This is a genomic window from Brevundimonas bullata (assembly GCF_003350205.1).
In the GTDB taxonomy this organism is placed as follows: Bacteria; Pseudomonadota; Alphaproteobacteria; order Caulobacterales; family Caulobacteraceae; genus Brevundimonas; species Brevundimonas bullata.
Map to the genome: position 1 here is coordinate 1 of NZ_QLLC01000028.1, position 40,955 is coordinate 40,955.

Genomic DNA, 40,955 nt, shown 5'->3' on the forward strand with positions numbered 1-40,955 from the left:
CTCAGAAGGCTAACCTAATTCGCTCGAGCTGGAGGCGTTTTCACACAGCCTCGACTCCATGACGCTGTCGCCGAGCGGCGAACTGATCGCACGGATCGAAGTCGTCAATGAAACCCGGGCGCTCGCCGTCACCCGGATCGCCACGGGCCAGCATATTTTCGCGGCTTCGATCGGCGACGCCAAGGTGCGCGACCTGAGCTGGATCGGCGAGGGGCGGGTCCTGATCGTCACCTCCCAGACGCAGAGCATTCATGATCTCGGCGTCCCCCGTACAGAGTTGTTCTACGGCATGATCCTCGACCTGGAGACGAAAAGCGTCGTCCAGGTTCTCAGGCAGACGCCCGACGTGCTGGCGACGCTCTATGGCCCCGCCTCGGTGCGCAGGACCGCGCAGGGGGAGGCCCTCTTCACGCGGGGCGTCAACGTCATTAACGGACAGATCAATCTGCACAGGATCAATCTGGAGACCGGCCGGGGCCGATCCATAGAGTCCATGGATCGGGACACGGACGACTATGTGCTGAACACCGATGGCGAGGTGATCGCCATCGCCGAGTACCTCGAGCGCAGCGGGCGGTGGTCCCTGCACCTGCCGAACGGGCGAGGCTTCCGTGAAACCTGGGCGGTGGACGCCTTGGTCGATACCCCCACGATCATCGGCATGGGGCGGAGCCCACGCACGATCGTCGTCAGCGCAGAGCGGCCAGACCTGGCGTCCGCAGAGGCTGAATCGGAGGACGGCTTCTTGCTGTTCGAGGTCAATGTGGACACCGGCGAATGGATACGCTTGCCGTTCGAGCATCACCCTGACTTCCTGGTCCATCACCCGGAAAGCCGCCTGCTGATTGGAGCCGGGCGCACGGAAGAGGATGGCGTTCGTTATGAGTTCAGCGAACCCACGGCGGTACGGCGTTGGAGCGCCATCGAGCGGGCGTTTCCGGGCAAGAGGCCGCGCCTTGTGTCGTGGAGCGACAGCCTGAAACAGGTTCTTGTCTTTATCGACACCGGAGAATCCGGCCTCTATCGCCTTGTCGACTTTAACACCGGCGTCGCCGATGTGGTCGGTGTCGCCTATCCGACCATCCCCACTGAACAGGTCGGCGTCGTCCGCCCGATCCGCTATGCGGCGGCGGACGGGCTGGAGATCGACGGTTACCTGACCTTGCCGCCAGGCATGGAGGCGCCTGCGAACCTGCCCCTGGTGGTTCTGGCCCACGGCGGACCGGCGTCGAGGGATGTCGCCGGTTTCGACTGGTGGGCTCAGGCCCTGGCGTCGCGCGGCTATGCGGTGCTGCAGGCCAACTTCCGGGGCTCCACCGGATACGGGCGGGCCTTCCTTGAGGCCGGCTATGGCGAATGGGGGCGCAAGATGCAGACGGACCTGTCCGACGGCGTCCGCTGGCTGGCCGGGGAGGGGATCGTCGACCCCGCCCGCGTCTGCATCGTCGGCGGCAGCTACGGCGGCTATGCCGCCATGGCGGGGCTGACGCTCGACAAGTCGGCCTATCGCTGCGGCGTGTCTGTCAACGGGGTCTCGGATCTGCGGCGCATGGTCAAGCAGGAGGTCTGGCGGCTGGGCGAGCAGAACAACCAGACCGTCCGCTATTGGAATCGCTTCATGGGCGCCGCGCGGTTCAATGATCGGGCGCTGGACGCCCTGTCGCCCGCTCTGCTGGCCGACCAGGTCGACAGTCCCTTGTTGCTGATCCACGGCAAGGACGACACTATCGTCGCCATCGAGCAAAGCCGCCTCATGGCTGCGGCCTTGCGGCGCGCCGGCAAGCCCGTGGAGATGGTCGAGCTGCCGGGCGAGGACCACTGGCTGTCGCGCGCCGACACGCGTCTGCAGATGTTGCGTGAAACGGTGCGCTTCCTGGAAGCCCATAATCCGGTCGGCCCGTCGTCGCCGGCGCCGACGCCGTGACTCCGCTTGCCTCGCGTCGGGGTTCGGCGTAGAAGCCGCCTCTTCGCGACCGAACAGCCGGGCTAACAGGCATGCCTGGGCCGTTCGTTTCAGCTTCGCACTCCGGGCTCAAGCAGCTCGAAGAGCGATAGCCCACTAAAAAGAGAGAGTGAAAATGCCGAAACTGAAGACGAAGTCTGGCGCCAAAAAGCGCTTCAAATTCACGGCCACTGGCAAGGTGAAGGCCGGCGTTGCGGGCAAGCGTCACCGCTTGATCAGCCACAACTCCAAATACATCCGCCAGAACCGCGGCACCTCGGTCATGGCCGACGCCGACGCCAAGAAGATCAAATCCTACATGCCGTACGCCTGATCGGCGCGCGCATTTCGATCTGATCTCTACGTAAGAATTTGAAAGGATAGCGACACATGGCTCGCGTCAAACGGGGCGTAACGTCCCACGCCAAACACAAGAAGGTTCTTAAGCAGGCCAAGGGCTTCTACGGCCGCCGCAAGAACACCATCCGTACGGCCAAGGCTGCCGTCGATCGCGCCGGCCAGTACGCCTACCGCGACCGTCGCAACAAGAAGCGTTCGTTCCGCGCCCTGTGGATCCAGCGCATCAACGCCGCCGCCCGTCTGGAAGGCTTCACCTACTCGCAGTTCATCCACGGCCTGGACAAGGCCGGCATTGTGCTGGACCGCAAGGTCCTGTCGACGATCGCCGCCGACGAAGCCAGCTTCAAGGCCATCGCTGACAAGGTCCGCGCCGCTCTGGCCGCCTAAGTCTTACGACTGCGCTCAAGCCGCTCAGCTCCGCGAGCCGAGCGCTAGCGTCAAAACAAAAACGCCCGTCCCGGTCGCCGGGGCGGGCGTTTTTCATGGCCAAGCTGACCTTTTGGCCGGGTCGGGCGTTGGAGTGCGACAGCCGGGTCGACTGGCGACCCTGGCGGTTCAGGAGGCTTTGCTGATGTCCGTCGCTCGCGTCACCGAAATTACTTCATCCTCGACAGTCAGCTTCGACGACGCTGTCGCCCAAGGCATCGCCCGCGCCGACAAGACCCTGCGCCATGTCGAGGGGGCCTGGATCCAGGACCAGAAGGTCGTGGTCCGCGACGGCCAGATCGCCGAATACCGGGTCAACATGAAGGTCACTTTCGTCCTCGCGGACTAGACCTGATCGACGCTGAAGGCTTTGCGTGACGGCCGTGTCGGGCTAGACGCTGCGGATCATGACCGATCTCGCCCAGCTAGAACTCGACCTGATCAACGCCATCGGAGCGGCCGCAAGCGTCGCTGCGATCGAAGAGGTGCGCGTCGCCGCCGTCGGCAAGACCGGCGCCGTCTCCGCCCTGCTGAAAGGCATGGGCGCGCTCAGCCCCGATGAACGCCGAGAGCAAGGGCCGATCATCAACGGTCTGCGCGACCGTGTAACCTCCGCCATCGCCGCCAAGAAGGCCGAGTTGGAGGCCGCCGAGCTTGACGCGCGGCTGCTGGCCGAGCGCGTCGACCTGACCCTGCCCAGCCGTCCGCGCCGCAAGGGCGGGGTGCACCCGACCATGCAGGTCATGGACGAGATGATCGCCCTGTTCGCCGAGATGGGCTTCGCAGTGGCCGAAGGCCCGGACATCGAGGACGATTTCCACAACTTCACCGCCCTGAACTTCCCGCCCAAGCACCCGGCGCGGGAGATGCACGACACCTTCTTCCTGAAGCCCGACCCGGAAACGGGCGAGCGCAAGGTGCTGCGCACCCACACCAGCCCGGTGCAGGTGCGGACCATGATGTCGCAGAAGCCGCCGATCCGCATCATCGCGCCCGGCCGCACCTTCCGTAAGGATTCCGACGCCACCCACACGCCGATGTTCCATCAGATCGAGGGTCTGGTGATCGACCGGGACATCCACATGGGTCATCTGAAGACGACGCTGGAAACCTTCATCGCCCGCTTCTTCGAGCTGGACGACGTCAACGCCCGCTTCCGTCCGCACCACTTCCCCTTCACCGAGCCCTCGGCCGAGATGGACATTCGCTGCGACCGCTCGGGCGGCAAGCTGACGCTGAACGAGGGCGACGACTGGCTGGAGATCCTCGGCTGCGGCATGGTTCACCCCAACGTGCTGCGCAATTGCGGCATCGACCCGGATGAGTATCAGGGCTTCGCCTTCGGCATGGGCGTGGATCGCCTGGCCATGCTGAAATACGGCGTCTCCGATCTGCGCCCCATGTTTGAGGCCGATACGCGCTGGCTGGCGCACTATGGCTTCTCCGCCTTCGCCGCGCCCAATCCGGCCAGCGGCCTCAGCTGATTTCTCGAGCTCAAGACATGACTGACACCCAAACCGCCCCCATTACGCTCGAACTGCTCGGCCCCGGCCCGGAGTACAAAAAGGTCAGCGTCTGGTTGCCGCAGCTGTTCATGGAGACCAGCCGCGCTGGATCGCTGGTGATCGAAAACCGGACCTTCACAGACTGTCTGATCGAAGGCCCGGCTGTGCTCTTGCCGCTGGAAGGCTGCCACTTCGACGGCTGCAACATGGGCGACGCCCATGGCGATCCCCGCAACCTGCTGCTGCTCCCTATGGGCGCGCAGCGCGTGACGGGCGCCATTCCGCTGAAGAACTGCAAGTTCATCAACTGCCGCTTCCTCGGCGTCGGCTTCACGGGCGCGAAAGCCTATCTTGACGACATGGTCTCGGCCCTGGGCGGAGCGCCCGCATGAAGTTCACGCTTTCCTGGTTGAAGGATCACCTCGAGACCGAGGCCGACGTCCATCAGATCGCCGAGGCGATGACCATGGCCGGTCTGGAGGTCGAGGAGGTCCACGACCCCGTCGCCGTCCTGGCGCCCTTCACTGTGGCCAGGATCATCTCGACCGCGCGGCACCCCGACGCCGACCGCCTGCAGGTCTGTCAGGTCGAGACCGTGGACGGCCTCAAGGAGATCGTCTGCGGCGCGCCAAACGCGCGTCCGGGCCTGACCACCATCTACGCCCCCATCGGCGCCTATGTGCCCGGTCTGGGCGTGACCCTGGTCGAGAAGCCGGTGCGCGGCGTCGTCTCGCACGGCATGCTGTGCTCGGCTTCGGAGCTGGAGCTGGCTGACGAGAGCGACGGCATTCAGGAGCTGCCGCCGGAAATCCCGGTCGGGACCCCGGTCGCCGGCCTGTTCGGCGCCGAGCCGGTCATCGACTTCGAGGTGACGCCGAACCGCCCCGACTGGCTGGGCGTCGCCGGCATCGCCCGCGACCTGGCCGCCGCCGGCGCCGGCAAGCTGAAGCATTTCGACATCGCCGTGGTGCGCGGCGCCTTCGCCTCGCCGATCTCGGTGCGGCTGGAAGCGCCCGAGATGTGCCCGGTCTTCGCCGGTCGCGTCATTCGCGGCGTCAAGAACGGCCCGTCGCCGGCCTGGCTGCAAAAGCGCCTGACGGCCATCGGCCTGCGCTCGATCAACCGCCTGGTCGATGTCACCAACCTGATCGCCTATGACCGCGCACGGCCCCTGCACGTCTATGACATGGCCAAGCTGTCGGGGACCGAGATCGTCGTGCGCGCCGGGCTGACCTCGGCGGAAACCGGCGAGCCCGAGCACCTGATCGCTCTGGACGGCAAGACCTACAGCGTCGCGCAGACCGACTGCGTCATCGCTGATGCTGCGGGCGAGCGCCCCATCGGCCTGGGCGGCGTCATGGGCGGCGAAAGCACCGGCTGCGACGAAGCCACGACCGACGTCTTCCTCGAAAGCGCCTGGTTCGAGCCCATCGTCATCGCCCAGACGGGCCGCACCCTGGGCATCCATTCCGACGCCCAGTACCGCTTTGCCCGCGGCGTCGATCCGGTCTCGGTGACGCCGGGTCTGGAGCTGGCCACGCGCCTGATCCTCGACCTGTGCGGCGGCGAGCCGTCCGAGATCGTCTTCGTCGGTGCCCCCCCGGCCAGCCCGGCGCCCTTCGCCTTCGACCCGGCCTATGTGAAGCGCCTGACCGGCATGGCGCTGTCCGACGACCGGATCGGCACCATCCTGGGTCAGCTCGGCTTCCTGATCACCGCCGGCGGCGCCGATCAGGTCGAGCCCTGGACCGTCACGCCGCCGTCCTGGCGTCGCGACGTCGAAGGGCCGGCCGATCTGGTGGAAGAAGTCGCCCGTATCGAGGGCTTCGACGCCCTGCCCAACACGCCCCTGCCTGAGGTCGCCCGCAACGCACGCGGCGTCCTCAGCCCGCGTCAGGCTCGCGTCCGCGTCGCCCGTCGCGCCCTGGCGGCCCTGGGCTACGCCGAGGCCGTGACCTGGTCCTTCACCAAGCAGTCGACCGCTGTCCTGTTCGGCGGCGGCGATGAGCGTCTGGTGCTGGAAAACCCCATCGCAGCCGACCTCGACTGCATGCGGCCGTCGATCCTGCCCAACCTGATCCAGGCGGCGGCTCGCAACGCCGCGCGCGGCCACGCCGACGCGGCCCTGTTCGAGGTCGGCCCCATCTATCTGAACGACCAGCCGAACGGTCAGCGCACAGCCATCAGCGGTCTGGTCGCCCCCCATCCCGACCGTCATTGGGGCGGGGCGGGCGAAGACGCCCTGTTCGGGCTCAAGGGCGACCTGTTCGCCCTGCTGGAGGAGATCGGCGCGCCGGTCGCCTCGCTGCAGCTGGCGCAAGGGTCAAACCAGAGCTGGTGGCATCCCGGCCGCTCGGCCCGGCTGCAACTGGGGCCGAAGAACGTCATCGTCGAGTTCGGCGAGCTGCACCCGCGCGTGCTCAAGGCCCTGGACGCCGACGGCCCCATGCTGGCCTTCGAGGTCATCCTCGACGCCGTGCCGGAACCGCGCGGAAAAGGCGGCAAGGCTAGGGGCGCGGCGGACCTGCCGAACTTGATGCCGCTGAGCCGCGACTTCGCCTTCCTGATGGATGAGGCCAAGGCTGTGGGCGAGCTGACCCGCGCCGTCGCCGGCGCTGACAAGGCCCTGATCGCCGAGGTGCGCGTCTTCGACGTCTATCGCGGCCAGGGCGTGCCGGAGGGCCAGAAGTCGGTCGCCATCGAGGTCGAGATCCAGCCGCGCGCCGCCACCCTGACCGAGGCCGAGATCGAGGCCCTGACGGCCAAGGTCGTCGCCTCTGCCGCCAAGGTCGGCGCGGTCCTGCGGAGCTGACAAGAAGCCGGAGCGAAAGCTCCGGCTTCTTTCTTTTTGGGGCCTGCCTGTCCCGTTAGGCTATTGAGCCCTTCTGACGAAGCCTTGATCGGCTTGGACGGCGCGGAATACAGCCAAGCAAGGTTCGGTTAACCTTAAAGCCCCAAGGCTGCCGCAAAAGACACGGACGGTAGGTCAAGCCCGCGACGATGGGCGACCCGTCCTCTGTCAGGAGCCTCGACATGCATCGCCGCCAACTGATCCGTTCCAGCCTTGGTCTCGCCGCCGCCGGCGCCCTGCCCGTGGGCCTCGGCGCTTGCGCCTCGACGCGCCAGCCGACCGACCCCAACTATCCGATCGCTTCGGACCAGACAGCCCAGGCCTATACCTTCGAGGAACTGGTCGCCGCCGGGTCGCGCGAGATGGGCATCGCCGCCGAGGCCATGGGCTCGGCCATCGAGCGCATCTTCGCCGAACAGGGCGACCGCCCGACCGCCTATATCGCCGGCGAGGAAGCCGCCGGAGCGGCCGCCGTGGGCCTGCGCTACGGTCGCGGCGCCTTGCACATGAAGGACCTGTCGGCCTCGCAGGAAGTCTTCTGGCAGGGCATTTCGATCGGTTGGGATGTCGGCGGCAACGCCAGCCGGGTCTTCACCCTGGTCTACGGTCTTTATCATCCCGATATGCTCTATCGCCGCTACCCCGGCGTCGAGGGCTCGGCCTATCTGGTCGCCGGTCTGGGCGTGAACTATCAGCGCGCCGACGGCATCGTCCTGGCCCCCATCCGCACCGGCGTCGGCCTGCGCCTGGGCGCCAACGTCGGCACCATGAGCTACAGCCGCCAGCGGAATCTGCTGCCTTTCTAAAGGCGAAGAGGCGCTAGCGCTCGGCCCGCGGGGCCTCGCTGCTTGAGCGCCCCCGCCTTTCATCCTCATCCCGGAAGCCCGTCAGGGCTATCCGGGACCGCAGGAAGCGCGGGCGTCTTTGGCGGTCCCGGCTCTTCGCTCCGCTACGGCCGGGATGACGAGGAAATGAGCGCGTCTAAGCCCTCGCGCCAGGTCGGGTATCTGGGCCGCCAGCCCAGCTCGGCCTTGGCGCGGGCGTTCGAGAGGCGTTTGTTGTCGTTGTAGAAGCGGCGCATGGCGTCCGATACGGACGCGTCGTCCAGCGACACCTCGGGCGGTAGGGGCAGGTTCAGCCGTGTCGCTGCCCCCGCCATCACCACGTCCGCCGGGGCCGGTTCATCGTCGGTCAGGGTGTAGGCGCGGCCCGGATGCGGGCGAGCCATCGAGGCGAAGAAGCCGGCGACGGCGTCTGCGACATGGATGCGGTTGAACACCTGTCCGGGCTTCTTCACCAGCCGCGCGGTCCCGTCGCGCAGGCGATCCAGCGGCGACCGGCCGGGGCCGTAGATGGCGGGCAGGCGGAAGATCTGCACCGTCAGCCCCATGCCGCGCCCGGCGTCCAGCCAGTCCTGCTCGGCCCGGACACGTCGCGCGCCCTCGACGCTGGCGGCGTTCAGGTCGTCGTCCTCAAAGGCCCAGCCGCCCGCGCGGTCGCCGTAGACGGCGGTGGAGGAGACGTAGCCGATCCAGTCGGGATAGGCGCCCGATGCGGTGAGGGCCGGGACCAGGGCCTTCAGTCCGGGGCAGCCGGCGCTGTCGGGCGCGGCGGTGACGAGGATGGCGGAGGCGACGGCCACGGCCGCCTTCAGGGCTTCGGCGTCGGCGGGATCGACGGCGATGACGCCCGCCGCCGTCAGTTCCGCGCGGCGCGCGGGATCGCGTGAGGTGGCGAAGGCGCGGCCCTGCCGCCGGAGCGCTTCGCGCGCCGCCTCGAGGCCCAGGTAGCCGCCGCCGAAGACCAGCAGGGACGGGGCGGCGAGGGCGGGCTGGGTCATGAGGGTCCGGTCAGGCGATGCGGGCGGCGGGCGCGGGCGTGACAGCGACGCCTTGTGACTGCAGCGCTTCGGCGCGCTTGTCGTTCCAGGCCGAGACGCAGGCGATCTTGGATCGGTCGGCGCGGTCGGCGTAGCGACGGGCGATGTCGGTCACGTCGGCCATCAGACCCTCGGCCAGGGTGATGGGCTTCAAGCCCAGATCGCGGAACTGGTCATTGGCGACGACCAGTTCGTTTTCGTCGGCCTCCTGACGCGGGTTCGGCACATTGTGGACCTCGGCCCCGGTCATGTCGGCCACCATCTGGGCCAGGTCGCGGACGCGGCGGCTCTCGGTCATCTGGTTCAGGATCTTGACCCGCTCGCCGGATTTCGGCGGGTTGTTCAGCGCCAGTTCGACGCAACGCACCGTGTCCTGGATATGGATGAAGGCCCGCGTCTGACCGCCCGAACCATGCACCGTCAGCGGGTATCCCACCGCCGCCTGCATCAGGAAGCGGTTCAGCACCGTGCCGTAGTCGCCGTCATAGTCGAAGCGGTTGATCAGACGCTCGTCCTGCTTCGTCTCCTCGGTCTGGGCGCCCCAGACGATGCCCTGGTGCAGGTCGGTGATCCGCAGGGCGTCGTTGCGAGCGTAGAACTGGAACAGCAGGGCGTCCTGGGTCTTGGTCATGTGATAGATGCTGCCCGGATTGGGCGGGAACAGGATTTCCTGCTCGGTGGGGCCGTGGTCGGTGTCGACCGTGACCTTCAGATAGCCCTCGGGGATGCGCAGCCCCGCCGTGGTGTAGCCATAGACCCCCATGGTCCCCAGGTGGGCCAGGTGGATGTCCAGCCCGCTCTCGACCATGGCCGCCAGCAGGTGATGGGTGGCGTTGATGTTGTTATCGACGGTGTAGAGCTTGTGCCGCGCCGACTTCATCGAATAGGGGGCAGCGCGCTGCTCGGCGAAGTGGACGACGCTGTCGGGCTTCCAATCGCGGAGCAGGGCGACCAGGCGGTCGAACTCCTGGCCCACGGTCATGTTGACGAAGTCGATGCTGCGGCCCGAGACCTCGCGCCATGCGGCGATGCGCTCGCCCATGGTGCGGATGGGGGTCAGGGACTGGACCTCAAGCTCGTTGTCGATGTTGCGGCGGCTGAGGTTGTCGACGATCAGCACGTCCCAGCCGCGCGCCGACAGGTGCAGGGCCGTAGGCCAGCCGCAGAAGCCGTCGCCGCCGAGAATGATCACGCGCATTGGTCGAACCCTGTGTCTCTTGCTCCCTCCTGCCTAGCCGATGGCGGAGGCGGGCGAAAGCGGCGACGCAAAGGGCGCCTTGCCGCAGGCTCCGCTGCGCTGTCGAGGCCAGGTTGGCGCCGCCTGACGCCGGGTGAAGCTTTCGGCGGCGTGACGCGTTCACTGGCCATGACGGCGCGCGGTGAACTGGACAGCTATCAAGCCAAGCGGAACTTCGGCGCCACGCCGGAGCCAAAGGGACGCAAGGCCAGGGCCCGTCAGAGCGGTCTGCGCTATCTGATCCAGCGCCATGCGGCGAGCCGTCTGCACTACGACTTTCGCATCGAGCACGACGGCGTGTTGAAGTCCTGGGCCGTGACCAAGGCGCCGTCGCGCGATCCCCACATCAAACGCTTGGCGGTCGAGGTGGAGGACCACCCCCTTGATTACGGCGACTTCGAGGGGACCATTCCGGCGGGAAACTACGGCGCGGGCACGGTGCAGCTGTGGGACGTCGGCGAATGGCGCCCTCAGGACCCTGATGTGGACGCGGCCTTCCAGAAGGGCGTCGTCAAGCTGACCCTGCACGGCGAACGGCTGAAGGGCGGCTGGGCCCTGATCCGGCTCAAGACAGATCGCGGCAAGCCCTCCAAGCGGCCCCAATGGTTGCTTCTCAAGGAAAAGGACGAATACGCCGTCGACGGCGAAGGCGAGGCCCTGGCCGCCATCGACGCCTCGGTCGTCAGCGGGCGCAGCATGACCGAGATCGCGGGCGGGGATGCGCAGTGGAGCGCGTCCAAACCGGCTGTGCGCAAGGCCGCGCCCAGGCCGTCAAAGGCGCCGCCCAAGCCTTTGACCAAGCCCCACGCCTTCGTGCCGATCCAACTGTGCCAGATCGCCGAACGCCCGCCCTCGACGCCGGGCTGGGTGCATGAAATCAAGTTTGACGGCTATCGTCTGCAACTGGCCACGGGCGGCGGGCGCGCCATCCTGCGCACCCGCAAGGGTCTGGACTGGAGCGAGCGCTTTCCCGAACTGGCTGCCGAGGCGGCCCATTGGCCCGACGCGGTGGTCGACGGTGAGCTGTGCGCCCTGGACGGCGACGCCCTGCCGGACTTTTCGGCCCTGCAGACCGCGATCGGCGAGGGCAAGACGAGCGACCTGGTCTATTTCGCTTTCGACCTGCTGTTCGAGGGCGCCGAGGACCTGCGCCCCCTGCCGCTGTCGCACCGCAAGGCGCGGCTGCAGGCCTGGTGCGACCGGGCGGCGAAGGGTCACGCCGCGCGCCTGCGCTACGCCGACCATTTCGCCGCGCGAGGATCGGCGGTTCTGGAAGGCGCCTGTCGCATGCATCTGGAGGGGGTCGTCTCCAAGAAGCTGGACGCCCCCTATCGCGCGGGCCGCTCGGCCACCTGGGTCAAGTCCAAGTGCCGAGGCCGCGACGAGGTCGTGATCGGCGGCTGGTCGTCCGACAGCGGAGCCCGTTTCCGCTCTCTGCTGGTCGGGGTGATGACCAAGGGCGGACTGCGCTATCTGGGCCGGGTCGGGACGGGCTATTCGGCGGCCCTGATGAAAACCCTGGCGCCGGCGTTGAAGGCGGTCGCCGCCGAACGCTCGCCCTTCGTCGTCACGCCTGAGGCGGACGACCAGTTGAACTGGGTCGAGCCCGTCCTGGTCGCCGAGATCGAACACGCGGGCTACTCCAAGGACGGCATCCTGCGTCAGGCCGCGTTCAAGGGTCTGCGCGAGGACAAGACCCCTGACGATGTGGTCGCCGCTCCGCAGTCGCCCACGCCTGTCGCCAGACCGGGCAAGATGATCGTGGAGGGGGTGACTATCTCCCATCCCGACAAGATCCTGTGGCCCGCGACCGACGACCATGCCGCCGTCAGCAAGGCCGATTTGATCCTCTATTATGGGGCTGTGGCCGAACGGCTGCTGCCCCACATTATCGACCGCCCGGTCTCCATCATCCGCGCGCCGGACGGTATCGAGGGGCAGCGCTTCTTTCAGCGCCACGCCCTGACGGGGCGCCATCCCGGTCTGCGGGCGATCAAGGCAGGCGAGGGGCGGCCCTATGTCGCGGTCACTGACCTCAGCGGCTTGATCGCCATCGGCCAGTCAGGCGGGTTGGAGTTGCATCCCTGGGGTTGCAAGCGGGGCGACCCCGAGACCCCGGACCAGATCACCTTCGACCTGGACCCCGATGAGGGGTTGGATTTCGACGCGGTGGTCGCCGCCGCCCTCGTGTTGAAGTCGCGCCTTGAGGCCCTGGGTCTGACGCCCTTCGTCAAGACCACCGGCGGCAAGGGGCTGCACGTGGTCGTCCCGATCAAGACCGAGACCCGCAGCCGCATCGACTGGGATCAGGCCAAGGCCTTCGCCAAGGGCGTGTCGGAGGCGCTGAAGGCTGATCATCCCGACCGCTTCACCACCACCCTGGCCAAGAAGGCGCGGGGCGGAAAGATCTTCCTCGACTATCTGCGCAATGGCCGCGCCGCCACCGCCGTCGCGCCCTGGTCGCCGCGCGCCCGGCCCGGCGCCGGGATCGCTTGGCCTCTGTCGTGGGATCAGGTGAAGCCGGGGCTGGACCCCCAGGCCTTGAACCTGCTGTCCGCCGTAGATCTGTTGCAATCGCCTGATCCATGGAAGGCGTTTCGCAAGGCGGCCGTGTCGCTGAAGCCGAGCCTGAAACGACTGGGGCTCTAACGTCCGGCCTCGGATCGGCCTATGGCAGTAGGGAAACGGAGACAGAGATCATGGCGGGCCTCAAGGACAAGCGCGGCTTCATCGACAAGGACCGGCTGGACCTGTCCGAGCGTCAGGCCGTCGAATACTGGATGAAGCGCTGGGGCGTGACCCGGGACCAGATCACCGCCGCCCACCGCAAGGTCGGTCGCATGACCAAGGACATCGCCGCCGAACTGGGCAAGAAGCGCTGACCGTCGCTCATCGCTGGACCGGACGGGCGAACGGCGCGCCCGATTGCGGCGGCGCCCCTTTAAGCACGTGATCAGTTCGACGGACCTTTAGCGGCCTGGCGGTTCGTCAGTGCATGGCCTCGCCGTGCTGGCTGTAGTCGAGGCCTTCGATCTCGGCCTCCTTCTCGACGCGCAGGCCGACGGTGTATTTGCAGATCATCAGCACGATGAAGGTGCCGACGGCGCTCCACAGCATGGCGCCGCCCAGGCCGACAGCCTGTTTCCAGACCGTCGCGCCTTCGGCGAGGGGGTTGATGGCGGCGTTGGCGAAGACCCCGGTCAGCAGGGCGCCGGCGATCCCGGCGATGCCGTGCACCCCGAAGGCGTCGAGGCTGTCGTCATACTTGAGTTTGTGTTTGAGCCAGACGGCGCCGACATAGGCGACCGGACCCGAGATCAGGCCGATCAGGAAGGCGCCCCTGGGGTCGACGAAGCCGGCGGCGGGGGTGATGGCCACCAGGCCGGCGACTACCCCGGTCAGCAGGCCCAGCAGGGTCGGCTTCTTCTTCAGCGTCCACTCCACCGCGATCCAGCCGACGGCGGCGGCGGCGGGGGCCAGCAGCGAGTTGAAGACGGCGACGGCGGCGATCTCATTAGCGCCCGCGGCCGAGCCGCCGTTGAAGCCCATCCAGCCGACGAAGAGCAGTCCGGTGCCGATGGCGGTGAAGGCCAGGTTGTGCGGGGCCATGTTGTCGCGACCCCAGCCGTGGCGCGGACCCAGCACGATGGCGCAGACCAGACCGGCCACACCCGCATTGACGTGGACCACGGCGCCGCCGGCGAAATCGAGCACGCCCAGCTCGCCCATCCAGCCGCCGCCCCAGACCTGATGGCAGATTGGCGCATAGACGATCAGGTGCCACAGGGTGAAGAAGAGGACGCTGGCCGAGAACTTGATCCGCTCGGCGAAGGCGCCGGCGATCAGGGCCGGGGTGATGATGGCGAAGGTCAGCTGATAGCCGATCCACAGGAACTCGGGCAGGCCGGGGGTCAGGGCGTGGGCCGTCTTCACCCCGACGCCGTTGAGGAACAGGGCCTGAACCCCGCCGATGAAGCCGTTGGTGGCCGCGCCGCTGGTCCCGAAGGACAGGGTGTAGCCGGCGACGAACCAGAGGACGGTGACGATGGCCATGGCCGCCGTGGAATGGGCGATGGTGGCGATCAGGTTCTTCTTGCGCACCATGCCGCCGTAGAAGAGCGCCAGACCGGGCAGGGTCATCATCAGCACCAGGGCCGTCGAGGTCAGAATCCAGGCCGTGCCCGCGCCGTCCAGCGCCAGCGGGACCTGATGGGCCAGCAGATCGGGCGGCGCCGCAGCCAGGGCGGGCGCCGAAAGCGCAAAGGCGAAAAGGCCGCAACAGAATGCTGCGGCCTTGGTGATCGTCGATGGGTTCATGAAGGTCTCGGGGAGAAGACGCGGGCGAAAAGGAAGGGCGACGTCAGGCCGGTTGGGCCAGCCTGACGTCGGTGTTGAGAGCCTCGGCGGCGAGGACGGTCTTGGGCACGATGCGGACGAAGCGGGGCCCGAAGCCCGACCAGTCGGCCAGAATGCGCCGGGCCAGGGGCGAGCCGGTGGCGGCGGCGTGGGCCTCGATCAGGGCCTTCAGACGGGCTTCGGCCTCGGCGTCGATGCGACCGACGCCAGCCAGGTCGCCGTTCAGGGCCTGGGCCGCGCGGCCCTCGGCGTCGAGCACGAACAGCTCGCCGCCGCTCATGCCCGCCGCCAGGTTCCAGCCGACGGCGCCGAGGACGACCACGCGGCCGCCGGTCATGTATTCGCAGCCGTGGGCGCCCAGTCCCTCGACCACGGCCTCGGCGCCCGAGTTGCGGACGGCGAAGCGTTCGCCCGCCGCGCCCGCCACGAACAGCCGGCCCGAGGTGGCGCCATAGAGGGTGGTGTTGCCGCAGATCTGCTGCTCGGCCCGCCACTCATAGGGACGGACATGGATGTCGGCGCCCGACAGACCCTTGCCGACGTAGTCGTTGACCTCGCCGGTGACGTCGAGGATCAGGCCCTTGGCCCCAAAGGCGCCGAAGCTCTGACCGGCGATGCCTTCCAGTTTCAGCTTCAGACGGCCCTGCGGACCCTCCGGGCCGAAGCGGCGGACGATGGCCGATGACACGCCGGCCCCGGCGGTGCGCTGGGTGTTGTTCAGCGGATAGGACAGTTCCAGCGTCTGGCCGCGCTCAAGGAAGGCGGCGGCGTCCTTCAGCACCAGGGCGTCGATGCTGTCGGGCACCGGGCGGCGGACCTTGTCGGCCCAGCGGCCCGGACGGTCGACGTCGACCTTCATCAGCAGGGGATTGAGGTCCAGGTCGTCCAGATGCGAGCCGCCGCGCCGCGTCTGACGCAGCAGGTCGGTGCGGCCGACGATCTCGTCGATGGTGCGCGCGCCGATGGAGGCCAGGATTTCGCGGACCTCCTCGGCGATGAAGGTGAAGAGGTTGACCACCTTCTCCGGCGTGCCGGTGAACTTGGCGCGCAGGCGCTCGTCCTGCGAACAGACGCCGACGGGGCAGGTGTTGGAATGGCACTGACGCACCATCAGACAGCCCATGGCGATCAGGCCCGAGGTGCCGATGCCGTATTCCTCGGCCCCCAGCAGGGCGGCCATGACCACGTCGCGTCCGGTGCGGATGCCGCCGTCGGCGCGCAAGCTGACCGACGAGCGCAGATGGTTCAGGCTGAGGACCTGATGCGCCTCGGCCAGGCCGATCTCCCACGGCATCCCCGCGTGCTTGACCGAGGTCTGGGGCGAGGCGCCCGTGCCGCCGTTGTGGCCGGCGATCAGGATGGCGTCGGCCTTGGCCTTGGCCACCCCTGAGGCGATGGCGCCGATCCCGGTAGCGGAGACCAGCTTGACCGTGACCTTGGCGTCGGGATTGATCGCCTTCAGGTCGTAGATCAGCTGGGCCAGATCCTCGATCGAATAGATGTCGTGGTGCGGCGGGGGGCTGATGAGCGTCGTGCCGGGAACGGCGTGGCGCATCCGGCCGATGAACTCCGTGACCTTGAAGCCGGGCAGCTGGCCGCCCTCGCCGGGCTTGGCGCCCTGGGCCACCTTGATCTCGATCTCGCGGCACTGGTTCAGGTATTCGGCGGTGACGCCGAAACGGCCTGAGGCCACCTGCTTGACCGCAGAGTTGGCGTTGTCGCCGTTCGGACGCGGCACGTAGCGCGCCGGGTCCTCGCCGCCCTCGCCGGACACGGCGCGCGCCCCCATCCGGTTCATGGCGATGTTCAGGGTCTCATGCGCCTCAGGGCTGAGGGCGCCGAGCGACATGGCCTGCGACAGGAAGCGGCGGCGGATGTCCGAGACGCTTTCGACCTCGTGCAGTTGGACCGGAGTCAGGCCGTCCTTGAAGTCCAGCAGGTCGCGCAGGGCCAGGTCCGCCTGCTCGCGGACGGCGGCGGAGTATTGCTTGAAGCGCTTGTAGTCGCCGCGATTCACCGCGTCCTGCAACAGGTGGATGGTCTTGGCGTCATGGGCGTGGGCCTCTCCGCCCGCACGGATGCGGAAGAAGCCGCCCATCGAGGGAGAGGGGACCGCCGCGCCGAACGCCAGCGTGTGGCGCTTGAGCGCCGCCTGCTCCAGACCGGCCAGGCCGATGCCGGAGATGCGCGACGGGGCGCCGGGGAAGAACTCGGCGGCCAGGGCGCGGGACAGGCCTAGAACCTCGAACTCGCAGCCGCCGCGATAGGCGGAGATGATGCTGATGCCCTTGCGCGCCAGCACCTTGAGCAGGCCGGCCTCGATGCCGTGCTTGTAGTTGAGGCAGGCGTCGTGGAGCGTCAGGCCCGGATAGGCTCCGCGATCCAGACGGTCCTGGAACAGTTCCTGCGCCAGCCACGGATTGACGGCGGTGGCGCCGACCCCGACCAGAACGGCGAAGGCGTGCGGGTCCAGGGTCTCGGCCGAACGGACCACCAGCGAGCAATAGGTGCGCAGGCCCGCCGCGATCAGGCGGCCATGGGTCCCCGCCGTGGCCAGGATCATCGGCGCGGCCAGGCGCTCGGCCGAGGCGTGCTCGTCGGTCAGGACGATCAGGGTGGCGCCTTCGCGCGCGGCGGCCTCGGCCTCGTCGCGAATGCGGTCCAGGGCCTGACGCAGGCCTGCGCCAGGGCGGTCATCTTCGGCGGGCAGCGGATAGGTGCAGTCGATCACCGTGGTCGAGCCGTCGGCGATGACGCCCAGCATCCGCTGATACATGCCGGTGGTCAGGACCGGGCTGTCCAGCACGAAGACCTCGGTCTGGGCCTCGTCCTGGGCCAGGATGTTGCCCAGGTTCTTGAAACGGGTCTTCAGGCTCATGGCTCCCGCTTCACGCAGGGGATCGATGGGCGGGTTCGTCACCTGGCTGAAGTTCTGGCGGAAGTAGTGGGCCAGGGGGCGCGGCAGGCTGGACAGGACGGCGGGCGGGGCGTCGTCGCCCATCGAGCCGACCGCCTCCTTGCCGTCGCGGACCAGGGCGTCGAGCAGCAGGTCCAGATCCTCGCGGCTGAAGCCGGCGGCGATCTGGCGGCGGATCAGGGCCTCGCCGACCGCGGCGCGGGGCTCGGGGCCGGGACCGATGATGGGTTCCAGATCGACCATGTTGTCGAGCCAGTCCGAATAGGGCTGGGCGGCGGCCAGGGCGTCGACGGCCTCGTGCTCGTCGTAGAGGCGGCCGTGCTTCAGATCGACGGCGATCAGCTTGCCGGGGCCGATGTGCAGGCGGCGCTTGACCCGGCCCTCGGGCAGGGGAACCAGACCGGCCTCCGAGCCCGCCAGCAGCAGGCCGTCCACGGTCTCGACGGCGCGCAGGGGCCGCAGACCGTTGCGGTCCTTGCCGGCGACAACCCAGCGGCCGTCGACGGCGCACAGGGCGGCGGGGCCGTCCCACGGCTCCATCACCGCGTTGCAGTAGGCGTAGAGGGCGCGGTGCTCGGGCTTCATCACCACGTCGTCCGAGGACCAGGCCTCGGGCACCAACAGGGCCTTGGCCAGGGGGGCGGGACGTCCGGCGCGGACCAGAACCTCGAAGACATTGTCCAGCGCCGCCGAGTCCGAGCCGCCCGGCTGTACCACCGGCTTGACCTCATGGTCGCGGTCGCCGAAGGCCGAGGCCGCCATGCGGATCTCGTGGCTGCGCATCCAGTTCAGGTTGCCCTGAAGCGTGTTGATTTCGCCGTTGTGAGCCAGCATGCGGAAGGGCTGGGCCAGCTTCCACTCGGGGAAGGTGTTGGTCGAGTAGCGCTGGTGGAAGACGGCGTAGCCGGCGACGACGGTGGGGTCGTTCAGGTCGTGATACAGCTGGCCCAGCAGCTCGGCGCGGACCATGCCCTTGTAGACGATGGAGCGGGCCGACAGGGAGCAGAGGTAGAAGCCGTTCAGACCCGACGCCTGCACCGCCTTTTCGATGCGGCGGCGACACAGGAAGAGCTCGCGCTCCAGCTCCTCGATCTCCATGCCCTCGGGCGCGGCCAGCATGATCTGCTCGATCTCGGGCCGGGTGGCGTCGGCGCGGACGCCGACGACGGACAGGTCCATCGGCGTCTGGCGCCAGCCGTAGATGTAGAAGCCCGAACGGATGGCCTCGGTCTCGACGATGGCGCGGGCGTGGTCCTGGGCGCCCAGGTCGGTGCGCGGCAGGAAGACCTGGCCGACCGCGATGGGGCCGGGGCGCAGGGTCTGGCCGACCGCGCGCACCTGGGCCGCGAAGAAGGCCTGGGGCAGTTCGATCATGATGCCGGCGCCGTCGCCGGACAGGCCGTCGGCGTCGACCGCGCCGCGGTGGGCCACGGCCTTCAGCGACTGGATAGCCATGTCGACGATCTCGCGCCGGGGCTTGCCGTCGATGGCGCAGACCAGGCCCACGCCGCAGGCGTCGCGTTCCGACGACGGGTCATAGGCGCCGCCTTCGATCAGGCGGGCGCGGTCTTCTTCATACTGGGCCAGCCAGTTCTGTTGCGATGCGTCGGTCATGCCGCGGCTTCCTCGGTACGCGCGCGCAGGTAACGGTCGATTTCAGCCGCGGCGTCCTGGCCGTCGCGCACGGCCCAGACGACAAGGGAGGCGCCGCGCACGGCGTCCCCGGCGGCGAAGACGCCGGGCAGGGTGGTGGCGAAACCGCCGCGCGCCACCTGCAGGGTGTTCCACTTGGTGAGGCCGAGGCCGGCGTCGAGTTGTTCGGCGAAGGCTTCAGGCTCGAAGCCCAGGGCCTCGATCACGAGATCGGCGGGCAGGTCGAAGTCGGAGCCGGCCACGGGGGCGATGTCGCGGCGGCCGCCGGCGGAGGCCTCGGTCAGGGCCATGCGCTGGGCGCGGACTGCGGTGACGGCCTCGCCCTTGGACATCAGGGCCTTGGGCGCCCCCAGCCATTCGAAACGGACGCCTTCCTCCTCGGCGTTCTGCACCTCGCGGGCCGAGCCGGGCATGTTTTCGCGGTCGCGGCGATAGAGGCAGACGACGCTATTGGCGCCCTGACGGATGGCGGTGCGGACGCAGTCCATGGCCGTGTCCCCGCCGCCGACGACCACCACGTCGCGACCGGCCGCATGGGGGGCGGACGCATCGGCGGCGTCGCCGCAATCGACGCGGTTCTGGGCGATCAGGAAGTCGAGCGCGGCGACGGTGTCGTTCGGGCCGCGACCGGGGACGGCCAGGGTGCGGGCCTGATAGACGCCCATGGCCAGCAGCACCGCGTCATGGCGCGACCGCAACTCGTCCATCGAGACATCGACGCCGACCGAGGTGTTGAGCACGAACTCGACCCCGCCCTCGATCAGGCGGGCGATCCGGCGCTGAACGACGCGCTTCTCCAGCTTGAAGCCGGGGATGCCATAGGTCAGCAGGCCGCCCGCGCGGTCGTGGCGATCATAGACAGTGACGGCGTAGCCTTCGCTGCGCAGGCGGTCGGCTGCGGCCATGCCAGCGGGCCCTGAGCCGACGATGGCGACGCTCTGGCCGCGCTCGGCCAGGGGGCGGATGGGCTCGACCCAGCCGTTGTCGAAGGCGGTGTCGGCGATCCAGGCCTCGACCGAGCCAATGGTGACGCCGTCCCAGCCGGACTGTTGCAGGGTGCAGGCGCCCTCGCACAGGCGGTCCTGCGGACAGATGCGGCCGCAGATTTCGGGCATGGTCGAGGTGGCGGCGGCGACGCGCCAGGCCTCGCGCAGGTCGCCGTCCGCCGACAGGGCCAGCCAGTCGGGGATGTTGTTCTGAAGCGGGCAGGCGTTCTGGCAGAAGGGCACGCCGCAGTCGGTGCAGCGCGACGCCTGGGCCGTCCCGCTGTCGGCGGTCGGTTTGAGCGTGATCTCCGTGAAGGCGCGTACGCGCATCTCAGCGGGCTGTTTCTCCAGCCGACGCTGTTCGATCAGAAAACCACCAGGGTTGGAACGGCCACCTTTTTGCATCTGCTCATTAAGCGAAATCCTGCGCCTATGTGCAAATATAATCCGAAGTGACGTTAAAAAATGATCGTTATAGGTGTGAGTTGCCGGTTCTCGCTGCGTGAAGGGTGTTTTTGTCCAGTCAAACGTGTGCGGTGCAGCATTTCTTTCGCGGGTGGCGAAGCGCTGTCTGAGTGACGCTCGCCGATCTTCAGGGGCGCGTCTGACCCTGACCGCGCACCACATACTTGTAGGTGGTCAGCTGTTCGGCGCCGACGGGGCCGCGGGCGTGCAGCTTGGAGGTCGAGATGCCGATCTCGCCGCCGAAGCCGAATTCGCCGCCGTCGGCGAACTGGGTCGAGGCGTTGATGAGGACGATGGCGCTGTCGACGCCGCCCACGAAACGTTCGGCGGCCTCGGCGTCGGTGGTGATGATGGCCTCGGTGTGGCCCGAGCCATAAGTCCGGATGTGCTCGACCGCGCCCGCCACCCCGTCCACGATCCGCACCGATAGGACGGGAGCCAGGTATTCGGTGGTCCAGTCGGCCTCAACCGCTTCGGCGGCTTCAGGGACCAGGGCGCGCGTCTCGGCGTCGCCGCGCAGTTCGCAGCCTGCGGCGATCAGGTCAGCGGCGACGGCGGGCAGCAGGCGCTCGGCGGCGGCGCGGTCCACCAGCAGGGTTTCGGTCGCGCCGCAGACCGAGACGCGGCGCATCTTGGCGTTGACGACGACGCGGCGGGCGACATCGAGGTCAGCGGCGGCGTCCAGATAGGTGTGGCACAGGCCCTCCAAGTGGCCGAGCACAGGGGCCTTGGCTTCGGCCTGTACGCGGGCGACCAGGCTCTTGCCGCCGCGCGGGATGATCAGGTCGATGGCGCCGTCGAGCCCAGACAGGATGGCCCCCACCGCTTCACGACCAGGGACGGGGACCAACTGGATCGCGTCGGCGGGCAGACCCGCCTCGGCGACGGCGCGGACGACCACGGCGGCGATGGCGCGCGAGGACTCCAGGCAGTCCGAACCGCAGCGCAGGATGGCGGCGTTGCCCGAGCGGATGCACAGGGCGGCGGCGTCGGCGGTGACGTTGGGCCGGCTCTCATAGATGACGCCCAGCACGCCGATGGGGGTGCGGACGCGGGCGATGTCCAGACCGTTGGCGGGGGTCCAGCGGGCCATCTCGGCGCCGACCGGATCGGGCTGGGCGGCGATGGTCTCGACGGCGACGGCCATGCCCTCGACGCGGGCGGGCGTCAGGGCCAGACGGTCGATCAGGGCTTCGGTCAGGCCCGAGGCGCGTGCGTTTTCAATGTCGCGGGTGTTGGCGGCCAGGATCTCGGCCTCGGCGGCGCGCAAGCCGGCGGCCAGCCGGGTCAGGGCCTGGGTGCGTGCGTCGGGCGTGGTGGTGCGAAGGGCGTCGGCGGCGGCGCGGGCGCGGCGGCCCATGTCGAGCATTAAGGCGTTCGTGTCGGTCATCGGGTCTCCAGCACCAGGTCGTCGCGGTGGATCACGACCGAGGGGCCGCGATAGCCGATCAGGGTCTCGATCTCATCCGAATGGCGGCCGCGGATCAGGGCGATCTCGTCAGCGGGATAGGACGCCAGGCCGACGCCGACCACGGCGCCGCTGGCGTCGAGCAGTCGCAGGCTGTCGCCTTTCTCAAACGTGCCGCTGACCGAGACAATGCCCGAGGGCAGCAGGCTCTTGCCCGACTTCAGGGCGCGCACGGCGCCGTCGTCCAGCGTCAGGGCGCCGCCCGGAGACATGCTGCCGGCGATCCACTGCTTCCAGGCCGCGAGCGGCGTGGCGGGGGCGGTGATCAGGGTGGCGCGGGCGCCTTCGGCTATGGCCTTGAGCGGATGCGCGGTCAGGCCCGAGGCGATGACAGTGGCGCAGCCGGCGGAGCGGGCGATCTGGGCGGCGGCCAGCTTGGTGGCCATGCCGCCGGTGCCGACCCCGGCGTCGGCGTTGGCGCCGGTCGCCATGCCAAGGATGTCGGGGCCGAGGCTCTCGACCAGAGGCAGGTGGCGAGCCTCGGGATCGCGGCGCGGGTCGGCGGTGTAGAGGCCGTCCACGTCGGATAGGAGGATCAGCAGGTCGGCGCGGGCCAGTTGCGCCGCGCGGGCGGCTAGACGGTCGTTGTCGCCGTAACGGATTTCCTCGGTGGCGACGGTGTCGTTCTCGTTGACCACGGGGACGACGCCGTGGGCCAGCAGGGCCTCGACCGTGGCGCGGGCGTTCAGCCAGCGGCGGCGGCGCTCGGTGTCGTCGCGGGTCAGAAGAATCTGGGCGGTGATCAGGCCGTGAGGGGCCAGGGCCTCTTCCCAGGCATGCATCAGCAGGGTCTGGCCGACGGCGGCGGCGGCCTGCTTGTCCTGCAGCCGGCCCGGCGAGGTGTTCAGCCGTCCGCGCCCCAGGGCCACGGCGCCGGAGGAGACGATGATGACCTCGCGCCCCTGCTGGCGCAGGGCGGCGATGTCCTGGGCCAGGGAGGCCAGCCAGTCGCGGGCCACGGCGCGGGTGGCGGGATCGATCAGCAGGGAGGAGCCGATCTTGACCACGACCCGTCGGGCATGGGTCAGCGCCGTCGCGGGCGAAGCCTCGGCGACGATCTCGGCGGCGGGGGAGGGCGCGGCGGGAAGGGTCACGGCTTCCTCCCTAGAGCATCATTCGGGCCGGGGTCACGTCTGTAGGCGCGAAAATCGTGCAACATGGCTCAAAAGAAAACGCCCGGCGGGGTCGAACCTGCCGGGCGTTTCTGTTTTCAGCGATGATCCGAGGATCAGGCTTCGGGGTTGGGGGCCTGATCCCAGCCGCCGGCCAGGGCCTTGAACAGGGCGATCTGGTAGGTGACGACCTGGGCTTCCGAAGCGGCGAGGGCCGCGTCGGCGCCGGCCAGGGTCCGTTCCGAATCCAGCACCGTCAGGAAGCTGTCGGCGCCGGCGTCGAAACGCAGACGCGACAGGCGGGCCGCGGTCGCCGCCTGATCCCGCGCGGTGCGCAGGGCCGTGCGACGGTCCAGTTCGTTGGCGTAGGCGCTGAGCGCCGTCTCGGTTTCCTGCAAGGCCGTCAGCACGGTCTGGTCGAAGGTCGCCAGAGCCGCGTCGGTCAGGGCGCCGGCCTGCTTGATGCGGGCGCGGGCCACGGCGATGTTGGGGAAGTTCCAGCTGATCAGCGGGCCGACGCTGAAGCGGAAGTTGGCGTCGTCGCCCAGACCCGAGGAGTCCAGCGAGGTCGAGCCCAGCGAGCCCCCCAGGCTGATGCTCGGATAGAGGCTGGCGGTCGCCACGTTCACGCGGGCGGCTGCGGCGGCCAGACGGGCCTCGGCCTGACGCACGTCGGGACGACGGGCCAGCAGGGCCGCACCGTCGCCGACCGGGATCGGCTGCGACAGTTGCGGCGGGGACTGGCAACCGCGCGCCGCCTCGCTGGCCTCGACCGGGGTGCGCCCGGTCAGGGTGGCGAGACGATAGAGGGCGCCGTCGCGCTGGGCCCGCAGCGGCGGCAGGCTGGCGCGGGTGGATTCCAGCGCCGCGCGGGCGCGGGCCACATCCAGTCCGTTGCCCGAACCGCCGTCCAGCAGGCGCTGGGTCAGGTCGACGGTCTTGCCTTGCAGGTCGATGGTGCGTTCGGCCACCGCGATCTGGGCGTTGGCCGAGCAGGTGTCGGCATAGGCCCGGGCGGTTTCGGCGGCGACGGTGATCCGCACCACCTCCAGCGCCTCGGCGGCGGCGGCGGCGTCGGCACGGGCGGCGCGGACGGTCGACTCGACGCGGCCGAACAGGTCGACCTCGTAGGAGACATCCAGACCGACGCTGTAGGTGTCGACGTCGTCCAGCTTGGCGCCGTTGGCCGCCGGGTTGGTGATGGTCGAGGCCTGGCTGCGGTTGAAGGCGGCGTTGACGTTCGTCGAGGGCAGGCGACCGGCGCGGGCCTCGGACAGCGAGGCCCGGACGGCGCGCAGATTGGCTGCGGCCGCCTCAAGCTCGTTGTTCTCGGTCAGCGCCTGCTGGATCAGACCGTCCAGCGTGGCGTCGTTATAGAGCCGCCACCAGTCGCCGCGAGCGGCCTCGGTCGAAACCGAGGCGGATTGCGAGCCTATGAAGGCGCCTTGGCCCAGCGCCGGGACCGTGGGGTCCGGCGCCTTGGGCCCGACCGCGCAGGCGGCGAGCAGAAGCGCGGCGCTGGAGGCGGTCAGGAGGGAAAGGGCTTTACGGTTCATCAGGCGTCTCCCAGGCGCGGGCTGGCCGTCATCGGGGCCGTCGGCGCGGGGTCGGTGGGGTCGTACGGATCATGAGGCGGCGTGCCGTAGGTGGTCGGCAGGTCGCGCGGCTTCTCGGGCGAGTTGGGCAGCTTGCCCGCGAGCCAGCGCATCATGACGTAGAAGACCGGGGTGAAGATCAGACCGAAGAAGGTCACGCCCAGCATGCCGGAGAAGACCGCCGTGCCCAGCGACTGGCGCATTTCAGCGCCGGGGCCGGTCGCCAGCATCAGCGGCATGACGCCGAAGATGAAGGCGAAGGAGGTCATCAGGATCGGACGCAGGCGCACCTTGGCGGCGTAGATCGCCGCTTCGAAGCGATCCATGCCCTCTTCCTCTTCGGCCTGCTTGGCGAACTCGACGATCAGGATGGCGTTCTTGGCCGCCAGGGCGATCAGGACGACGAGGCCGATCTGGACCAGGATGTTGTTGTCCAGACCCCGGATGTTCACCCCGATCATGGCCGCCAGCAGACACATGGGGACGATCAGCACCACCGCGAGCGGCAGGGTGAAGGCCTCATACTGGGCCGCCAGCACCAGGAAGACGAAGACCACGGCCATGACGAAGATCATGGAGGCGCCGCCCGAGGCCTGCTTCTCTTGCAGGGCCAGTTCTGTCCATTCGTAGCTGAAGCCTTGCGGCAGGGCTTGAGCGGCCAGGTTCTCCATCGTCTTCAGAGCCTCGCCGGACGAGACGCCCGGCGCGGCCTGACCCTGCAGCTCGGAAGCCGGGAACAGGTTGAAGCGGACGACGCGGGCCGGACCGGAGTCCTCGCGCAGGTTGGCGACGGCGCCGATCGGCACCATGGCGCCGGTGGCCGAGCGGGTCTTCAGGTTGGCGATGTCGGCGATGTCGTCCCGCGACGAGGGTTCAGCCTGAGCGGTGACGCGGAAGGTGCGGCCCAGCAGGTTGAAGTCGTTGATGTAGGACGAGCCGAGATAGACGCCGAGGGTGTCGAACACGGCCGAGGGCTGGACGCCCATCATCAGAGCCTTGTTGCGGTCGATGTCGGCGGCGATGCGCGGCGAGCCGGTGTTGTAGGTCGAGAAGACCTGTTGCACTTCATTAGGGATCTGGGCTGCGCCGCCCATCATGGCGAAGGTGGCGCCTTCCAGCGCGCGGTAGCCCGCGCCGGAACGGTCCTGGATCATCATCTTGAAGCCGTTGCCGTTGCCCAGGCCTTGGACGGCCGGGGGGGCGATGACGAAGATGTTGGCGTCCTCGATGCCTGCGGTGGCGCCGGTGATGGCGCCGGCCAGGGCCGTGGCGGCCTGTTCCTTGGTGCGGTTCTCGAAGGCGTCCAGGCGGATGAACAGCGTCGCGGCGTTGGAGCCGAACGAGAAGCTGGAGCCGTCCAGACCGGCGAAGGCCACGGTGCCGTCGACGCCTTCCGTCTTCTGGATGATGTCGTTGGCGCGTTCCATCACGGCTTGGGTGCGGTCCAGCGAGGCACCGGCGGGCAGTTGCACCACGCCGATCAGGAAGCCCTGATCCTGCTCGGGAATGAAGCCCGACGGGGTGTCCACCAGACGCCAGCCGGTGATGGCCAGAAGGCCCACGTAGATGATCGCGACGAGCATCAGCGACCGCACCAGACGGGCGGTCAGACGACCGTACTTGTCCGACAGCCAGTCGAAGCCCTGGTTGAACTTGGCGCCGGCCCAGCCGAGGTAATAGAGGACCGTGCCCCACAGGCCCGGCTTGCGCTCATGGTGGTCCTGATGCGGCTTGAGCAGCAGGGCGGCTAGGGCAGGCGACAGGGTCAGCGAGACGACCAGCGAGATCAGCGTCGCCGAGGCGATGGTGACGGCGAACTGGCGATAGAAGATGCCGGGGATGCCGGGCACGAAGGCGGTCGGCACGAACACCGCCGTCAGCACCAGGCCGATGGCGATCAGGGCGCCCGAGACCTCCTGCATGGACCGATAGGCGGCCTCCTTGGGCGTCAGGCCTTGTCTCAGGTATCGCTCGACGTTCTCGACCACGATGATGGCGTCATCGACGACGATGCCGACAGCCAGAACCAGGGCGAACAGCGACAGGGAGTTGATCGAATAGCCCAGAGCCAGTTGCACCGCGAAGGTGCCGACCAGGGCGACCGGGATGGCGATGATCGGGATGATGGCCGCGCGCCAGGTCTGCAGGAAGATCAGGACGACGAGGGCCACCAGGACGACGGCTTCGAACACGGTGTGCTGAACCGCCGTGACCGAGGCGGCGACGAATTCCGTCGGGTTGTAGGGGATGGAAGCGGCCATGCCGGCCGGCAGCTCGGCCTTGGCGGCCTCGACCTCGGCCAGGACGCGGTTGGCGGTGGCCAGGGCGTTGGCGCCCGGTTGCTGGACGACGGCGATGCCGACGCCGCGCTGGCCGTCGAAGAAGCCGCGGATGCCGTAGTCCTGGGCGCCCAGTTCCACGCGGGCGACGTCGCGGACGCGGGTCACGCGGCCTTGGGCGTCGGTCTTGATGACCACGTCGGCGAACTGATCGGGGTCGGACAGACGGCCCTGGACCTGAACCGGCAGTTGGAAGGCGGCGGCGTTTGTGGCGAAGGGCGGCTGGCCGATGGCGCCGGCGGCGGCCTGAACGTTCTGGGCGCGCAGGGCGCCGACGATGTCCGAGCCGGTCAGACCGCGCTCGGCCGCCTTGGCCGGGTCGATCCAGATCCGCATCGAATAGTTGCCGCCGCCGAAGATCTGAACCTGGCCTACGCCGTCGATGCGCAGCAGGCGATCCCGCAGCGTCGAGTTGGCGTAGTTGCCGACGTAGTCGTTATCCAGACTGCCGTCCGGCGAGGTCAGGCCGACGATCATCAGGAAGCCGCTTTCGGCCTTGTTGACCGTCACGCCGATCTGGCGGACCTGCTCGGGCAGCTTAGGCTCGGCCAGGGCGACGCGGTTCTGCACCAGAACCTGCGCGGAATCGAGGTCCGTGCCGGGCTGGAAAGTGACGGTGATCGACACCGCCCCGTCCGAGGTGGACGAGGAGGTCAAGTACAGCATCTTTTCGACGCCGTTGACCTCTTGCTCGATGGGAGCCGCCACGGTCTCGGCCAGGGTCTCGGCCGAGGCGCCCGGGTAGGCCGCGTTGATGGTGATCGTCGGGGGCGCGATCTCCGGGTACTGCGACAGGGGCAGCATCGGATAGGCGAACAGGCCGATCAGGGTGATGAACACCGAGATCACGCCCGCGAAGATCGGGCGGTCGATGAAGAAGCGGGAGATATTCATCTATCTTAGCCCGCGTTGGCGAAGGAGGCGCTGGAGGCCGGCGCCGCCTGGGTGACGGGGGCCGAACCGGCTTGCGGGGCGACGGGCGCGATGGTCCCGTTCTTCGGCTGGACCTTCATGCCCGGCATCTGGATGCGCTGACCGCCGGCGATGATGACGCGGTCGGTCGGCTTCAGACCCGAACGGACGACGCGCAGGCCATCGACCAGAGGGCCGGTTTGGACGGCGCGCGTGGCGGTCGAGCCGTCGGCGTTGACGACCATGACGACGCGACGGGCGGCGTCGGTGGCGATGGCGGAATCCGGCACCAGAAGGGCCTGATAGGAACCACCGCCGGCCAGTTGCGCCTGGCCGAACATGCCGGGCTTCAGGAAGCCGTCGGCGTTCGGGACGACGGCGCGCAGGCGGATGGTGCCCGAAGCCGTGTCGATGGCGTTGTCGGTGAAGTCCAGCGTGCCGACGCGGTCGTAGCTGGTCTCATCCTGCAGGCGGATGCGGATCGGCGCCGGGCCGCCGGTGCGGGCTTCGCGCTGATACTTGAGCGCCAGGGCTTCGGAGCCGTCAAAGACGAAGTAGATCGGCGAGGACGAAACGATGGTGGTCAGGACGTCGCCGGCCGAGGAGCCGCCGCCGACCAGGTTGCCCGGATCGACCCGGCGGTCGGAGACGCGGCCCGCGATCGGGGCGGTGACGCGGGTGAACTCGACGTCCAGCTGACGGGCGCGGATGGCGGCGTTGGCGGCGGAGACGGCGGCCTGGGCCTGGGCCACGGCGCCGCGCTTGGAATCGACCTCGGCCTGGGACACGGCCTGCGAGGCCAGCAGGCCCTCGGCGCGGGCGAACTCGCTGCGGGCCAGGGTCAGCTGGGCCTGGGCCTGCGACAGCTGAGCCTGGGCGGACGCGAGCGCGGCCTGGGCGGGACGGGCGTCCAGCGTGAAGAGCAGCTGGCCCTGACGCACGAAGTCGCCGTCCTTGAAGTGGACCGCCTGGATATAGCCGCCGACGCGGGCGCGCACATCGACCGAACGGGTGGCTTCAAAGCGGCCGGTGACTTCGTCCCAGTCGACGACCTGGCGCGCCAGCGGCGTGGCGACCGTGACGGGGGGCGCCTGTGGCGCAGGGGCCTCACCTCCCTTGGAACAGCCATAGAGGGCGGCCGTCATCAGAACGGACGCGACCGCGATCTTCACCGTGCGCATCGGCGCATTCTCCTGTTGGGAGGGTTTTCGTACATTAACAGACCGGCGCTCTTCGGGGGAGGAAGCGCCAGTCAACGTTCGGTGACTTAATGATGATCGTGGTTCAGCTTGTCAACGCCTGATGACAAAGCCATATAGACGATAAGGTTTATAGGAGTACGGCCCGTTGGTCCTTTGCGACGCCCCCCGACCGCGTAACGCCAACGCCACGCGCCAAGCCATTCTGGAGGCGGCGCGGGAGCGGTTCTGCTCGGACAGTTACGACGACGTCGGCATGCGCGATGTCGCGCGCGACGTCGGCGTGGATGCGGCCCTGATCAGCCGCTACTTCGGTTCCAAGGAAGACTTGTTCGTCGCCGTGCTGGACAGCTGCAAGAACGGGCGCGACCTGATGGACGGCCCGCGTGAGGATTTCGGCGAGCGGCTGGCGCGCGAGATCGTCTATGGCGAGGTCATGCCATGCCAGGACGACGGGGCGGGCGCCAAGATGCGGGGGTTGCTGATCCTGCTGCGGTCGGTCGGGTCGGCCAAGGCGATGGACGTCATGCAGCGCACCTCCAACAATCGCTTCTTTGATCCGCTTGCCGCGTGGATCGGCGGGCCGGACGCGCCGGTGCGGGCGCGTCTGGCGGCGGGTCTGATCATGGGCATGGCCATCGGACGCGAGCTGTCGGACGGCTATTCGTCGCTGGGCGAGACGCAGAAGGCCGAGTTGGCGCGGCGGATGGCCGTGGCCTTGCAGGGCCTGATCGACAACTGAATACGAAAAGGGCGGACCGCGAGGTCCGCCCTTTCTCTTTGATATATGGGCTGAGGCTCAGGCCCAGTGCATCGGCACATGGCGGGCGGCGGCCCAGTGGATGGCGCGGATGGCGTCGACGATGGCGCGGGTGGCCTCGACCGTGCCCAGAGCCCCGCCCAGATCAGCCGTCACAGCGCCGGAGGCCTGAACGGCGGCGACGGCGGCCTCGATCGAATCCGCCTCGTCTTCCAACTCGAAGCTGTGACGCAGCATCATGGCCGCCGACAGGACCATGCCGATGGGGTTGGCCAGATCCTGACCCGCGATGTCGGGGGCCGAGCCGTGGATGGGCTCGAACAGGCCGGGACCGCTGCTGCCCAGCGAGGCCGAGGGCAGCAGGCCGATGGAGCCGCCCAGCACCGAGATCTCGTCCGACAGGATGTCGCCGAACATGTTCTCGCTCAGGATGACGTCATACTCGCGCGGCTTGCGGATCAGGTGCATGGCCATGGAGTCGACCAGGGCATGCTCCAAGGTGATCTGCGGATATTCCTCGGCGTGGATGCGGGTCACGACCTCGCGCCACAGGCGGCTGGTCTCCATGACATTGGCCTTGTCGACCGAGGTGACCTTGCCGCGACGCTGGCCGGCGGCCTGGAAGGCGGCGCGGGCGACGCGTTCGATCTCCTCGACCGTATAGACGCACAGGTCCGAGGCGCTGGTTTCGGTGCGGGTCTTCTCGCCGAAATAGACGCCGCTGGTCAGTTCGCGGAAGACGATCAGATCGACGCCCTCGACGATCTCCTTCTTCAGCGGAGACAGGTGAGCCAGGACCGGCGAGACCTGCAGGGGGCGCAGGTTGGCGTACAGGCCCATGGCCTTGCGGATGGCCAGCAGACCCTGTTCGGGCCGAACCGGCGCGCCGTCCCACTTGGGTCCGCCGACCGCGCCCAGCAGGACAGCGTCGGAGGCTAGGCAGGCGGTTTTCGTTTCCTCAGGCAGGGCTTCGCCGGTCGCGTCGATGGCGCCGCCGCCGATCAGGTGCTCGGCGAACTCGAAGCGGTGGCCGTAGATGTCGCCGATGCAGGTCAGGACGCGCTCGGCCGCCAGGGCGACCTCAGGCCCGACGCCGTCGCCAGGCAGGACCACGATGTTGAAGGTGCGGGTGTGGGGCATCAGATGGTCTCCGGTTCACGGAAGCGTTCGTAGGTCTGGATGTAGGGCAGTCTGGCTTGCAGCCAGCCGAGGGTGTCGACGCCGTCGAGCAGGCACTGGCGGGCGAAGGCCTCGACCTTGAAGGGGACGGGGGCGGCGTTGCCGCGACGGATTTCGCCGGCCTCCAGATCAATGGTCACGGGCTGTTCGGGATGGGCGGCCAGGTCGTCCCAGGTCGCCTGGTCGACGACGATGGGCAGGAAGCCATTCTTCAGCGCATTGGAGGTGAAGATGTCGGCGATCTCGGTCGAGATCACCGCCCGGAAGCCATAGTCCAGCAGGGCCCAGGGGGCGTGTTCGCGCGACGAGCCGCAGGCGAAGTTGGGGCCGGCCAGCAGGATGCGCTGCTCGGTCGGATCGATGCGGTTCAACACCGCCTCGGGCTTGGGCGAACCGTCGGCTTCGTAGCGCCAGTCATGGAAGGCGTGGGCGCCCAGACCTTCGCGCGACGTGGTGGTCAGGAAGCGGGCCGGGATGATCTGGTCCGTGTCGATATTGGCCTGGCTCAGGGTCAGGGTCTTCGACGTCAGAACCTTGAAGGCCTCAGGCATGGATGGCCTCCAGATAGGCGCGCGGGTCGGTCAGGACGCCGGCCACGGCGCTGGCGGCGGCGGTGGCCGGGCTGGCCAGGATGGTGCGGGCGCCCTTGCCCTGACGGCCCTCGAAATTGCGGTTGGAGGTCGAGACCGCCAACTGGCCGGGGGCGACGAAATCCCCGTTCATGGCGATGCACATGGAACAGCCGGGGATGCGCCATTCGGCCCCTGCCTCGGTGAAGACCCTGTCCAGCCCCTCGGCCTCTGCGTCGCGACGCACGGCCTCGGAGCCGGGGACGACCAGCATGCGCACGCCCGGCTGGACCTTGCGGCCGCGCAGGATCTCGGCGGCGGCGCGCAGGTCGGGCAGGCGGCCGTTGGTGCAGCTGCCGATGAAGACGACGTCGACCTTGTGGCCGGTCGTCGCCTCGCCGGCGGTGAAGCCCATATAGTCCAGGGCCTTCTGGTCAGACGCCGAGCGCGGGTGGGGCGCCGGGGCGCCGACGGGGGCGCCCGCGTCGGGGGTGGTGCCCCAGGTGGCCATGGGACGGATGGCGGCGCCGTCCAGCACCACCTCCTTGTCGAAGGTCGCGCCGGGATCGGAGGCCAGGGTCAGCCAGTCGGCGGCAGCGGTGTCGAAGTCGGCGGGAACGTGACGACGGCCGCGCAGCCAGTCGATGGTGGTCTGGTCGGGGGCGATCATGCCGGCCCGCGCGCCCGCCTCGATGGACATGTTGCACAGGGTCATGCGCCCTTCCATGTCCAGCGCGCGCACGGCCTCGCCCGCATATTCGATGACGTAGCCGGTGCCGCCGCCGAAGCCGATGGCGGCGATGACCGCCAGAGCCACGTCCTTGCCCGAGACGCCGGGGCGCAGGCGCCCATCGACGGTCACGCGCATGGATCTGGCGCGGCGCTGCAACAGGCACTGGGTGGCCAGGACGTGACCGACCTCGGAGGTGCCGATGCCAAACGCCAGAGCGCCGAAGGCCCCATGGGTGGCGGTATGGCTGTCGCCGCAGACCACGGTCATGCCCGGCTGGGTCAGGCCCAGCTCAGGCCCCATGACGTGAACCACGCCGCGCTGATCCGAGTCCCAGCCCGCCAGTTCGACGCCGTGGCGGGCGCAGTTGGCCTCCAGCGTCTCGACCTGATTTTTGGCGGCGGCGGTGAAGTAGGGGCGCTGGCCGTCCGCCCCGGCGGGCAGGGTCGGGGTGGAATGGTCCAGGGTGGCGAAGGTCCGGTCGGGGCGGCGGACCTTCAGGCCGCGCGTCTCGATTTCGGAGAAGGCCTGGGGCGAGGTGACTTCGTGGACCAGGTGCAGGTCCACATACATCACCCCCGGCGTCTCGGCCGTTTCCGGCACGACGACGTGCCGGTCCCAGACCTTTTCATACAGGGTGCGGGCGCTCATCGGCGATCCTCCCCTGCGCAGCGGGGGAGGGGGACCATGCGCAGCATGGTGGAGGGGGCGAAGGCCGAGCGCGACAGATGGGGTTCGCCCTCTCCACCGCCTGCGGCGGTCCCCCTCCCCCGTCGCGAGACGACAGGGGAGGATTGATCATGCCGGCTCATGCACGCGCTCCTTGGCCGGGGCGGCGGGCGAGGCTTCGCCGATGGGCTCCAGCCAGCCGAAGCGGTCGGGCGTGGTGCCGTCGAACAGGCCGCGGAAGGCCTTGTTGACCGCCTTGGTGATCGGGCCGGGACCGTTGGCGCGGGTGGGGATGCCGTCGATGGAGCGGACGGGGGTGATCTCGGCGGCGGTGCCGGTCATGAAGACCTCGTCGGCGACATAGAGAGCCTCGCGCGGCAGGACCTGTTCGCGGGCTTCGTAGCCCAGGCCGCGCGCCAGTTTCATGACGCTGTCGCGGGTGATGCCTTGCAGGATGGAGGCGGCGGCGGGCGGGGTCATCAGCACCCCGTCCTTGACGATGAACAGGTTCTCGCCGGCCCCTTCGGACAGCAGGCCGTCGGCGCCCAGGGCGATGCCTTCGCCGAAGCCGCGGACGCGGGCCTCGCGGCCGATCAGATAGCCGGACAGGTAGTTGCCGCCCGCCTTGGCGCCCGCCGGGATGGTGTTCGGCGCGACGCGGTTCCAGCTGGAGATGCAGGCGTCGACGCCCTTCTCCAGAGCTTCCTCGCCCAGGTAGGCGCCCCAGGGGAAGGCCGAGATCATGACGTCGGTGCGGATGTTCTCAGGCGACGGAGACACGCCCATGCCGCACTCGCCCAGGAAGGCCAGGGGGCGCAGATAGGCCGAACGCAGGCCCTCGGAACGGACCACGTCCTTGCAGGCCTGGACCAGTTCGTCCTCGGTGAAGGGCAGGGGGAAGTGATAGATGCGCGCGCTGTCGAACAGGCGGCGCACGTGGTCGGTCAGGCGGAAGCCGCACGGGCCGTTCGGGGTGTCATAGACGCGGATGCCTTCGAACACCGAGGTGCCGTAGTGCAGGGCGTGGCTCATGACGTGGATTTTCGCGTCGGCCCACGGCGTCAGGTCGCCGTTGATCCAGATATTCTTAGCCAGCGGTTGCATAGGTCTTGTCCATTTGTGCGGAGGCGCCGGCAGCCACGGCTGCGATGATGGCGGTCAGCTCCGCGTCATTGATTTCGCCGATCTGGTCGGCGCGTTGTTTGAAGCCGGCGAAGACGTCGGCCAGGCGCTGGCCTTCCAGCACATGGCCCAGGGCCTCGGCCCGCTTGCCGACCGCGTGGCGGCCGGAATGCTTGCCCAGCACGAAGTAGCTGCCCTCGAAACCGACGTCCTCGGGACGCATGATCTCGTAGGTGCGGGCGTCGGCCATCATGCCGTGCTGGTGGATCCCGGCCTCGTGGGCGAAGGCGTTGAGGCCGACGATGGCCTTGTTGCGGGCGATGACCGTCTCGGTCACTTCGCGCAGGGTCTGCGACGCGCGCACCAGGTGGCGGCTCTCGGAGGCGACCGTCACGCCATAGCGGTCTGCGCGGGTGCGCAGGGCCATGATGATCTCTTCGATCGAGGCGTTGCCGGCCCGTTCGCCGATGCCGTTGATGGCGCCCTCGATCTGACGCGCCCCGCCCTCTACGGCGGCCAGGGAGTTGGCGACGGCCAGGCCCAGGTCGTTGTGGGCGTGGGAGGAGAAGATCACGTCCGCGTGGCGCGGTCGGATGATCCCGTCCAGATAGGCGAAGCGCTGGCGCACTTCTTCCGGCGTGGCGTAGCCGACGGTGTCGGGCACGTTCAGCGTCTGGGCGCCCGCGTCGGCGGCGGCCATCAGGGCCTCGGCCAGGAACTCCGGCTCGGTGCGGAAGGCGTCCTCGGCTGAGAACTCGACGTCGTCGAACATGGTGGCGGCGTATTCCACCGTGCGCGAGATGGTCGCCAGCACCTCGTTGGTGCTCATCCGCAGCTTGGCCGAGCGATGGATCGGACTGGTGGCCAGGAAGATGTGGCTGCGGCGATGCGATTTGGGCGCCGGGGCCAGAGCCCGGAACGAGGCGTCGATGTCCTTCTCGTTGGCGCGCGACAGCGAGGCGAAGACCGGGCCCTCGATCTCGCCGCAGACGCGGCGGATGCAATCCTCGTCGCCCGGCGAGGCGGCGGCGAAGCCAGCCTCGATCACGTCCACGCCCAGGTCGCGCAGGACATGGGCCATCTTCAGCTTGGCCTCGGCCGACATGGAGAAGCCAGGCGCCTGTTCGCCGTCGCGCAGGGTGGTGTCGAAGATGATGACGCGGTTGGGGTCCGAGGCCGCGATTTCGGCGGTTCTGGATACTCGTTCTACTCGGGACATTACGCGGCCTCGGACTGGTAGGCAGGGGCGCCGATGCGGGCGACGCCGAACAGGCGGTCGATCTGGCAGCCCAGGTTGTCGATGGAGCGCGCGGCGTCGCGGCCGCGCACGGTCAGGGCGATGCGGCGCGACGCGCCTTCGTCGGCCATGCTCATGCCGTCGATGTGGAAGCCGCGGCGCTCCACCAGGCCGATGAGACGCTGAAGCGAGCCGTCGGCCCGGTCGATTTGGATGTGAATGGTGTCGCTCATGGTCATGCGCCTTCCATCATTTCAGCGTTGCTCTTGCCCGGCGGAACCAGAGGCCAGACGTTCTCTTTGGGGTTGATGATGACGTGGGCCAGGCAGGGGCCGTCGGCCGCCAGCAGGCGGGCGATGCCGGCCTCGACCTGATCGCGGCGGTCGATGCGGAAGGCCTCGATGCCGAAGGCCTCGGCCACCTTCACGAAGTCCGGGTTGTCGGACAGATCGACCTCGGAATAGTTCTCCTCGAAGAACAGCTCCTGCCACTGGCGCACCAGGCCCAGGGAGGAGTTGTCCAGCAGGACGATCTTCAGCGCGACGCCGTAGCGTTTCAGCGTCGCCAGCTCCTGGATGTTCATCATGAAGCCGCCGTCGCCGGCGATGGTGACGACGGTGGCCGACGGGTCGGCCAGCTTGGCGCCCAGGCCGGCTGGCAGGCCGAAGCCCATGGCCCCCAGACCGCCCGAGGTGATGTGGGCTTCGGGCTTGGAAAAGCGACAGTGCTGGGCCGCCCACATCTGATGCTGGCCGACGTCGCAGGCGGCGACGAAACGGTCGCCGGCGGCCTCGGACAACTGCTTCAGCAGGGCGGGCGCATAGACGCCTTCGCCCGGCGCATCATAGCGGGCGGCGTGGTGAGCAGCGGCCGAGGCGCAGCGGATGACCCAGGGGTCGATGGCCAGGGGCGCGGTCGCCATGCGCACGGTCAGGGCCTCAACCCCGGGCTTCAGTTCCCCGGCGACGGCGACATGGGTCTCGCGCAGCTTGCCGATCTCGGAGGCGTCGATGTCGAAGTGGACGACGCGGGCGTGGGGCGCGAACTCGGCCAGCTTGCCCGTGGCGCGGTCGTCGAAGCGGGCGCCCAGGACGATCAGCAGGTCCGACGACTGGACCGCCTCGTTGGCGGCGCGCGTGCCGTGCATCCCCAGCATGCCCAGATAGCCGGGGGCGTCGGTGGCGATGGTGCCCAGGGCGTTCAGGGTCGAGACGGCGGGGATGCCGGTGGCCTCGGCGAAGGCGCGGACAGCCTCGGTGGCGCGGCCGATCTTCACCCCGCCGCCGATGTAGATCAGCGGGCGCTCGGCGGCGCGGATGAAGCGTTCGGCCTCGGCGACGGCGTCGTGGTCGACCTCGGCGGTCTCATTGGGAATGTTGAAGCCGAACGGGGCGGTCGCTGTGGCGAACTGGACGTCCTTGGGCAGGTCGACCAGGACCGGGCCGGGACGACCCGAGGCGGCGATATGGAAGGCCTGTTCGACGGCGGCCGGGATCTCCGAGGCGTCGCGCACCAATATAGAGTGTTTCACGATCGGCAGGGTGACGCCCAGGATGTCGATCTCCTGAAAGGCGTCGGTGCCCATGACGCCCTGGGGGACGTTGCCGGTGATGCAGACCATGGGCACCGAATCCATCATGGCATTGGCGATGCCGGTGATCAGATTGGTGGCGCCGGGGCCGGAGGTGGCCATGCAGACGCCGACCTTGCCCGAGGCGCGGGCGTAGGCGTCGGCGGCGAAGGCCGCGCCCTGTTCGTGACGGACCAGGATATGCTTCAGGCCCGTGCCGGTCAGGGCGTCGTAGATCGGCATGATGGCGCCGCCGGGGTAGCCGAAGACCACCTCCACGCCCATCCGCTCCAGGCTGGAGACGAGCAGGCGCGCGCCGGTGGCCGTGTCGTTCACGGTCGCCGGGGCGGAGGCGGTTTTCAGGGCGGGCGCGGCGGCGCTCATCGGGTCGGTCTCACTTTATATATGCGTGCAGGTCAGGCGGCTTCAGACTTGGCGGTCTGCAGCCAGGCCATGCGCTCGCGCAGGCGCGCGCCGGTCTGTTCGATCTGGGATTCGCTGTCGGCCTTCAGCCAGGCGGCGTACTGCGGTTTGCCGGCTTCGTTCTCGGCGATCCAGTTCCTGGCGAAGGTTCCGTCCTGGATCTCGGTCAGGACCGTCTTCATGCGGGCGCGGGTCTCGTCGTTGATAACGCGCGGCCCCGAGGCGACGGCGCCCCACTTGGCCGTTTCCGAGATGAAGTGGTGCATCTTGGAGATGCCGCCCTCGTAGAACAGGTCCACGATCAGCTTCAGCTCATGCAGGCATTCGAAGTAGGCGATCTCGGGCTGGTAGCCGGCCTCGACCAGGGTGTTGAAGCCCGACATGACCAGTTCCTTGGCGCCGCCGCACAGGACGGCCTGTTCGCCGAACAGGTCGGTCTCGGTCTCTTCGCGGAAGGAGGTTTCCAGCAGGCCGCCGGTCGCGCCGCCGATGCCCTTGGCGTAGCCCATGGCGCGGTCGCGCGCCTTGCCCGTCGCGTCCTTCTCGATGGCGAACAGCGAGGGGACGCCCCGGCCGCGCGCGAACTCGCGGCGGACCAGATCGCCTGGACCCTTGGGGGCGACCAAGATGACATCCATGTCGTCGCGCGGCGTGATGCGGTCGTAGATGATCGAGAAGCCGTGGGCGAACAGCAGGGCGGCGCCCGGCTTGGCGTTGGGCTCGATGATGTCGCGATAGACCTCGTTCTGGATCATGTCCGGGGTCAGAATGGCGATGATGTCGGCGCCGCGAACAGCCTCGGCCGGTTCGGCGGTGGGGACGCCGTCGGCGGTCGCGTGCTTCCAGCCGGTGCCGCCCTGGCGAACGCCGACGACGACGTCATGGCCCGAGTCCTTCAGGTTCTGGGCGTGGGCGCGACCTTGCGAGCCATAGCCGATGACGGCGATGCGCTGGCCCGCGATGGCGCCGGGCTTGATGTCGTCGTTGGTGTAGATGGTGATGGCCATGGTTCAGGCGTCCTCAGAGATGGGGGCGTTGGAATAGGTCGCAGGCGTTTGGGCCGGCGGCGGATTGGGGATGGTCACGGCCCCTTGCGAGGCGGAGGCGACGGCGGCGCGGTATTTCGCGAAAACGCCTTGCGCCGGACGGACCCGGTTGGGGGCGAAGTCCGCCCGGCGCGCCTCCAGATCGACGAGCACGTCGATCCTTCGGTTGGTGACGTCGATGACGATCGGATCGCCATCGCGAATGAGGGCTATCGGGCCGCCCGCCGCCGCTTCGGGCGAGACGTGGCCGGCGACGAAGCCGTAGCTGGCGCCCGAGAAGCGACCGTCGGTCAGCAGGGCGACGTTCTCGATCTTGCGGCCTTTCAGGGCGGCGGTGACTTGCAGCATCTCGCGCATGCCGGGACCGCCCTTGGGGCCTTCGTAGCGGATGATGATGACGTCGCCTTCGCCGACCGAGCCGTCCTGAACCGCATGGAAGGCGTCTTCCTCGCAGTCGAAGACGGCGGCGGGGCCTTCAAAGCGGTCGACCTTGTGGCCGGTTAGCTTGATGACCGCACCTTCGGGGGCCACGTCGCCATAGATGACGGCGTAGGAGCCGCGCGCCATGACGGGGGCGTCCATGCTGGTGACGACCTGCTGGCCCGGCGTCTCTTCGGCCTCGGCGGCCTCGGCGAACAGGCTGCGGCCTGTGACGGTCGGCGTATTGATGATCTTGCCGGCCTCGGCCAGCCGCTGGGCGACCAGGCGGGTGCCGCCCGCCGCGAACAGGTGCGAGGCCAGGAAGCGGCCGCCGGGCTTCAGGTCGCAGATGACCGGGGCCTCGAGGCAGGCCTGGTGGCAGTCCTCGATGCCGAAGTCGACGCCGGCCTCGGCGGCGATGGCGGTCAGGTGCATGACGGCATTGGTCGATCCGCCAGAGGCCGAGACCGCGACGGCGGCGTTCTTCAGGCTGGCGCGGGTGATGTATTTGCGGGCGGTGTCGCCAGCAAAGACGCGCTCGACGATCAGGCGGCCGCAGCGCTCGCCTTCCGCGCCCTTGCCGGGATCGACGGCGGGGACGTCGTTGGCCCCCATGGGGCTGATGCCCATCATCGACAGGGCCATGGCCATGGTGTTGGCGGTAAACTGACCGCCGCAGGCTCCGGCGCCGGGGCAGACCGCGCTCTCGACCGCCTTGAGGCCCTCGTCGGACAGGGCGCCGGCGCCGTGGGCGCCGATGGCCTCGAACACCTCCTGAACCGAGACTTCCTTCTCGCCGATCCGGCCGGGCAGGATGGTGCCGCCGTAATAGACCAGGCCCGGGATATCCATCCGCGCCAGGGCCATGGCCGCCGCCGGGATGGTCTTGTCGCAGCCGACGATGCAGACGACGCCGTCCAGCTGATGCCCCTCGACCGCCAGCTCGATGGAGTCGGCGACCACCTCTCGGCTGATCAGCGATGCCTTCATCCCCTGGGTGCCCATGGAGATGCCGTCGGTGACGACGATGGTGTTGAAGTCGACGGGATAGCCGCCAGCGGCGATGATGCCCGCGCGCACGTCCTTGGCCAGGCGGTCCAGGTGCATGTTGCAGGGCGTGACCGTCGACCAGGTGTTGACGATGGCGATCATCGGCTTGTCGAAGTCGGCGTCCTGCATCCCTGCGGCGCGCAGATAGGAGCGCGCCGCAGCCCGGGTCGGCCCCTGGGTGACGGCGGAACTGCGCGCATTGGGTTGTTTTTTGCTGTTGGGCGAGTTGGTCATCGGATTTTTGGAAGGTTCTGCCTATCGGGTCTGTACTGGGCACATGAAAAACCCCGCTGCCGGGTGGGAGCGGGGTGAAGCGGGCGATTTTGACTGGGTTAGGTCAGGTCGCAGGCATCCACACCGCTCGGCTAAGCGGAATAAGAATTACCGAAAGAAGGAGTACGCCCAGCGACAGCACGCGCAGATCGGCCGCCGCTTTCGCGGGGCTCAGGATCGCAGCAATGGCGGCGCGGTGGGACACGGAAGAACCTTTCAACTGGACGCTCTTATGCCGGCGCTTATGCTGCGATGCAACCCGCTCCAGCTCAAATGTGGAATAAAAGTGCATTAGAGCGCCCATCGCGACAACTGGGGCGTGCCTGTTGCGTCATTAGACGCGGACGGCGCAAGATTTCACCGCCCTGAGCGTTGAGGCGCGATGGCGGCTGGCGTGGGGCGGCAGGGGTGATCTGTCGTCCCTCTATATAAGGGGGATGGCGGCGTGCGGTTCTGTGCAGCGCTCTTGGACTCCTGTTCGTCGAGATAGTTCGTGAATCTGTCATTCTTGTCTTGTGGACTCGGGGATGGGTCCGTATATCCGCCGCTCGCTTGGAAACGGGCGGGCCGCGGGGTTCGGAAACGGGCCGGGCGGGATCTGTGAGGTGGGGCTTCGGTTTCCAGCTTTGCAGAAAAGGTTGAAAAGCCTTGTTGACTTGGAGTTTGGCTTTCCTTAGATAGCCGCCTCCGCCGGGCCTTCGGGTT

The 40,955-nt window shown here is 68.5% G+C and carries 31 protein-coding genes; 11 read left to right on the forward strand and 20 right to left on the reverse strand.

Features of this window, described 5'->3' with window-relative positions; all coding sequences use genetic code 11:
• Positions 1-58 precede the first annotated feature (58 nt).
• The 8 genes from DXK21_RS12630 to DXK21_RS12665 all read left to right on the forward strand — a co-directional run bounded on the left by DXK21_RS12630 (position 59) and on the right by DXK21_RS12665 (position 7,890).
• Positions 59-1,924 carry a S9 family peptidase gene (locus DXK21_RS12630; RefSeq protein ID WP_114818140.1) on the forward strand — a complete coding sequence of 622 codons (1,866 nt, stop codon included), beginning with the start codon at positions 59-61 and terminating at the stop codon, positions 1,922-1,924.
• A 154-nt stretch (positions 1,925-2,078) separates the two neighbouring features.
• Positions 2,079-2,276, forward strand: a complete 198-nt coding sequence (rpmI, locus tag DXK21_RS12635; protein ID WP_003166435.1) for a 50S ribosomal protein L35 — start codon at positions 2,079-2,081, stop codon at positions 2,274-2,276.
• Positions 2,277-2,332: 56 nt separating this feature from the next.
• Positions 2,333-2,689: a 50S ribosomal protein L20 gene (gene rplT / locus DXK21_RS12640; protein WP_114818141.1), complete on the forward strand. Its 357-nt coding sequence runs from the start codon at positions 2,333-2,335 to the stop codon at positions 2,687-2,689.
• 184 nt (positions 2,690-2,873) lie between these two features.
• Positions 2,874-3,077, forward strand: coding sequence for a dodecin family protein (locus DXK21_RS12645; RefSeq protein ID WP_114818166.1), 204 nt, complete (start codon positions 2,874-2,876; stop codon positions 3,075-3,077).
• A 58-nt stretch (positions 3,078-3,135) separates the two neighbouring features.
• On the forward strand, positions 3,136-4,212 hold the full coding sequence (pheS, locus tag DXK21_RS12650; protein WP_114818142.1) for a phenylalanine--tRNA ligase subunit alpha: 1,077 nt from the start codon (positions 3,136-3,138) through the stop codon (positions 4,210-4,212).
• A gap of 17 nt (positions 4,213-4,229) precedes the next feature.
• Positions 4,230-4,625: a hypothetical protein gene (locus DXK21_RS12655; RefSeq protein WP_114818143.1), complete on the forward strand. Its 396-nt coding sequence runs from the start codon at positions 4,230-4,232 to the stop codon at positions 4,623-4,625.
• Positions 4,622-7,045 (forward strand): phenylalanine--tRNA ligase subunit beta, encoded by a 2,424-nt coding sequence (pheT, locus tag DXK21_RS12660; RefSeq protein ID WP_114818144.1) that lies wholly within the window; start codon positions 4,622-4,624, stop codon positions 7,043-7,045. Before DXK21_RS12655 ends, pheT begins: the two co-directional genes overlap by 4 nt.
• A gap of 221 nt (positions 7,046-7,266) precedes the next feature.
• Positions 7,267-7,890 carry a DUF1134 domain-containing protein gene (locus DXK21_RS12665; protein WP_114818145.1) on the forward strand — a complete coding sequence of 208 codons (624 nt, stop codon included), beginning with the start codon at positions 7,267-7,269 and terminating at the stop codon, positions 7,888-7,890.
• A gap of 143 nt (positions 7,891-8,033) precedes the next feature.
• Here DXK21_RS12665 and DXK21_RS12670 read toward each other — a convergent pair whose 3' ends face one another.
• Together DXK21_RS12670 and DXK21_RS12675 are read right to left on the reverse strand one after the other, a co-directional pair.
• Entirely contained in the window at positions 8,034-8,924 is an 891-nt protein-coding gene (locus DXK21_RS12670; RefSeq protein WP_114818146.1) for a Rossmann-fold NAD(P)-binding domain-containing protein, read from the reverse strand.
• Positions 8,925-8,934: 10 nt separating this feature from the next.
• Positions 8,935-10,161: an NAD-dependent epimerase/dehydratase family protein gene (locus tag DXK21_RS12675; protein WP_114818147.1), complete on the reverse strand. Its 1,227-nt coding sequence runs from the start codon at positions 10,159-10,161 to the stop codon at positions 8,935-8,937.
• 150 nt (positions 10,162-10,311) lie between these two features.
• Here DXK21_RS12675 and ligD point away from each other — a divergent pair, with 150 nt between their 5' ends.
• Both ligD and DXK21_RS12685 read left to right on the forward strand, forming a co-directional pair.
• On the forward strand, positions 10,312-12,849 hold the full coding sequence (gene ligD, locus DXK21_RS12680) for a DNA ligase D (RefSeq protein WP_326970004.1): 2,538 nt from the start codon (positions 10,312-10,314) through the stop codon (positions 12,847-12,849).
• A gap of 50 nt (positions 12,850-12,899) precedes the next feature.
• On the forward strand, positions 12,900-13,082 hold the full coding sequence (locus DXK21_RS12685) for a DUF3606 domain-containing protein (RefSeq protein WP_047413801.1): 183 nt from the start codon (positions 12,900-12,902) through the stop codon (positions 13,080-13,082).
• 106 nt (positions 13,083-13,188) lie between these two features.
• Here DXK21_RS12685 and DXK21_RS12690 read toward each other — a convergent pair whose 3' ends face one another.
• The 8 genes from DXK21_RS12690 to DXK21_RS12725 form a co-directional block, all read right to left on the reverse strand.
• Positions 13,189-14,517, reverse strand: a complete 1,329-nt coding sequence (locus DXK21_RS12690; RefSeq protein WP_114818149.1) for an ammonium transporter — start codon at positions 14,515-14,517, stop codon at positions 13,189-13,191.
• A 43-nt stretch (positions 14,518-14,560) separates the two neighbouring features.
• Positions 14,561-19,087, reverse strand: a complete 4,527-nt coding sequence (gltB, locus tag DXK21_RS12695; protein WP_114818150.1) for a glutamate synthase large subunit — start codon at positions 19,085-19,087, stop codon at positions 14,561-14,563.
• Positions 19,084-20,517: an NAD(P)-dependent oxidoreductase gene (locus DXK21_RS12700; RefSeq protein ID WP_114818151.1), complete on the reverse strand. Its 1,434-nt coding sequence runs from the start codon at positions 20,515-20,517 to the stop codon at positions 19,084-19,086. Before DXK21_RS12700 ends, gltB begins: the two co-directional genes overlap by 4 nt.
• Before the next feature lie 187 nt (positions 20,518-20,704).
• Positions 20,705-21,967, reverse strand: coding sequence for a glutamate-5-semialdehyde dehydrogenase (locus DXK21_RS12705; protein ID WP_114818152.1), 1,263 nt, complete (start codon positions 21,965-21,967; stop codon positions 20,705-20,707).
• On the reverse strand, positions 21,964-23,103 hold the full coding sequence (gene proB / locus DXK21_RS12710) for a glutamate 5-kinase (RefSeq protein WP_114818167.1): 1,140 nt from the start codon (positions 23,101-23,103) through the stop codon (positions 21,964-21,966). The genes DXK21_RS12705 and proB overlap by 4 nt, the downstream gene beginning before the upstream one ends.
• Before the next feature lie 170 nt (positions 23,104-23,273).
• Positions 23,274-24,713, reverse strand: coding sequence for an efflux transporter outer membrane subunit (locus DXK21_RS12715; RefSeq protein WP_114818153.1), 1,440 nt, complete (start codon positions 24,711-24,713; stop codon positions 23,274-23,276).
• Positions 24,713-27,985, reverse strand: coding sequence for an efflux RND transporter permease subunit (locus tag DXK21_RS12720; RefSeq protein ID WP_114818154.1), 3,273 nt, complete (start codon positions 27,983-27,985; stop codon positions 24,713-24,715). Before DXK21_RS12720 ends, DXK21_RS12715 begins: the two co-directional genes overlap by 1 nt.
• A 5-nt stretch (positions 27,986-27,990) precedes the next feature.
• On the reverse strand, positions 27,991-29,184 hold the full coding sequence (locus DXK21_RS12725; RefSeq protein ID WP_114818155.1) for an efflux RND transporter periplasmic adaptor subunit: 1,194 nt from the start codon (positions 29,182-29,184) through the stop codon (positions 27,991-27,993).
• A 166-nt stretch (positions 29,185-29,350) separates the two neighbouring features.
• Here DXK21_RS12725 and DXK21_RS12730 point away from each other — a divergent pair, with 166 nt between their 5' ends.
• Positions 29,351-29,944 carry a TetR/AcrR family transcriptional regulator gene (locus DXK21_RS12730; RefSeq protein WP_114818156.1) on the forward strand — a complete coding sequence of 198 codons (594 nt, stop codon included), beginning with the start codon at positions 29,351-29,353 and terminating at the stop codon, positions 29,942-29,944.
• A gap of 57 nt (positions 29,945-30,001) precedes the next feature.
• Here the strand turns inward: DXK21_RS12730 and leuB are convergent, their stop codons facing one another.
• From leuB to DXK21_RS16570, 10 genes are all read right to left on the reverse strand, one after another.
• The gene (leuB, locus tag DXK21_RS12735) at positions 30,002-31,102 is read right to left on the reverse strand and encodes a 3-isopropylmalate dehydrogenase (RefSeq protein ID WP_114818157.1); all 1,101 of its coding nucleotides are present in this window, start codon (positions 31,100-31,102) and stop codon (positions 30,002-30,004) included.
• Positions 31,102-31,692: a 3-isopropylmalate dehydratase small subunit gene (leuD, locus tag DXK21_RS12740; RefSeq protein ID WP_114818158.1), complete on the reverse strand. Its 591-nt coding sequence runs from the start codon at positions 31,690-31,692 to the stop codon at positions 31,102-31,104. Before leuD ends, leuB begins: the two co-directional genes overlap by 1 nt.
• The gene (gene leuC, locus DXK21_RS12745; RefSeq protein WP_114818159.1) at positions 31,685-33,091 is read right to left on the reverse strand and encodes a 3-isopropylmalate dehydratase large subunit; all 1,407 of its coding nucleotides are present in this window, start codon (positions 33,089-33,091) and stop codon (positions 31,685-31,687) included. Before leuC ends, leuD begins: the two co-directional genes overlap by 8 nt.
• 147 nt (positions 33,092-33,238) lie before the next feature.
• Complete coding sequence (locus tag DXK21_RS12750; protein ID WP_114818160.1) at positions 33,239-34,213, reverse strand: branched-chain amino acid transaminase; 975 nt, start codon at positions 34,211-34,213, stop codon at positions 33,239-33,241.
• On the reverse strand, positions 34,197-35,450 hold the full coding sequence (locus DXK21_RS12755) for a 2-isopropylmalate synthase (RefSeq protein WP_114818161.1): 1,254 nt from the start codon (positions 35,448-35,450) through the stop codon (positions 34,197-34,199). Before DXK21_RS12755 ends, DXK21_RS12750 begins: the two co-directional genes overlap by 17 nt.
• Positions 35,450-35,701 (reverse strand): ACT domain-containing protein, encoded by a 252-nt coding sequence (locus DXK21_RS12760; RefSeq protein ID WP_114818162.1) that lies wholly within the window; start codon positions 35,699-35,701, stop codon positions 35,450-35,452. Before DXK21_RS12760 ends, DXK21_RS12755 begins: the two co-directional genes overlap by 1 nt.
• 2 nt (positions 35,702-35,703) lie before the next feature.
• Positions 35,704-37,422: an acetolactate synthase 2 catalytic subunit gene (gene ilvG, locus DXK21_RS12765; RefSeq protein WP_114818163.1), complete on the reverse strand. Its 1,719-nt coding sequence runs from the start codon at positions 37,420-37,422 to the stop codon at positions 35,704-35,706.
• Between the two features lie 32 nt (positions 37,423-37,454).
• Positions 37,455-38,468, reverse strand: coding sequence for a ketol-acid reductoisomerase (gene ilvC / locus DXK21_RS12770; RefSeq protein WP_114818164.1), 1,014 nt, complete (start codon positions 38,466-38,468; stop codon positions 37,455-37,457).
• Positions 38,469-38,471: 3 nt separating this feature from the next.
• Positions 38,472-40,211, reverse strand: coding sequence for a dihydroxy-acid dehydratase (ilvD, locus tag DXK21_RS12775; protein WP_114818165.1), 1,740 nt, complete (start codon positions 40,209-40,211; stop codon positions 38,472-38,474).
• A 103-nt stretch (positions 40,212-40,314) separates the two neighbouring features.
• Positions 40,315-40,542: a hypothetical protein gene (locus DXK21_RS16570; RefSeq protein ID WP_162790668.1), complete on the reverse strand. Its 228-nt coding sequence runs from the start codon at positions 40,540-40,542 to the stop codon at positions 40,315-40,317.
• Positions 40,543-40,955: the final 413 nt, after the last annotated feature.

Bases quoted from the DNA above. Each gene is read 5' to 3' on its own strand.
- DXK21_RS12630 (WP_114818140.1), top strand. From the start codon at position 59: ATGACGCTGTCGCCGAGCGGCGAACTGATCGCACGGATCGAAGTCGTC.
- rpmI (WP_003166435.1), top strand. From the start codon at position 2,079: ATGCCGAAACTGAAGACGAAGTCTGGCGCCAAAAAGCGCTTCAAATTC.
- rplT (WP_114818141.1), top strand. From the start codon at position 2,333: ATGGCTCGCGTCAAACGGGGCGTAACGTCCCACGCCAAACACAAGAAG.
- DXK21_RS12645 (WP_114818166.1), top strand. From the start codon at position 2,874: ATGTCCGTCGCTCGCGTCACCGAAATTACTTCATCCTCGACAGTCAGC.
- pheS (WP_114818142.1), top strand. From the start codon at position 3,136: ATGACCGATCTCGCCCAGCTAGAACTCGACCTGATCAACGCCATCGGA.
- DXK21_RS12655 (WP_114818143.1), top strand. From the start codon at position 4,230: ATGACTGACACCCAAACCGCCCCCATTACGCTCGAACTGCTCGGCCCC.
- pheT (WP_114818144.1), top strand. From the start codon at position 4,622: ATGAAGTTCACGCTTTCCTGGTTGAAGGATCACCTCGAGACCGAGGCC.
- DXK21_RS12665 (WP_114818145.1), top strand. From the start codon at position 7,267: ATGCATCGCCGCCAACTGATCCGTTCCAGCCTTGGTCTCGCCGCCGCC.
- DXK21_RS12670 (WP_114818146.1), bottom strand. From the start codon at position 8,924: ATGACCCAGCCCGCCCTCGCCGCCCCGTCCCTGCTGGTCTTCGGCGGC.
- DXK21_RS12675 (WP_114818147.1), bottom strand. From the start codon at position 10,161: ATGCGCGTGATCATTCTCGGCGGCGACGGCTTCTGCGGCTGGCCTACG.
- DXK21_RS12685 (WP_047413801.1), top strand. From the start codon at position 12,900: ATGGCGGGCCTCAAGGACAAGCGCGGCTTCATCGACAAGGACCGGCTG.
- DXK21_RS12690 (WP_114818149.1), bottom strand. From the start codon at position 14,517: ATGAACCCATCGACGATCACCAAGGCCGCAGCATTCTGTTGCGGCCTT.
- gltB (WP_114818150.1), bottom strand. From the start codon at position 19,087: ATGACCGACGCATCGCAACAGAACTGGCTGGCCCAGTATGAAGAAGAC.
- DXK21_RS12700 (WP_114818151.1), bottom strand. From the start codon at position 20,517: ATGCAAAAAGGTGGCCGTTCCAACCCTGGTGGTTTTCTGATCGAACAG.
- DXK21_RS12705 (WP_114818152.1), bottom strand. From the start codon at position 21,967: ATGACCGACACGAACGCCTTAATGCTCGACATGGGCCGCCGCGCCCGC.
- DXK21_RS12715 (WP_114818153.1), bottom strand. From the start codon at position 24,713: ATGAACCGTAAAGCCCTTTCCCTCCTGACCGCCTCCAGCGCCGCGCTT.
- DXK21_RS12720 (WP_114818154.1), bottom strand. From the start codon at position 27,985: ATGAATATCTCCCGCTTCTTCATCGACCGCCCGATCTTCGCGGGCGTG.
- DXK21_RS12725 (WP_114818155.1), bottom strand. From the start codon at position 29,184: ATGCGCACGGTGAAGATCGCGGTCGCGTCCGTTCTGATGACGGCCGCC.
- leuB (WP_114818157.1), bottom strand. From the start codon at position 31,102: ATGCCCCACACCCGCACCTTCAACATCGTGGTCCTGCCTGGCGACGGC.
- leuD (WP_114818158.1), bottom strand. From the start codon at position 31,692: ATGCCTGAGGCCTTCAAGGTTCTGACGTCGAAGACCCTGACCCTGAGC.
- leuC (WP_114818159.1), bottom strand. From the start codon at position 33,091: ATGAGCGCCCGCACCCTGTATGAAAAGGTCTGGGACCGGCACGTCGTC.
- DXK21_RS12750 (WP_114818160.1), bottom strand. From the start codon at position 34,213: ATGCAACCGCTGGCTAAGAATATCTGGATCAACGGCGACCTGACGCCG.
- DXK21_RS12755 (WP_114818161.1), bottom strand. From the start codon at position 35,450: ATGTCCCGAGTAGAACGAGTATCCAGAACCGCCGAAATCGCGGCCTCG.
- DXK21_RS12760 (WP_114818162.1), bottom strand. From the start codon at position 35,701: ATGAGCGACACCATTCACATCCAAATCGACCGGGCCGACGGCTCGCTT.
- ilvG (WP_114818163.1), bottom strand. From the start codon at position 37,422: ATGAGCGCCGCCGCGCCCGCCCTGAAAACCGCCTCCGCCCCGGCGACC.
- ilvC (WP_114818164.1), bottom strand. From the start codon at position 38,468: ATGGCCATCACCATCTACACCAACGACGACATCAAGCCCGGCGCCATC.
- ilvD (WP_114818165.1), bottom strand. From the start codon at position 40,211: ATGACCAACTCGCCCAACAGCAAAAAACAACCCAATGCGCGCAGTTCC.
- DXK21_RS16570 (WP_162790668.1), bottom strand. From the start codon at position 40,542: ATGCACTTTTATTCCACATTTGAGCTGGAGCGGGTTGCATCGCAGCAT.